The organism is Geomonas oryzae, assembly GCF_004117875.1.
Lineage (GTDB): Bacteria > Desulfobacterota > Desulfuromonadia > Geobacterales > Geobacteraceae > Geomonas > Geomonas oryzae.
Map to the genome: position 1 here is coordinate 513,814 of NZ_RAHW01000001.1, position 55,042 is coordinate 568,855.

At 60.8% G+C, this 55,042-nt stretch carries 56 protein-coding genes (2 of these 56 running past the window's edge); 20 read left to right on the forward strand and 36 right to left on the reverse strand.

Annotated features, from left to right (window positions below; all coding sequences use genetic code 11):
• The 3 genes from D6Z24_RS02340 to D6Z24_RS02350 all read right to left on the reverse strand — a co-directional run.
• On the reverse strand, nucleotides 1-56 hold the 5' portion of the coding sequence (locus D6Z24_RS02340) for a hypothetical protein (RefSeq protein ID WP_129124928.1). It extends 367 nt beyond the left edge of the window; the window shows 56 of its 423 coding nt (coding positions 1-56); it begins with the start codon at nucleotides 54-56; its stop codon lies beyond the left edge, outside the window.
• Nucleotides 57-657: 601 nt separating this feature from the next.
• Nucleotides 658-1,695 (reverse strand): restriction endonuclease, encoded by a 1,038-nt coding sequence (locus D6Z24_RS02345; protein ID WP_129124929.1) that lies wholly within the window; start codon nucleotides 1,693-1,695, stop codon nucleotides 658-660.
• Between the two features lie 676 nt (nucleotides 1,696-2,371).
• Entirely contained in the window at nucleotides 2,372-3,025 is a 654-nt protein-coding gene (locus D6Z24_RS02350; protein ID WP_129124930.1) for a fibronectin type III domain-containing protein, read from the reverse strand.
• A 325-nt stretch (nucleotides 3,026-3,350) separates the two neighbouring features.
• On the opposite strand from D6Z24_RS02350, the gene D6Z24_RS02355 reads away from it, so the two are divergent.
• The 3 genes from D6Z24_RS02355 (at nucleotide 3,351) to D6Z24_RS02365 (ending at nucleotide 7,145) form a co-directional block, all read left to right on the forward strand.
• Nucleotides 3,351-6,479: a hypothetical protein gene (locus tag D6Z24_RS02355; RefSeq protein ID WP_129124931.1), complete on the forward strand. Its 3,129-nt coding sequence runs from the start codon at nucleotides 3,351-3,353 to the stop codon at nucleotides 6,477-6,479.
• Between the two features lie 147 nt (nucleotides 6,480-6,626).
• On the forward strand, nucleotides 6,627-6,896 hold the full coding sequence (dhiT, locus tag D6Z24_RS02360) for a type II toxin-antitoxin system toxin DhiT (protein ID WP_129124932.1): 270 nt from the start codon (nucleotides 6,627-6,629) through the stop codon (nucleotides 6,894-6,896).
• Between the two features lie 3 nt (nucleotides 6,897-6,899).
• On the forward strand, nucleotides 6,900-7,145 hold the full coding sequence (locus tag D6Z24_RS02365) for a DUF2442 domain-containing protein (protein WP_129124933.1): 246 nt from the start codon (nucleotides 6,900-6,902) through the stop codon (nucleotides 7,143-7,145).
• Nucleotides 7,146-7,243: 98 nt separating this feature from the next.
• On the opposite strand, the gene D6Z24_RS02370 is transcribed toward D6Z24_RS02365, so the two are convergent.
• The 17 genes from D6Z24_RS02370 to D6Z24_RS02450 form a co-directional block, all read right to left on the reverse strand.
• Nucleotides 7,244-7,498, reverse strand: coding sequence for a DUF2442 domain-containing protein (locus tag D6Z24_RS02370; RefSeq protein WP_129124934.1), 255 nt, complete (start codon nucleotides 7,496-7,498; stop codon nucleotides 7,244-7,246).
• Between the two features lie 7 nt (nucleotides 7,499-7,505).
• Entirely contained in the window at nucleotides 7,506-7,772 is a 267-nt protein-coding gene (locus D6Z24_RS02375) for a DUF4160 domain-containing protein (protein ID WP_129124935.1), read from the reverse strand.
• A gap of 36 nt (nucleotides 7,773-7,808) precedes the next feature.
• Entirely contained in the window at nucleotides 7,809-8,432 is a 624-nt protein-coding gene (locus D6Z24_RS02380) for a hypothetical protein (protein WP_129124936.1), read from the reverse strand.
• A 1,012-nt stretch (nucleotides 8,433-9,444) separates the two neighbouring features.
• Nucleotides 9,445-10,899, reverse strand: coding sequence for an NADH-quinone oxidoreductase subunit N (locus D6Z24_RS02385; protein WP_129124937.1), 1,455 nt, complete (start codon nucleotides 10,897-10,899; stop codon nucleotides 9,445-9,447).
• 31 nt (nucleotides 10,900-10,930) lie between these two features.
• A complete protein-coding gene (locus D6Z24_RS02390; protein ID WP_129124938.1) occupies nucleotides 10,931-12,625 on the reverse strand; it encodes an NADH-quinone oxidoreductase subunit M in 1,695 nt (564 codons plus the stop codon).
• 51 nt (nucleotides 12,626-12,676) lie between these two features.
• The gene (gene nuoL / locus D6Z24_RS02395; RefSeq protein WP_129124939.1) at nucleotides 12,677-14,680 is read right to left on the reverse strand and encodes an NADH-quinone oxidoreductase subunit L; all 2,004 of its coding nucleotides are present in this window, start codon (nucleotides 14,678-14,680) and stop codon (nucleotides 12,677-12,679) included.
• Between the two features lie 141 nt (nucleotides 14,681-14,821).
• On the reverse strand, nucleotides 14,822-15,124 hold the full coding sequence (gene nuoK / locus D6Z24_RS02400; protein WP_129124940.1) for an NADH-quinone oxidoreductase subunit NuoK: 303 nt from the start codon (nucleotides 15,122-15,124) through the stop codon (nucleotides 14,822-14,824).
• Nucleotides 15,125-15,143: 19 nt separating this feature from the next.
• Nucleotides 15,144-15,647 carry an NADH-quinone oxidoreductase subunit J family protein gene (locus tag D6Z24_RS02405; RefSeq protein WP_129124941.1) on the reverse strand — a complete coding sequence of 168 codons (504 nt, stop codon included), beginning with the start codon at nucleotides 15,645-15,647 and terminating at the stop codon, nucleotides 15,144-15,146.
• A 10-nt stretch (nucleotides 15,648-15,657) separates the two neighbouring features.
• Nucleotides 15,658-16,056, reverse strand: coding sequence for an NADH-quinone oxidoreductase subunit NuoI (gene nuoI, locus D6Z24_RS02410; RefSeq protein WP_129124942.1), 399 nt, complete (start codon nucleotides 16,054-16,056; stop codon nucleotides 15,658-15,660).
• Between the two features lie 41 nt (nucleotides 16,057-16,097).
• On the reverse strand, nucleotides 16,098-17,147 hold the full coding sequence (gene nuoH / locus D6Z24_RS02415) for an NADH-quinone oxidoreductase subunit NuoH (RefSeq protein WP_129124943.1): 1,050 nt from the start codon (nucleotides 17,145-17,147) through the stop codon (nucleotides 16,098-16,100).
• A gap of 41 nt (nucleotides 17,148-17,188) precedes the next feature.
• Nucleotides 17,189-19,654, reverse strand: coding sequence for a molybdopterin-dependent oxidoreductase (locus tag D6Z24_RS02420; protein WP_129124944.1), 2,466 nt, complete (start codon nucleotides 19,652-19,654; stop codon nucleotides 17,189-17,191).
• Nucleotides 19,655-19,772: 118 nt separating this feature from the next.
• The gene (nuoF, locus tag D6Z24_RS02425; protein WP_129124945.1) at nucleotides 19,773-21,554 is read right to left on the reverse strand and encodes an NADH-quinone oxidoreductase subunit NuoF; all 1,782 of its coding nucleotides are present in this window, start codon (nucleotides 21,552-21,554) and stop codon (nucleotides 19,773-19,775) included.
• Between the two features lie 37 nt (nucleotides 21,555-21,591).
• Nucleotides 21,592-22,098 (reverse strand): NADH-quinone oxidoreductase subunit NuoE, encoded by a 507-nt coding sequence (nuoE, locus tag D6Z24_RS02430; protein WP_129124946.1) that lies wholly within the window; start codon nucleotides 22,096-22,098, stop codon nucleotides 21,592-21,594.
• 32 nt (nucleotides 22,099-22,130) lie between these two features.
• Nucleotides 22,131-23,300 carry an NADH dehydrogenase (quinone) subunit D gene (gene nuoD, locus D6Z24_RS02435; protein ID WP_129124947.1) on the reverse strand — a complete coding sequence of 390 codons (1,170 nt, stop codon included), beginning with the start codon at nucleotides 23,298-23,300 and terminating at the stop codon, nucleotides 22,131-22,133.
• A gap of 54 nt (nucleotides 23,301-23,354) precedes the next feature.
• Complete coding sequence (locus tag D6Z24_RS02440) at nucleotides 23,355-23,840, reverse strand: NADH-quinone oxidoreductase subunit C (protein WP_129124948.1); 486 nt, start codon at nucleotides 23,838-23,840, stop codon at nucleotides 23,355-23,357.
• Between the two features lie 33 nt (nucleotides 23,841-23,873).
• Nucleotides 23,874-24,386: an NADH-quinone oxidoreductase subunit B gene (locus D6Z24_RS02445; protein ID WP_129124949.1), complete on the reverse strand. Its 513-nt coding sequence runs from the start codon at nucleotides 24,384-24,386 to the stop codon at nucleotides 23,874-23,876.
• Entirely contained in the window at nucleotides 24,377-24,733 is a 357-nt protein-coding gene (locus D6Z24_RS02450) for an NADH-quinone oxidoreductase subunit A (protein ID WP_129124950.1), read from the reverse strand. Before D6Z24_RS02450 ends, D6Z24_RS02445 begins: the two co-directional genes overlap by 10 nt.
• A 403-nt stretch (nucleotides 24,734-25,136) precedes the next feature.
• On the opposite strand from D6Z24_RS02450, the gene hemL reads away from it, so the two are divergent.
• Nucleotides 25,137-26,420 carry a glutamate-1-semialdehyde 2,1-aminomutase gene (gene hemL / locus D6Z24_RS02455; RefSeq protein ID WP_129124951.1) on the forward strand — a complete coding sequence of 428 codons (1,284 nt, stop codon included), beginning with the start codon at nucleotides 25,137-25,139 and terminating at the stop codon, nucleotides 26,418-26,420.
• 91 nt (nucleotides 26,421-26,511) lie between these two features.
• Here hemL and D6Z24_RS02460 read toward each other — a convergent pair whose 3' ends face one another.
• Nucleotides 26,512-27,564 carry a GspE/PulE/PilB domain-containing protein gene (locus tag D6Z24_RS02460; RefSeq protein ID WP_129124952.1) on the reverse strand — a complete coding sequence of 351 codons (1,053 nt, stop codon included), beginning with the start codon at nucleotides 27,562-27,564 and terminating at the stop codon, nucleotides 26,512-26,514.
• Nucleotides 27,565-27,929: 365 nt separating this feature from the next.
• On the opposite strand from D6Z24_RS02460, the gene D6Z24_RS02465 reads away from it, so the two are divergent.
• Genes D6Z24_RS02465 through D6Z24_RS02490 form a run of 6 tightly spaced genes read left to right on the forward strand, consistent with a single transcriptional unit; the run spans nucleotide 27,930 to nucleotide 32,732 of the window.
• Nucleotides 27,930-28,193, forward strand: a complete 264-nt coding sequence (locus D6Z24_RS02465; RefSeq protein ID WP_129124953.1) for a chaperone NapD — start codon at nucleotides 27,930-27,932, stop codon at nucleotides 28,191-28,193.
• A gap of 31 nt (nucleotides 28,194-28,224) precedes the next feature.
• Nucleotides 28,225-30,543: a molybdopterin-dependent oxidoreductase gene (locus D6Z24_RS02470; protein ID WP_129124954.1), complete on the forward strand. Its 2,319-nt coding sequence runs from the start codon at nucleotides 28,225-28,227 to the stop codon at nucleotides 30,541-30,543.
• Between the two features lie 4 nt (nucleotides 30,544-30,547).
• Nucleotides 30,548-31,204: a 4Fe-4S dicluster domain-containing protein gene (locus D6Z24_RS02475; RefSeq protein ID WP_129124955.1), complete on the forward strand. Its 657-nt coding sequence runs from the start codon at nucleotides 30,548-30,550 to the stop codon at nucleotides 31,202-31,204.
• Nucleotides 31,194-32,021, forward strand: a complete 828-nt coding sequence (locus D6Z24_RS02480) for a NapH/MauN family ferredoxin-type protein (protein WP_129124956.1) — start codon at nucleotides 31,194-31,196, stop codon at nucleotides 32,019-32,021. The genes D6Z24_RS02475 and D6Z24_RS02480 overlap by 11 nt, the downstream gene beginning before the upstream one ends.
• Nucleotides 32,022-32,031: 10 nt before the next feature.
• Nucleotides 32,032-32,343 carry a hypothetical protein gene (locus tag D6Z24_RS02485; RefSeq protein ID WP_129124957.1) on the forward strand — a complete coding sequence of 104 codons (312 nt, stop codon included), beginning with the start codon at nucleotides 32,032-32,034 and terminating at the stop codon, nucleotides 32,341-32,343.
• A 2-nt stretch (nucleotides 32,344-32,345) separates the two neighbouring features.
• Complete coding sequence (locus D6Z24_RS02490; RefSeq protein ID WP_162605061.1) at nucleotides 32,346-32,732, forward strand: ATP-binding protein; 387 nt, start codon at nucleotides 32,346-32,348, stop codon at nucleotides 32,730-32,732.
• Here D6Z24_RS02490 and D6Z24_RS02495 read toward each other — a convergent pair.
• Both D6Z24_RS02495 and D6Z24_RS02500 read right to left on the reverse strand, forming a co-directional pair.
• On the reverse strand, nucleotides 32,695-33,432 hold the full coding sequence (locus tag D6Z24_RS02495; RefSeq protein WP_129124959.1) for a sulfite exporter TauE/SafE family protein: 738 nt from the start codon (nucleotides 33,430-33,432) through the stop codon (nucleotides 32,695-32,697). The two genes, D6Z24_RS02490 and D6Z24_RS02495, sit on opposite strands and share 38 nt — an antisense overlap.
• On the reverse strand, nucleotides 33,429-33,842 hold the full coding sequence (locus tag D6Z24_RS02500; RefSeq protein ID WP_129124960.1) for a winged helix-turn-helix domain-containing protein: 414 nt from the start codon (nucleotides 33,840-33,842) through the stop codon (nucleotides 33,429-33,431). Before D6Z24_RS02500 ends, D6Z24_RS02495 begins: the two co-directional genes overlap by 4 nt.
• A 259-nt stretch (nucleotides 33,843-34,101) precedes the next feature.
• Here D6Z24_RS02500 and D6Z24_RS02505 point away from each other — a divergent pair, with 259 nt between their 5' ends.
• The 5 genes from D6Z24_RS02505 (at nucleotide 34,102) to D6Z24_RS02525 (ending at nucleotide 36,660) form a co-directional block, all read left to right on the forward strand.
• On the forward strand, nucleotides 34,102-34,347 hold the full coding sequence (locus D6Z24_RS02505) for an AtpZ/AtpI family protein (protein WP_129124961.1): 246 nt from the start codon (nucleotides 34,102-34,104) through the stop codon (nucleotides 34,345-34,347).
• Complete coding sequence (locus tag D6Z24_RS02510; protein WP_129124962.1) at nucleotides 34,316-34,705, forward strand: ATP synthase subunit I; 390 nt, start codon at nucleotides 34,316-34,318, stop codon at nucleotides 34,703-34,705. Before D6Z24_RS02505 ends, D6Z24_RS02510 begins: the two co-directional genes overlap by 32 nt.
• A 4-nt stretch (nucleotides 34,706-34,709) precedes the next feature.
• Nucleotides 34,710-35,399, forward strand: a complete 690-nt coding sequence (gene atpB, locus D6Z24_RS02515; RefSeq protein WP_129124963.1) for a F0F1 ATP synthase subunit A — start codon at nucleotides 34,710-34,712, stop codon at nucleotides 35,397-35,399.
• Between the two features lie 140 nt (nucleotides 35,400-35,539).
• A complete protein-coding gene (gene atpE / locus D6Z24_RS02520) occupies nucleotides 35,540-35,815 on the forward strand; it encodes an ATP synthase F0 subunit C (protein ID WP_015722622.1) in 276 nt (91 codons plus the stop codon).
• Between the two features lie 128 nt (nucleotides 35,816-35,943).
• Nucleotides 35,944-36,660: a phosphatase gene (locus D6Z24_RS02525; RefSeq protein ID WP_129124964.1), complete on the forward strand. Its 717-nt coding sequence runs from the start codon at nucleotides 35,944-35,946 to the stop codon at nucleotides 36,658-36,660.
• Between the two features lie 201 nt (nucleotides 36,661-36,861).
• Here the strand turns inward: D6Z24_RS02525 and purT are convergent, their stop codons facing one another.
• The 3 genes from purT to D6Z24_RS02540 form a co-directional block, all read right to left on the reverse strand.
• Nucleotides 36,862-38,040 (reverse strand): formate-dependent phosphoribosylglycinamide formyltransferase, encoded by a 1,179-nt coding sequence (gene purT, locus D6Z24_RS02530; protein WP_129124965.1) that lies wholly within the window; start codon nucleotides 38,038-38,040, stop codon nucleotides 36,862-36,864.
• A gap of 19 nt (nucleotides 38,041-38,059) precedes the next feature.
• Nucleotides 38,060-39,550, reverse strand: coding sequence for an Rne/Rng family ribonuclease (locus D6Z24_RS02535; RefSeq protein WP_129124966.1), 1,491 nt, complete (start codon nucleotides 39,548-39,550; stop codon nucleotides 38,060-38,062).
• A 234-nt stretch (nucleotides 39,551-39,784) separates the two neighbouring features.
• Nucleotides 39,785-42,271: a TIGR03960 family B12-binding radical SAM protein gene (locus D6Z24_RS02540; protein ID WP_129124967.1), complete on the reverse strand. Its 2,487-nt coding sequence runs from the start codon at nucleotides 42,269-42,271 to the stop codon at nucleotides 39,785-39,787.
• A 278-nt stretch (nucleotides 42,272-42,549) separates the two neighbouring features.
• On the opposite strand from D6Z24_RS02540, the gene D6Z24_RS02545 reads away from it, so the two are divergent.
• The gene (locus D6Z24_RS02545; protein WP_129124968.1) at nucleotides 42,550-42,792 is read left to right on the forward strand and encodes a hypothetical protein; all 243 of its coding nucleotides are present in this window, start codon (nucleotides 42,550-42,552) and stop codon (nucleotides 42,790-42,792) included.
• A 129-nt stretch (nucleotides 42,793-42,921) separates the two neighbouring features.
• On the opposite strand, the gene D6Z24_RS02550 is transcribed toward D6Z24_RS02545, so the two are convergent.
• The 5 genes from D6Z24_RS02550 to D6Z24_RS02570 all read right to left on the reverse strand — a co-directional run bounded on the left by D6Z24_RS02550 (nucleotide 42,922) and on the right by D6Z24_RS02570 (nucleotide 45,820).
• Nucleotides 42,922-43,293 carry an exosortase system-associated protein, TIGR04073 family gene (locus tag D6Z24_RS02550; RefSeq protein ID WP_129124969.1) on the reverse strand — a complete coding sequence of 124 codons (372 nt, stop codon included), beginning with the start codon at nucleotides 43,291-43,293 and terminating at the stop codon, nucleotides 42,922-42,924.
• Nucleotides 43,294-43,296: 3 nt separating this feature from the next.
• A complete protein-coding gene (locus D6Z24_RS02555) occupies nucleotides 43,297-43,707 on the reverse strand; it encodes an exosortase system-associated protein, TIGR04073 family (RefSeq protein ID WP_129124970.1) in 411 nt (136 codons plus the stop codon).
• A gap of 163 nt (nucleotides 43,708-43,870) precedes the next feature.
• Entirely contained in the window at nucleotides 43,871-44,476 is a 606-nt protein-coding gene (locus D6Z24_RS02560; protein WP_129124971.1) for a peroxiredoxin, read from the reverse strand.
• Between the two features lie 148 nt (nucleotides 44,477-44,624).
• Nucleotides 44,625-45,377 carry an ATP-binding protein gene (locus D6Z24_RS02565; protein ID WP_129124972.1) on the reverse strand — a complete coding sequence of 251 codons (753 nt, stop codon included), beginning with the start codon at nucleotides 45,375-45,377 and terminating at the stop codon, nucleotides 44,625-44,627.
• Between the two features lie 140 nt (nucleotides 45,378-45,517).
• Entirely contained in the window at nucleotides 45,518-45,820 is a 303-nt protein-coding gene (locus D6Z24_RS02570) for a nitrous oxide-stimulated promoter family protein (RefSeq protein ID WP_246014538.1), read from the reverse strand.
• 105 nt (nucleotides 45,821-45,925) lie between these two features.
• On the opposite strand from D6Z24_RS02570, the gene pcnB reads away from it, so the two are divergent.
• The gene (gene pcnB / locus D6Z24_RS02575; RefSeq protein ID WP_129124974.1) at nucleotides 45,926-47,359 is read left to right on the forward strand and encodes a polynucleotide adenylyltransferase PcnB; all 1,434 of its coding nucleotides are present in this window, start codon (nucleotides 45,926-45,928) and stop codon (nucleotides 47,357-47,359) included.
• 144 nt (nucleotides 47,360-47,503) lie between these two features.
• On the opposite strand, the gene uvrB is transcribed toward pcnB, so the two are convergent.
• Nucleotides 47,504-49,483, reverse strand: coding sequence for an excinuclease ABC subunit UvrB (gene uvrB / locus D6Z24_RS02580; protein WP_129124975.1), 1,980 nt, complete (start codon nucleotides 49,481-49,483; stop codon nucleotides 47,504-47,506).
• 44 nt (nucleotides 49,484-49,527) lie between these two features.
• A complete protein-coding gene (locus D6Z24_RS02585; RefSeq protein WP_129124976.1) occupies nucleotides 49,528-49,977 on the reverse strand; it encodes a response regulator in 450 nt (149 codons plus the stop codon).
• A 173-nt stretch (nucleotides 49,978-50,150) separates the two neighbouring features.
• Between D6Z24_RS02585 and D6Z24_RS02590 the strand changes: the two genes are divergently transcribed.
• The 3 genes from D6Z24_RS02590 to D6Z24_RS02600 all read left to right on the forward strand — a co-directional run bounded on the left by D6Z24_RS02590 (nucleotide 50,151) and on the right by D6Z24_RS02600 (nucleotide 53,295).
• A complete protein-coding gene (locus D6Z24_RS02590; protein ID WP_129124977.1) occupies nucleotides 50,151-50,342 on the forward strand; it encodes a twin-arginine translocase TatA/TatE family subunit in 192 nt (63 codons plus the stop codon).
• 114 nt (nucleotides 50,343-50,456) lie between these two features.
• The gene (locus D6Z24_RS02595) at nucleotides 50,457-52,346 is read left to right on the forward strand and encodes a GspE/PulE family protein (protein ID WP_129124978.1); all 1,890 of its coding nucleotides are present in this window, start codon (nucleotides 50,457-50,459) and stop codon (nucleotides 52,344-52,346) included.
• A gap of 97 nt (nucleotides 52,347-52,443) precedes the next feature.
• The gene (locus D6Z24_RS02600) at nucleotides 52,444-53,295 is read left to right on the forward strand and encodes an HDOD domain-containing protein (RefSeq protein WP_129124979.1); all 852 of its coding nucleotides are present in this window, start codon (nucleotides 52,444-52,446) and stop codon (nucleotides 53,293-53,295) included.
• Between the two features lie 15 nt (nucleotides 53,296-53,310).
• Here D6Z24_RS02600 and D6Z24_RS02605 read toward each other — a convergent pair whose 3' ends face one another.
• From D6Z24_RS02605 to D6Z24_RS02615, 3 genes are all read right to left on the reverse strand, one after another.
• Nucleotides 53,311-53,688 (reverse strand): response regulator, encoded by a 378-nt coding sequence (locus D6Z24_RS02605; RefSeq protein WP_129124980.1) that lies wholly within the window; start codon nucleotides 53,686-53,688, stop codon nucleotides 53,311-53,313.
• A 404-nt stretch (nucleotides 53,689-54,092) separates the two neighbouring features.
• Entirely contained in the window at nucleotides 54,093-54,605 is a 513-nt protein-coding gene (locus tag D6Z24_RS02610) for a hemerythrin domain-containing protein (RefSeq protein ID WP_129124981.1), read from the reverse strand.
• Nucleotides 54,606-54,674: 69 nt separating this feature from the next.
• Nucleotides 54,675-55,042 carry the 3' portion of a quinol:electron acceptor oxidoreductase subunit ActD gene (locus tag D6Z24_RS02615; RefSeq protein WP_129124982.1) on the reverse strand. Its footprint extends 196 nt past the window's final position, so only the last 368 of its 564 coding nucleotides appear in the window; its start codon lies off the right edge, out of view; the stop codon is at nucleotides 54,675-54,677.

Below are 55,042 nucleotides of genomic sequence, written 5' to 3' on the forward strand. Positions count from 1 at the left end.
GACCGTTTATGCATCCTAAAGGCGTTAATCATTTCTCTATCCGTAAAGTCGATCATTTAGGCTACGCCACCTCTTTGGACCACGCGTAAATGGCGGTGGTCCTGGGTACTGTGGAACTGTCTGCATAGAATGCCCCGGTGACATTTCAACAGACTGCAGAGTTTGTGGCAGCAAGTGCTACAGGGATTTAGTGCTCTGGGTGTGGCCCCCAAACACTAGAGTGGTAGGTTGCGGCACGCTTCAGGTCTCGCTTGAAGCCTGAAATCAGCGCATATGGGAGTCATTGATGAACCGACCCGACGACAAGACTCCCCGTCGCCATGCATATAGAACGACACCCCCCTCAGCTGCCCAGAAGAAGAATATAAAAACCAAATGCAACTCTCACACTTAAGGCTGGAAGATTATGCAATATTGTTTTCTAAATAACAAGCCTCAGGACTAATTGCACTCTCGTAAGAAAGTGTAATCCGAAAGAGGAAGGGACGTAGGTAGCTCATGCATCTGTCACCTTACTCCATTGACTCTACCAGTGTGGAACTACTGCGTCAGCCTCGTCAAGCGTTTGCTTTTTCTTCGACTTTGGCAACTGGCCATGCTTTCTTACAAGGAAGGCACCCGTAAAAGCTCTGGCCCTCTATCGGCCCGCTCTGGAACTTACTTCTTCAGGACGAGTTCGCTGCCACAATCGGGGCGACTCTTTTCCGGTTCTTCTTTCGGCTGTACTGGCCATGCTTTCTTGCACGGAAGGCACGCGTAAAAACTCTGCCCCTCTTTCGGTCCACTCTGGAAAGTCCTCAGGACGAGTTCGCTGCCGCAGTCCGGGCAACTCCGCTTTTCTTTCTCTTTCGGCTGCAACGCCTCCGAATTCTGTGATACTGGTGCCGGGTCTGCGACTTCGATGATCTGAGTGCCATTACATTTCGGATAGGTGCTGCAGCCCCAGAACTTCTGCCCTGCGTTAGCACCTTTTCGAGCTAGCCGTACTTGCATCGCCGCTCCACATTTCGGGCATCGCGGCGTAACTGGCGGTGCAACCTGCGCGGTGGAGGGCGCTGGTGCTACGTTGGCAACTGTACCGATCATGGACTTCAGCTTCTGGCCGTCGATGAGTTCGAGATTGAGCCCACGCACGAAGGCCTTCGCGTCTTCGGTGAAGGTGCCGGAGGTTACGAAGTACCCGCCAGCTGCTCCAGCGGCGGCCATTACTCCGTAAAATTCTCGCACCGGCTGAACGCTGACCTTGTATGCCTTCCATTGTTTGCACTGCACCAGGTGCTTCTCTCTTCCCTTGCGCAGGACCAGATCGATGCCGCCATCCGGGCAGCTACCTCCCTCTCGCGCGACCTCAAATCCCTTGCGCTTGAAATGCTCGGCGACCAGGGTTTCGAACTCGCCCCAGCTCATCTCGTTCAGGGACGCGACGTCCGCACGGGACTTGACGGTCTCGTAGAGCTTGCGCTGCTTCATGGAGTTGAAAGCGGAGATGCCTGCTCCGATAAGGAAGGCGGGTGCTACAAAGAACTGACCTAACATCGCAAACATCGGCGACACGAGGTTCCCGGGATTTCGGGCGGGCAATGCACGAAAAGTGAAGAAGATTACGCCAGCAAGAACGACGGAGATCCACCAGGGGAACTTGCTGGCGATGATGACGATGTCTTCCAAGGGACTGGTGCGTTTTTTGCGGGCCATGGGACTTTGCGTAACTCCTGGGGAGGGATAGCTTAAACATCATTAACACATACACGGGCATTATTAAAGGAAATTCAACACGACAAACCCATTTGCTCACGCAAAGACGCTAAGGCGCAAAAAAAGGCGATTAACAGGGGTGGAGGGGATGAACGGGGTACCGAATTTCACTATTCGAAACTAGATTGCACTATTCTGCATCAATCAAGACAATACTGAGTCTGGTTTGCACTATCCACCACGAATTAAGACAAGACCGGTTCGGATTTGCACTATTTGAAACCAATTTGCGTTATTCAAAATGATTTTGCACTATTCCAGGCGGAATCATGCAAATCCAATTTGAAATCTCACTATTTCCGATCGAATAGCACTATTCGGTTCCAACTTTCACTATTCGCGGAAGAACAGCGCAATCTCCATTAGAGTTCTCACTATTCGCATCGGAATAAGAAAGTCCTTGTTGAAATAGCGCTATCTTCAACGAAATTGCATTAGCGACTCGCGGACGCAGACTATGGCAGTTGGGATCGTCAAATTCTTCCGTACGGTCTTACTGGCGATCTTCCGGCTGGTACTGTAGTCTCGAGGTTTGCTTAGGGTGTGGAGTGGGGTGGGGTAATGCTGGGGAAAACCGACAAGGGCGGGTGCATGTTGTGCACCCGCCCTTATTGGTTCAGAGGATGATGAGTTCGACAACGTCACTCCAAGGACCGATTCCCGCATCGTTTTCAAGCCTGGCCCTGAAGTACGCTCTACGTGCCGGTTCCAGCCCTTCCTGGGTGAAATGGCAGTAATGAGATAGTTTCAGGTGTTGCCACGAATCCTCTTGCGTTGGGTCACCGTAGCAGATCTGCACCACGACACTCCCCTTGCCTTCCCAACTGTTAACGTAAATTTTGATGGTTCCCGATTTCTTCCCATGCGTGACCTTGAACCGGTCGAACTTCTTGTTGGGAACCTTCACGCCTGTGGCCCGGGGGGTCTTGTGGACCCTGTCAACACCGATAGTGTCGAGCAAGCTCGGTTTGTTGACGTGCACGGAATACATAACGGCGTACTGGGACGAGAACCTGATCGACTGTATCAGTTTGTCCCGCGCCGCCTGACACTCCGGTTCCTTGGTCGGGTCCTGCTTCGCCGCGTACGAGGTGCGCTTGACCTCCTGCGCCTCCCCCCTGACTTGGTCCCCGCCTGGAACACACCCGGGCTTGACGTCCTCCTGGAAGGCTTCGTGCTCATCCAGGTGATCGGCCACGTTCTCCCCCTGAACCGCCAACTCCCCATCGCTCAGGCTCTTGAGGCCAGGAATATTGAAAATCTCTGACATCGTCTCCTCCCTTGGTGGCGTTGAAGTTACCGGAGTAATTATTGGCCTACGTTAACCATTGTCAAGAACCCGGTCATCTTTTTTACAGCGGAAGCCCTAAGGCCTTAACTACAGGGGATGCGAGTTAATCGTAAAGTCCGTCTCCACCGATCACCTAGGGAGAATGGCGCTACTAACCCCCTCCCTGACCCTCCCCCTCGAGCCTTCGCCACCGCAGGGCTTCGGCCCGCAGGCCGGGGGTGGGAACTGGGCTTGCAATATTATCATTCTCTAATATACTTTTTTCACCCGGCCCACAATCCACCGCCACGGAAGCCTCCCACCCATGACCGAACCTACTGCCGTGCCGCCCGAGTGGCTCACAGGACTTTCCACCAGGGCTCGTAACGCACTGATCAATTTGAAGGTCGAATCGCGCCAGGACCTTATCGCATTGAGCAAGCTCAAGCTCCCACGGGTCCGGGGATGCGGCGCCACAACGAAGAAAGAACTGAAACTGCTGCTGGAACGGGTACGACTTGAACCGGCTGAGCCCCCTTCCCCTTCTGACTCCTGCTCCCCTTCCGGATGTGACGAGGGTGCAGTTGCCGTAGGCAACCGGCCCGAAACTTCCTCCGGCATCCCTATTGCGGGACCTGCGCGATGGAGCATCTTGAATAAGACCGCCGCGGAGCTCTTCGCCGTTAACGCTTCGCCTTCTTTCCAGGAAAGTGCGGGAACGCTTCGTCTCCCACCTGCCGACCTGATGCGGCTTCGCGCCAGGGGCATATTCCCCGAGGACGCGGCGCATCTTCTTTGCTCGTTCACCGTAGGCTACCTGCTCGAGACGGGATTGAGCGATCAGGCCATGTCCGCCTTGTTGCATGTCGTGGCCCGGCTTTCCGGGCTCCCGGGGGATGCCCTCCCAACGCCTGCCGTAACCCCCGCTGACTATTCTTTATATGCCGGGTTCCCCGAAGGGATGCTCGATCCGTTGATCGTTCCGGACTTCGCCTTCCCCGCCCTCCTCGACCCTGCGGACGGCCCCGCCGAGGCGGTTTCCTGGAACGCCGTGGCGAAGATCACGGAACGCTCGGTCCTGCAAACTCTCGGGTTCTCGGTTACCGCGCTGGGCGCCATCAGGTACCTTTGGCTTCTCCAGGGGCATGCCTTTTCCGTCGCGGAGTCCGTTGCCGCCGGGATATCGACTGATTCGTATCTCGACTTCAACCAATTGATCGACCGGTACTTGCACGTTACCAGGAGTGGTCGGGACCAGAGCCCGTCCGACAAGAAGACCTTGGCTCTTGAATACCGCCTGTCCATGGACCGCTTGGCACCGACCGACAAAAAGATTTCTTTGCGCAAGTTGGCGGATAACTTCGGAATTACCGGGGAGAGCGTGCGGCAGGTTGAAACGAAGTTGCTGCGAAGGCTCAACGACGAGACGAACCTCGGGCACCTGGATTACCTCTGGCGTTTGCTCGACCGCCTCATGGCTTCGGGAGGCGGGGGGCGCTACATAAGCGAACTTTGCCTCTCTTTGCAGTCGATGCACGGCTGGTCTTCTCCCCCGTCAGAAGAGACTCTTGCCTTCATCATGGGGTTATCGCCAAGATATCGGGTAGCGACGGAATCTTCTCCCCTGCGTGTCGCGCTTTCCGTCCCGTGCTGCGTCGGCTGCGAGACGGCCGTCTTTGCCGTCGCCGGGGCTCTCGCCGCCTCCGAACACGGCGCTCTTCCCGTCCATCAGGCACTCGACGTTATGATCGGCGAATGCCAGAGTTTGCAGTGCCCTGAGTTGCGCAAGATCGCCTCGTTCTCGTTGAGCCTCGTGGAATTCGTCACGGACCAATCGCCGATGCTCAAGGTTCACGACCAAGCGCTGCACCTTGAACTGCCGCAACAAAAATCCCCCCTTCAGGATGTACTGGAGGGGATACTGCTCTCCGCCCCGGACGGGGTGCATTTCACCGAGGTACAACGGCGGTTGAAGCAGATTCTCCCGGGAAATTCCTCCTCAGCTCACTCGATACACAGTCGGTTAACGAGTTTTAGGTGGGCGGTGCTATGGGGGCTCGGAATCTTCAAGCACCGTGAACAGCTCAGCATACCCGTTTCGCTCATCAGTGGAATTCTTGAAGATTTCGCCTCTGCATTGGAGCGGTACGATATCCCCTACTTATGCGCCAACGGTGGTCATTATGAGGGATACGCCGACCGGCTCCGAGCGGAGGGGATCCCCACGTCGCGCGCCTTCTACTCCTGCCTGAAAATCGTCGGCAACCCCAAACTGAGCCTGGAGGAATTTCCCTACGTACAGAGGAAGGACCATGCCGGCCCGAGGCCTTCGATTTCCCAGCTACTCGAGCAGTACATCGCCAAGGCGCACCGTGCCGTAACCTGCTGGGAACTGAAAGATTTCGAGGTCGACAGACTTGGTGTCCCCATGCCGCAAGCAGCCTATCATAGAAGCCGGGCGCGCAACATCCTGAAGATCGGCGACCTCCTGCTTCATATCCACAACGTGCAGATCGTGACGGATCAGTTGCACCGCATCGTCGACGAGCCTCCGTCGCCGAAAGAAGGAACCGGCCCTCTCAAGGCCCGGCTGTTCCGAAAGCACAAGAAGGCATGCGAATCACTCGGCATCATCGGGGCTAACGATCTGGTTCGCTTCGTGGAGCATTTTCTACCCGGCACGGTAGACTGGCCGCACAAACACGAGCGCCGGAAAGTCGTGAGCCGCAAGCCCCAAAACCAGACGGTTGAGATATCTGCAACTGCCGCTTTGCCCCGACGCCGGACCGCGCCGCCAGCCGACTGGGTCCTGTCATACCTCGAAGATCTCGCAAAGCCTTGCCTGCCCATGGACATCTTCTCGGCCTTCCGCGCTCACCCGCAACAGTCAGATCTCTACAAGCGGTGGCTTGGCAACAGGGAAACGGTCTTGTGGTACACGCATGATACCGTCATCGCACGCAAAGTCCTTGAGTGGAATGATGAAAAGCAGTACGCGATCGAGGCGATGGCGCTCATGCACCTCGAACAACGTGATGCCGGGGGCCGGCCCTATGGTTCATGCCGCGAGCTTCTACTCGACGGGCCTGGAGAATTGCCCGAACTGTCGCAGGGGCTCACCTGGACTCCGGTTCTTCTCCACTCCCTGCTCGTGTCCGGTGCCAACTTCCTCAAAATCGGCAGGCAGAAGGATTTCTTCGTGGCGAAGGACAACACCTGCGGCATCGCCACGCTCGATGATCTTCTCCATCACGCCCTGCTCAAGGATTACGGCGGAGTCGCTTCGAAGCAAGCTCTTGTCGCCGCGTACGCCAAACTGGGGATCAAGCTCTCGCCTACGATGCCGTTTCTCACTGGAAAGGATGGACGGGTGGTCGTGGACGGGGACGTGATAAGAGCTGCGGGGAGTGAACCGGCAAAAAGCATGACCACAGAGGACACTGAGGAGCACTGAGGGACACAGAGGAATAGCAAAGGAAAGGCGGGGGGGGAAAGGGCGGAGCAAGCTTAGTTGAGCTGTTTTGGTGTTTGCTGTATATTGGCGCTTGCAGATCATTAGTCGATGACCCACCCCGTAGAATGCTGAAGTTGGAGGCCCATCATGCCCACCATCTCCATGTTTTACGGTATCGTCATTTACATGTTCTTTTACGATAACAAGAAGCATTTCCTGCCGCACCTGCACGCCACCGCTGGTGAATACGACGCCGTATTTTCCATTGAGGATGGCGAACAGCTAGAGGGCGAGTTCCCAAGAAACAAACGAAAGCTCGTTCAGGCGTGGATAGAGATACACAGAGAGGACCTGCTCACGGACTGGCGTCTAGCTGTAAACGGGCAGAACCCGTTGCCGATCAAGCCATTGGAGTAAGAAATGAATAGAGTTGTTTCCGTAAAACCTTTGGATGGGAAAAAGGTGGCCGTGGTGCTTTCTGATGGTCGGTCCGGCATATTCGACGTTGCGCCTTACATAAAAAGTGAGTTTTTCCAGCACTTGAATGAGGAATCTTACTTCAGACAAGTGTCACTCTTCTTCACCGGCATCGGCTGGCCGGAAGGGCAGGATCTGGGTCCGGATACCGTAGCTGCCGACTTGCAGCCAATGCCCGGGCAAAAGTAATCAGAGCAGATGAAGGCTTGACTACAGTGGACGCTGACGTCGACGGAGAAGCACAGAGGAAAGGCAACGCAACCACTGCCACGGGTGGCTGCCGGGAGCTATTTTGAGATAGGGGGTGTCGCGGGGCGCATTTCGGCGAGAAGGGTTTCGGGTGCTATGTCCTGTTCATTGGGCCATGTAACCGCTCCTAACACGATTCCCACTCGATTGAAGTATGCGGGGTTCCTCAGCTCGCGAAAGACGCCGTGGTCGAGGTACGGCTTCAGGTCGAAGATCCCTTGGCGTCCGTCTTCGATTTCTACGTATATGCAGTAGTCCGGTAGCGGTTTTACGACTTTTACATCCCAGTACATCATTTCCTCACAGTGGATCGATCTTGTACGGGTTCTCACCCTCAACTGAGAGATCCCAGTCCGCTTGTAGTTCGTCACGATGCAGCTCCAACCAAGCAAGAACCAGCCTAAATTGTTTTCTAGGCAGTTGTCCAGCTAAAACTTCACCGTCTTCGATGCTTATGGAGGCTTCGTATTCCGCGTATTTTGCGTGAAAGTGCGGGCAGCGATGGTGATGGTTGTCCAGCAGATACATGCGGATGATGATTCCGTAGAACATCGAGATCACCGGCATAGTGCCTCCTATGGGTGCTCGCGGCATTTCCAATCCTCACTTGGCTTTGGCGCCTGATTGGTTGCCAGTTGCTGCAGCTCTCTTCCGCAGGGCCTGAAGCTTTTCGCGTAGCAGGGGATCAAGGGTCGATTCGGCGAGGCCGGTCGCCTTTACCTTCCCTAAAAACTGTTCCACACCTCCGAATGCCTTAACTTCCCGTTGGATCAAATCCGTCAAAAGGGCTGACAATACGTCGTCTGTTATACCGATATCTCTCGCCTCTTTGCGGGCTTCAGGATTCGAACTCATCGCGTAGCCCGCTCCTATCTCCTTGCATCCTTCTGGGGAAACGACAACTATGATGCCGTCGTCATTTTCAGCCTCGAATTCTCCTGTCGGACCGGCACCGAAATCGACCTCAATCCATCCGTACACATAATAGAAAGTCACCTTGCCTTTATTGTGCTTACCGAAGACCCACAATTTTCTACGCGGCTCAAGTAGAGAAGTACAACGAAAGATCTCGGGAGGAGCGGGTTCGAATCTAACCTTTGAAGGCAAATAACCAATTCCGAAAACAGGGTCACAGGATAAGAGTTCCTTGCTACTTTTCGCTGCTGATGGAACGGCTATGAGGGCTATTGCCAGCACTAACATGACTTTGGTAACGAAGAAGTTCATGTCGCCTCCTTCCTTCTGAAGATACAGAATGGTTTGGACGTCCAGATACGGTGCGCAAAAAATCCTTGCCCATACTTTCCATCTCTATCGCTTCCTTCCTGCACGAAATCAGACTGCCACTTTTCTCCCGTGAACATCTCAATGTGCCCATGCTCGTGACCTGTTGGGACATCGGTGGGGAATACTGCAATGTCTCCTATACTAGGCACATAACCTTCTATATTCACAGCTTCAAACCCTAGCCTCCGCAAGTAGTCTTTGTAATCCGCCGCGGAGACAGGATTATTAGGGGTGGGCTGATGGCCAGCGTTGATAGCTAGTCGGACGGCTCTAGCACACCTTCCTTGTGAGTGTTTCCCAGCCCACCCGTTGCACGGATTCCTCAGGTATGCTGCCGCAGCGGATGGATCCCAACCTTTGCGGACAGGAGCTTGGGGTGCCCTGCTCCCGTTTGTATGAGTGTTGGGGGCTCCATGATCGTTGATCCCTAGAGGCCCTGGGGTGTCTCCCCTCGCGTGTTTTAATCCGTTATGCGGGGCGGCTGCATCATTGTGTCCCAGTGGTCCTGGGGTACGAGGCGCTAGTAGTCCCCCTACGTCGTCTAGGATGATTCTGGGTACTCGGGAGTTCGCCATCCGAAAAGCTCCTGTAGGTGAGGGGCGTGAAGATGAAAATGTACCAAGGGAGGAAGGGGTGTCAAAGGGAGACTGACGAGGCACCTCTGGGGGCAGATAAGAAAAAGCAAATCCCCCCTGTCCCCCCTTCGCAAAGGGGGGAACGTGCCGCCTACTGCTATGCTGAATGGAAACATTCGCTCTTCCGCGGAATTCCCGGATGAACCGTTGCAAGGGGGGGCGCGGGAGCACGTGAGGCGCTTTATGGACTCAGGTAGGGGAATAGGGGGACTGGCACCTGCGGAGCCAGTCCCCTTTGAGACGCTGCGGTAATATACGCAAAGAGGGCACCCGGTGACGGGTGCCCTCTTTGTTTTACTTCGCTTATCCGGCTTGTCTTAGAACTGCACGGCCTTCTGCGCAAGCTCGAGGACGGTGCCCGGTACCATGCCGAGGGCCAGGGTGGCACCGACGGCTACCAGCAGGCAGACGGCGACGGCCGGGGTGGCTCCTGCCCACTCGAAGTCTTCGCTCGGGTCTTTCATGTACATGAAGACCATGACGCGCAGGTAGTAGTACAGGGAGGCTGCGGAGTTCAGCACGCCGATGACGGCAAGCCAAACGTAACCTGCCTTGATGGCGGCGCTGAAGAGGTAGAACTTCCCGATGAAGCCCGCGGTCGGCGGCATGCCGGCCAGGGAGAAGAGGAAGATGCTGAGCACCATCGCCAGAAGCGGCTTCTTGTGGCCGAAACCTGCGAGGTCCTGCACGTTGCCGTTGCTCTCGCCTTTCTTGGTGATGAGCACGAGGACGGCGAAGGCGCCGATGTTCATGAACGCGTAGGAGAGCATGTAGAACAGGATGCCTGCCGCACCTTCTGCGTTGACGGCTGCGAAACCTACCAGGGCGTAACCTGCATGCGCGATGGAGGAGTAAGCAAGCATCCTCTTCACGTTGTCCTGGGAAAGGGCGATGATGTTACCGGCGGTCATGGTGAGGACGGCCAGGATCCACAGGAGGTTCCCCCACTCTACCCTCAGCATCGGGAAGGCGAAGATCATCACGCGGATGAAGGCGGCGAAGCCGGCTGCCTTAGGACCTGCGGACATGAAGGCGGTGATCGGGGTCGGCGCACCTTCGTAGACGTCCGGGGTCCACATGTGGAACGGTGCCGCGGCGATCTTGAAGGCGAAGCCGGTGGCCATGAGCAGCATGCCGACCACGAAGAGGGTGTTGCTCGCTACACCGGGGTTACCCATGACGTAAGCGGAGATGGCGTGGATCTTGGTGCTGCCGGTGGCGCCGTAGGTGAGCGCCATGCCGTAGAGCAGGAAGCCGGTGGAGAAGGAGCCAAGCAGGAAGTACTTGAGCCCGGCCTCGTTGGACTTCAGGCTGTTGCGGTTGAAGCCGGCCAGCACGTACAGGCAGATGGAGAGAAGCTCGAGACCTAAGAAGATGACCATCAGGTCGGTCCCGGCCGCCATCAGCATCATGCCGACGGTGGAGAAGAGAATCAGGGGGTAGAGCTCACCCTGGTTGCACTCTTCCTGGGCCATGTAGCGGTCGGCGATCAGGATCGCGAGCCCCGCTGATACCAGGAAGATCACCTTGAAGAAGGTGGCGAAGTTGTCCTGCACTACCGAACCGTTGAACGCCGATACTGACGGCCCCCAGCCGCCCACCACGCTCGCCGCGGTCACTGCAAGGCCGATGATGCTCAGGTAACCGAGGTAGGCCTTGTTATTGCCCGGCACGAAGACGTTGACGAGCAGCAGCACCATGGCGATGCATGAGAGTAGTATCTCAGGCATGATCACTGCCAGGTTTATGGCCGGCATAGCAATTGTTTCCATCTATAATCCTCCGTCAGTAGTTCTAAGCGGTCTATTTTGCTTCGTTGTTTGCGGGGATGGCCGGGTGTCCTTCGGGCAGACCGGCGGGCGCTGCTGCGGGCGCCGCTTCTGCACCGACTGCAGGGTGACCTTCGGGCAGACCGGCGGGTGCCGCACCTGCCTCGGGCATGCCGGGAACGGCCATGTGACCCGGGGGAAGCGCCGGTACTGCGCCGGGAAGCTGGGCTACCTGCTGCTGGACCTTGGTCTGCGCGATCATCTTGTCGATGGACGGTGCCATGGTGTCGATGACCGGACGCGGGTAGATGCCAAGGAAGAAGATGAGGAAGATGAGCGGCAGCATGATGGCGACTTCGCGTGCGTTCAGGTCCTTCAGGTTCTGGTTCTTCGGATTCTTCAGCTCGCCGAACATGACCCTCTGGAACATCCAGAGCATGTAGACGGCGGAGAGGATGACGCCGGAGGTGGCGATGATCGCGTACCAGCGCAGGCTGCTCTCGAAGGAGCCCAAAAGCACCAGGAACTCACCGACGAAGCCGTTGGTGCCCGGCAGGCCGATGGAGGAGAAGGTGACGATCATGAACATGGTGGCGAAGACCGGCATCTGCTTGGCCAGACCGCCGAAGTCGGAGATGAGACGGGTGTGACGACGCTCGTAGATGAAGCCGACGATAAGGAACAGCGCGCCGGTGGAAACGCCGTGGTTCAGCATCTGCAGCATGCCGCCGGTGACGCCCTGCTGGTTGAGGGCGTAGACGCCCAGCATTACGAAGCCCAGGTGGGCTACCGAGGAGTAAGCGACCAGTTTCTTCACGTCCTGCTGCATCATAGCGACGAGCGATGCGTAGATGATGCCGATCACGGAGAGGGTCGCGATGAGCGGGGTGAACTGTGCGTTGGCGTCCGGGAAGAGCGGCATCGCGAAGCGGACGTAACCGTAGGTACCGCACTTCAGCATGACGGCGGCCAGGATTACGGAGCCTGCGGTCGGTGCTTCGGTATGCGCATCGGGCAACCAGGTGTGCAGCGGGAACATCGGGACCTTGATGGCGAAGGCCAGGGCGAAGGCCAGGAACATCCACATTTGGGTGGCCGGGTCAAGGTGCAGTTCGTAGAAGCGCAGGATGCTGAAGTCGCCGCCGCCTGCCTTGAAGTAAAGGGCGATCAAAGCGACCAGCATGAGGAGCGAGCCGACCGCGGTGTAGATGAAGAACTTGACTGCCGCGTAGATCCTGTTCTTGCCGCCCCAGATACCGATCATGAAGTACATCGGGATCAGCATGATCTCCCAGAAGATGTAGAAGAGGAAGAGATCGAGCGAGATAAAGGTTCCGATCATGCCGACTTCGAGGAGCAGGAGGCAGATCATGTATTCCTTCACCTTCTCCTCAACCGCCGTGTAGGTGGAGAGGATGGCGATCGGCATGATGAAGGTGGTCAGGATGACGAGCCAGAGGCTGATACCGTCGATGCCCAGGTGGTAGCTCATCTGGAAGGGGCCGGCCGCGATCCAGGGGATGTTCTCGAGGAACTGGAACCCGCCGATGTCGGTGCCCGGCGCGTTGTACCCGGTGATCAGGGGCAGCGAGAGGATAAACGTCACCACCGTCACCGCCATGGCGATGCTACGGAGCACGCCGTGGCTGTTCTTGTTCACAAAGAGGAGCAGTATCGCCCCGATCAGCGGTGTGAAGGTTAATATGCTCAGTAACGGTAGCTGGCTCATTTACTCTGCTCCTTTTACTTCAGGTCAAAATTATCTGAAAGTCTTCAAGTCTTAACGGAAGAGGTATACCGCGACGATCAGCACCACGCCCAGAACCATGGAGAAGGCGTAGTTGTGAACGTAGCCGGTCTGCACGTAGCGCAGGATGCCGGAGAAACCGCGGACCACGGCGGCGACGCCGTTCACGATGCCGTCGACCACCACCACGTCGAACCCTTTCCAGAGGAAGTTGCCGAGAGCCTTGCAGGGGTTGACGAACACGAAGTCGTAGATCTCGTCGATGTACCACTTGTTGTAGACCGCGCGGTGCAGCGCCGGGAAGGTCGAGGTGAACTTCTCGGGGATGCTCGGGGCGATGACGTAGAGCGCGAAAGCGAGGCCGATGCCGGCGAAGGCGATCACGACGGAGGTCCCCATGAGGCCCCACTCGAGGGCTACGGAGTGGACGCCGTGCGCGCCGTGGGCGATCATGTACTGGGTCGAGTAGGCGAAGACCGGCTCCAGCCAGTGCTCGAAGTAGTTCGGCATGTCGCCGAACACCTCGCCCAGGAGCTTAGGCACGCCGACCCAGCCGCCCACGAGGGAGAGGAAGGCGAGGCAGACGAGCGGCACGGTGATGACCCACGGGGACTCGTGCAGGTGGTGCCATGCCTTCTCGGAAAGACGGGTCTTGCCGAAGAAGGTCATGCAGACCAGGCGGAACATGTAGAAGGCGGTGAGGCCGGCCGCGATTGCGCCGGCGGCCCAGAGGGCGTAGTTCACGTCATGGTGATGCGGGTTGGCGAACGCCTGCCAGAGGATCTCGTCCTTGGAGAAGAAGCCGGCAAGGCCCGGAACGCCGGCGATGGCGAGGGTGGCGATGAAGAAGGTACCGAAGGTGACCGGCATCTTCTTGTACAGACCGCCCATGTTCCTCATGTCCTGCGGGTCGGCTTCGGAATGCTCGTGGTGCAGCGCGTGGTGCATGGCGTGGATGACGGAGCCGGAACCGAGGAACAGGCAGGCCTTGAAGAAGGCGTGGGTCATCAGGTGGAACACGCCGGCGGTGAAGGCGCCGACGCCCATGGCCAGGAACATGTAGCCGAGCTGGGAAACGGTGGAGTATGCGAGGACGCGCTTGATGTCGTTCTGTGCGGTGCCGATGGTCGCCGCGAAGAGGGCGGTGGCGGCGCCGACGCAGGCGACGACTAAGAGCGCGGTCGGGCTCTTGATGTAGATGAAGTTCATGCGGGCGATCATGTAGACGCCGGCGGTGACCATGGTGGCCGCGTGGATGAGGGCGGAGACCGGAGTCGGGCCTTCCATCGCGTCCGGGAGCCAAGTGTACAGCGGGATCTGGGCGGACTTACCGGTAGCGCCCAGGAAGAAGCAGAGACAGATGGTGGTCACCACGGCGCCCGGGACGAGGAGGTCGGCGTTTTTCGCGAGCTCGACGAAGTTGATGGTCCAGACGTTGTGGTTGTGACCCAGGTACCAGAAGAGGGTGAAGAGACCGAGGAGGAAACCGAAGTCGCCGACCCTGTTCATCACGAATGCCTTCTTGCCTGCGTCGCCCGCGCTCTTCTTGTGGAAGTAGTAGCCGATCAGGAGGTAGGAGCAAAGGCCCACGCCCTCCCAGCCGATGAACATGAGGAGCAGGTTGTTGCCCGACACGAGGCAGAGCATGGAGAAGGTGAAGAGGTTCAGGTAGCAGAAGTAGCGGTAGAACCCTTCCTCGCCGTGCATGTAACCGATGGAGTAGAGGTGGATCAGGAAGCCGATCCCCGTTACGATCATCAGCATGGTCGCCGAGAGCGGATCGATCAGGAAGCCGATGTCGGCCTTGAAGTTACCCGACTGGATCCAGGTGAAGATCGTCTTCTGGAACACCCGCTCCTCGCCCGGCAGGCTCAGGAGCTGGAACAGGATTCCGCAGGCGACCATGAAGGAGGCGAACACGCTACCGGCCGCGATACCGCCGATGACGGTCTCGTTTTTGATCTTCTTGCCGAGTAGGCCGTTGATGACCGAGCCGATGAGAGGGCACAGTGGGATCAACCATACTAAATCAAACATCCCTGACTCCTTTTATTACTAAAAGTTCTAAGTTCTATGTTCTAAGTTCTAAGTTTCGACCAACCCTGACTCCACCCCTTGCCGTCCGCGCCGGTTCCGGCTTTCAACCCGGAACGTTGAACGCTGAACGTTGAACGGGTTTTAGAGTTTAAGCAGGTTGACGTCCTCGACGTCGATGGACTCGCGGTTCTTGAAGAAGGCGATCATGAGCGCAAGGCCTACTGCGGCCTCGGCCGCGGCGACGGTCATGACGAAGAACACGAAGACCTGCCCGTCGATGTTGCCCAGGTGCCTCGAGAAGGCGATGAAGGTAAGGTTCACCGCGTTGAGCATCATCTCGACGCACATGAAGATGATGATGGCGTTTCTCTTGGTCAGGACGCCGATGGTCCCGATGGAGAAGAGGATGGCCGAAACTATCAGGTAATTTTCGATCGCTAGCATGTCAGTTCCCCTCGTAGCGTTAAATTTTCTTTTTGGCCAGGATGACTGCGCCAACGATCGCCGCCAGCAGAAGCACCGAGGTGACCTCGAACGGCAGCAGGAAATCGGTGAAGAGCGCCTTGCCGATCAGTTCGACGTGACCGACGCTGACGATCTGCTCCTTGGTCATGGTCCCGACCTGGCCGGTCATGGAACCTTTCATCAGGAACCATACGGTCTGGAAGAGAACGAAGAGCCCGATGGCGCTCCCGGCGATCACCGCATGGGAGCCGCGCTTCACGGTCTCGACCCTCACGTTCAGGAGCATGATCACGAAGATGATCAGGACCATGATGGCGCCCGCGTAGACGATCACCTGGGTGGCCGCCATGAAGGGGGCGTCCAGCATGACGTAGAAGGTCGCCAGGCAGAAGAAGGTCATCACCAGCGACAGGGCGCTGTTGATCGGGTTTTTGCAGGTGATCACGAGGATGCTGGAAATGACGGCCACCGCAGCCACGACGAGAAAGAATAACGATTCCATTGCTGCTCCTTTATTTCTTTTCTAAGAGTCTGTCTTTGGTGTAGGTGAAGTCAGCGCGCGAGTAGTTGGCGAGTTCGAACTGTTCCGTCATCCGAATCGCGTCAACCGGGCACGCTTCCACACAGTAGCCGCAGAAGATGCAGCGCAGCATGTCGATTTCGTATTTCGCAGCGTACTTGTCGTGGTTTGCGTCCTCGCCCGCCTCGACCGTGATGCACTTGGCCGGGCAGACGGTGGGGCAGAGGTAGCAGGCTACACACTTCGCCTTGTCGTGGGAGACGTTCAGCGCGTGCAGTCCGCGGAAGCCGGGCTTGACGTCAGGACGCTCGGTCGGGTACTGCAGGGTGACCGGCTTCTTGAACATATGTGAAATGGTGATCTGAAGACCTTTTATGAGCGGCATTATCATTTGCGGCACCTCGCCTAGAAGTTGTGTAGCTTAAAGTCTGACTACTTGCTGATGAACATGACCCACAGGCCGGTCGCCATTACGTTGACCAGGGTGAGCGGCAGGAACACCTTCCAGCCAAGACGCATCAGCTGGTCGTAACGGTAACGCGGGTAGGTGGCCCTGACCCACATGCAGACGAAGATCAGGAAGTACACCTTGGCGATGAACCAGAACCAGCCGGGGAGGAAGGCCGGACCGTGCCAGCCGCCCAGGAACAGGGTGGTGGTGACGGCGCAGACGGTGATCATGTTGGCATACTCAGCCATGAAGAACATCGCGTACTTCATGGAGGAGTACTCGGTGCAGAAGCCGGATACCAGCTCCGTCTCGGCCTCGGGAAGGTCGAACGGGGTCCTGTTGATCTCGGCCAGCGAGCAGATGAAGAAGATGATGAAGGCGAAGGGCTGCTTGAAGGCGTACCATGCGCCGCCCGCCTGATCGGCTACGATCTTGTGCAGGCTGAGGCTCTCGGAGAGCATGAAGACCGAGATGATGGCGAGGCCGGCGGCCAGCTCGTAGGAGATCATCTGCGCCGCGGAGCGAAGCCCGCCGAGCAGGGAGTACTTGGAGTTGGAGGCCCAACCCGCGAGCACGATGCCGTAGACGCCCAGGGAAGCCATGGCCAGGATGTAGAGTACGCCGACGTTGATGTCGAAGACCTGCCTACCGGCCTCATCGTAGTATGCGGCGATCTGCAGCGGCACGGTGTACCCGCCGATGGTCACGCTGTCGCCGAAGGGGATGACGGCGAAGGAGATGAACGCCGGAATCAGTGCGACGAGGGGAGCTATCAGGAAAGCGAACTTGCTCGCCTGGGACGGGACGATCTCCTCTTTGAAGAACAGCTTGACGCCGTCCGCGATCGGCTGGAGCAGGCCGTGCCAGCCGGTCCTCATGGGACCCAGACGCACCTGCATGTGCCCGATGATCTTGCGCTCTGCGTAGGTGGCGTAAGCCACGGTAAGCAGTACGAAGACAAAGGCTACGAGCACTTTGGCAACCATGGCTATGTAGTACGCGACCGGCAGTCCTAAGATTAGCGTATCCATCTGATAGTCTTCCCCTCTTGTATAGATTTTCTAGCTGTCAGCTATTTCTTGGCGACGGTGACGTAGGTGACCTCGGCGCCGTCAGTGATGGTGTTGACGCTCCCCTCACCGAAGTGGTAGGGGGAGAAGACGACGCCCTGGGGCACCCTCTTGCCGACCTTGGCGGCAACCTGCACCGCGCCGGTGGCGCTCGTAACGGTGACCTGGTCACCCTCGGCGATCTTCAAGGCCGCAGCGTCGGCGGTGTTCAGTTCCGCGTAGGCGTCCGGGCAGACGTACATCGGGCCTTCGCCGAAGCGGCTCATGGTGCCGCAGTGGTAAAGGGCGCTGCCGGTGACCATGGCGAGCTTGCCTGCCGCGGGTGCGGCCGCTTTCGCCTGAACCGGGACCAGCTTCGCGGCGACGGCGACCGGGTAAACGGCGCCTTCGTCCTTGAGCCCCGCCTGGGTGAGACCCTTGTAGGCCGGGACGGTTGCCGCGATCTCGGTGAAGACCTCGCCCTGGTTGTTGTAGCGGGCGCCGCCCAGAGCCTGGGAGAGCGCGTTCAGGATCTCGAAGTCGCTCTTCGCGAGGCCCACGGCGGGAATCGCCTTCCTCACGTTCTGGACGCGACGCCCGAGCGAGGTGTAGGTACCGTTCTTCTCCGCGAAGGAGCAGGCCGGGAGCACCACGTCGGCAAGTGCCGCCGTCTCGGTGAGGAAGAGGTCGGCGACGACCATGAACTCGACGTTCTCGAGCGCCTTCTCCACCTTCTTGCGGTTCGGGTAGGAAACCACCGGGTTCTCGCCCGCTACGAACAGGGTCTTCACGTTCCCGTTCGCGCAGCCGTCGATGATGGCGGAGGCGGCAAGCCCGGTCCCTTTCGGGTAGATGCCCATGTCGACAGCACCCTGGCTGTTGTTCTTCTCGCCCATGATGAGAAGACCCGAGCCTTCCTTGCCGATCTTGCCGGTGAGGACGGCGAGGTTCGCGGCGGCGTTTGCGAGGGCCGCGTTGTGGCCGGGGTAGCCGAGACCGATCGGCAGGATGATGAGCGCCTTCTCGGCGGCGGCGTAGTCTTTCGCCAGTGCCGCGATCTCTTCGGCGGTGACGCCTGCCTTCTCGGCGGTGGCATCGGCTACGGCCGCCTTCAGTGCGTCCAGACCGGCAACGCTTTCGGCTGCGAGCCCCTGGTCGATGATCGACTTGCAGAGCGCGTTGAAGAGGGCGACTTCGCTCCCCGGGGTGTGGACCGTGGTCTTAGCGCCCGGCAGACGGGTGAGTTTGCCTTTCTTGTCGGAGACGATCCTGAGGGCGACCCCTTTCCTCTTGACGCCGAGGTTGATCTCGAAGCCGATGACCGGGTGGGTCTCGTAGGCGTCGGACTTCACGACGAGGAGCAGGTTCGACTTCTGGATGTCGGCGATCTCGGAGGGGGAAGCGGCCACGCCGAAGGAAGCAGCGGCCCCCTTGGTGAGCGCCTCGTGGGCGAAGCCCGCCGAGTGGTCGATGTTGTCGGTGCCGATGGTGCCGCGGAAGAGCTTCTCAAGGAGGAAGAGTTCTTCGTTGGTCAGGCGCGCGGTGGCAAGCGCCGCCACGGAAGCGGGATCGCTCTTGCCGGCGGAAAGCCTGGAGGTCACCTCGGCGAGGGCCTCTTCCCAGGTCGCTTCCTGGAGCTTGCCGTTCTTCCTCACGAGCGGGGTGGTGAGACGCTTCTCGGAGTTGACGAACTGGTAGCCGAAGCGGCCGCGGGTGCAGAGCTGGCCGTTATGGAAGCCCTGGTTCTCGTCGTAGATGGTGGTGAGAACCTTGCCGTCCTTGCTCCCCAGGGTGAGCTGGCAGCCGGTGCCGCAGTAGGAGCATACGCTCTTGGTCTTCTGCAGCGCCCACCAGCGGGCCTTGAACTTGAAGGGGCGGGAGTTCAGCGCGCCGACCGGACAGACCGAGACGCAGGAGCCGCAGAACTCGCAGTTCAGGGGGCCGTCGAACTCGGTGCCCATCTTCGCCTCGATGCCGCGGTTGATGAAGGTGTAGGCGCCGTAGGAAACGATCTCGTCGCAGATCCTCGCGCACTTGCCGCAGTGGATGCAGCGGTTCATGTCGCGCTCGATGAGCGGGTTCTCGTAGTCGATCTCGTGGTTGAACTTCTCGTCCACGAACCGGTTCATGTTCACCTTGTACTCGTAGGTGAGGTTCTGCAGGTCGCAGTCGCCCGCGGCGTCACAGACCGGGCAGTCGATCGGGTGCTTGAGGAGCAAAAGCTCAAGGACCAGCTTCCTCGCCTTCACGATCTCGTCGGTGGTGGTCTGCACGATCATCCCCTCGGTGACCGGGGTGGTGCAGGCGGGGATGAGACGCCCCTTCATCTGCTCCACCTCGACGAGGCACATGCGGCAGCCGCCGAACGGGTGCAGCTTTTTGTCATGGCAAAGGATGGGTATCTTGATACCACACGCCTTGGCGGCGTCGTAAATGGTGGCGTCCTTTTCTACCGCAACCTGTTTTCCGTTTATCGTAAGATTTACCATCTCGACCTCTGTCTCCCCGGAGTCATAAATCTGGTTCTACGTTCTATGTTCTGCGTTCTACGTTCACGGCTAAGGCTTCAACTTAGAACGTAGAACGTAGAACTTAGAACGGTCGTTATTACTCAATGGCCATGAAGCGGCAAGCGTCGTAGCAGGACTTGCACTTGGTGCAGTTTTCCTTGATCAGCTCGGCGACCTCGCCCTTTTCCCACTTGATGGCGTTGGACGGGCAGGCCCTGAGACAAGCGCCGCACTTGACGCACTTCTCGGGAACCACCTGCCACAGGAGGAGCTCCTTGCAGGAGTTGGAGGGGCAACGCTTGTCCTTGATGTGCGCCTCGTACTCGTGCCTGAAATACTTCACGGTGGAGAGAATCGGGTTCGGAGCCGTCTGCCCCAGACCGCAAAGGGATGCCTTTTTGATGGTGGCGCCCATCTCCAGGAGGGTGTCGATGTCTTCCATCTCGCCGCGACCTTCGGTGATCCTCTCCAGGATGTCGAGCATGGCCTTCAGGCCGATACGGCAGGGAACGCACTTGCCGCAGGACTCCATCTTGGTGAAGGTCAGGAAGAAGCGGGCCACGTCGACCATGCAGGTGGTCTCGTCCATGACGACCAGACCGCCGGAACCCATCATGGCGCCCGCCTTGATGAGCGAGTCGTAGTCGACCGGGGTGTCGAGCACCTCGGCCGGGATGCAGCCGCCGGAAGGACCGCCTGCCTGAACCGCCTTGAACTTGCGGTTGTTGGCGATGCCGCCGCAGACCGAGTAGATGACGTCCCTGACCGACATACCGGCCGGAACCTCGACGAGACCGGTGTGCTTCACCTTGCCGGTGACCGCGAAGATCTTGGTCCCCTTGGTGGTGTCGGTACCAAGCGATGCGTACCAGTCGGAGCCCTTGTTGATGATGTGACGGACGTTCGCGAAGGTCTCGACGTTGTTGATGTTGGTCGGGAAGCCCCAGAGGCCCTTGACCGCCGGGAACGGCGGACGGGGACGCGGCATGCCGCGCTCGCCTTCGATGGAGGCCATGAGGGCGGTTTCCTCGCCGCAGACGAACGCGCCGGCGCCCTTCTTGATCCTCATGTCGAAGTCGAAGCCCCAACCCTGGATATTCTTGCCCAGGTAACCCTTCTCGTAGCAGGTGTCGAGCGCCTTCTGGAGACGGTCGATGGCGAGCGGGTACTCGGCGCGGACGTAGACGTAGCCTGCGTCGCAGCCTATCGCGTAGGCCGCGATCATCATGCCCTCGATGACGCAGTACGGGTCACCTTCGAGGATGGAGCGGTCCATGAACGCGCCCGGGTCACCCTCGTCGGCGTTGCAGATGAGGTACTTGTGGTTGCCCGGGGAAGCGGCGCAGAAGCTCCACTTCATGCCGGTCGGGAAGCCACCCCCCCCACGGCCACGAAGTCCGGATTTCTTCACCTCGTCGATGACCTCGGAGGGCTTCATCTCTTTCACGCACTTCTCGATCGCCTTGAAGCCGTCCTCTTCGAGGAAGGCGTCGATGCGCTCCGGGTCGATCTGGCCGCAGCCGGTCATGACCACGCGCATCTGCTGATCTACGAAGGTGTTGTAGTAGGCCTTGGCCTTTTTCTTCTCGATGACTTCGTTGTTGACGATGTGCTGGTCGAGGATCGCCGCGACGTCCTCGGGCACGACGAAGTCGTAGGTGACCCTGCCCAGTTCGGGGGTGATGACGTCAACGAGAACGTCGTTGGCGCACAGGCCGCGGCAGCCGGTCTTGACCACGTCGCAACGCTTGCCGACCTGGGCCACGATCCCCTTCTCCGCTATCAGCCTGGTGAACTCGGCCTCGACCTGCTTGGCGCCGGCCGAGATGCCGCCGGTACCCTGACAGATAAGTATTTTGATTCCTGCGTTATCGCTCATGACAAAAGGTCCCCTGCTGAGAAATTGACGTCTTGGCTTACTTCATCGGCCGTGCGTTGTAGGTTTCAATGATCTCGTCCACTTTCTGGACCGTCATCTTGCCGAAGGTGTCGTCGTTCACCATGGCCAGAGGCGCCATGCCGCAGGCGCCCAGGCAGGCCACCTTCTCGAAGGTGTAGCGCAGGTCGGGCGTGGTTTCCGCGTGCCCGATCCCCAGGCGCCCGAAGAAGGTCTCGGTGATGCGCTCCGCCCCCTGTACGTGGCAGGCGGTGCCGACGCAGACCCTGATGATGAATCTGCCGCGCGGCTTCAGGTGGAACTGGGCGTAGAAGGTGAGCACGCCGTAGATCTGGCTCGGGTAGACGTTCAGCCGCTCGGCGACCAGGTCTATGGTCGGCTTCGGGACGTACCCGTAAGCGTCCTGGATCCCCTGCAGGACCGGCATGAGGTTGCCCGGCAGTGTCAGGTACTTGTCGATGACTTCGTTGGCCTCGGTCAGATCGATTTCTTCGGCCGGAATTTCTTCGGCTGGAGCGTTAGACATTTACCCCATCTCCTTTACTTGTTGATTAAAATCTAACGGTCAATTTCGCCAAGTACGATGTCTAGCGTTCCGATGATGGCAACCAGGTCGGCCAGCATGGAACCCTTGGCCATCTTCTCGATGGCGGAGAGGTTCACGAATGACGGCGGGCGGACCCTCATGCGGTACGGCATGTTGCCGCCGTCCGACACGATGTAGTAGCCGAGCTCCCCTTTCGGGTTCTCGACGGCCATGTATACCTCGCCCTCGGGGACGGGGAAGCCCTCGGAAGCGATCTTGAAGTGGTGGATGAGACCCTCGATGGAGTTGTACACGCTCTCCTTCGGCGGGTAGCAGACCTGCGGCGCGTCGGCCAGGATCGGTCCGGGCTTCAACCGCTTCAGGGCCTGGTCGATGATCTTCACGGATTCGCGCATCTCCACGAGACGCACCTTGTAGCGGTCGAAGGTGTCGCAGTTCTCGCCGACCGGAACCTTGAAGTCGAAGTCCTCGTAACCGGAGTACGGGAGGTCGCGGCGGAGGTCGAAGTCGACGCCGGAGCCCCTCAAGGCCGGGCCGGAGATGCCGTAGTCGATGGCGTCCTCAGCGGAGATGACGCCGTTGCCGATGGTCCTCTGCAGCCAGATGGTGTTCTTGGTGAGAAGCCCCTCGTAGGTGTCGAAGTGACCCGGGAAGGTGTCGACGATCTCCTGGACCTTCTGCTCGAAGCCGGCCGGGAGTTCGCGGGACAGGCCGCCCACGCGGAAGTAGTTGGAGGTCATCCTCGCGCCGGAGACCATCTCGTAGAGGTCCATCACCATCTCGCGCTCGCGGAAGGCGTAGAGGAACACGGTCATCGCGCCGATGTCGAGTGCGTGGCAGGCGATCCAGACCAGGTGGCTCTTAAGACGGGTGAGCTCCGCCATGATGACGCGCACGAGCTTCGCGCGCTCCGGGACGTCGAGGCCCAGAAGCTTCTCGACGGCCAGCACGTAGCCCAGGTTGTTGTGCATCGGGGCCAGGTAGTCCATGCGGTCCGTGAGGGGCAGGGTCTGGTGGTAGGTACGGTGCTCGGAGAGCTTCTCGATACCCCGGTGCAGGTAGCCGATGTGAGGGGTGATCTTCTGTATCACCTCGCCGTCCAGCTCCACTACGAGCCTCAGAACGCCGTGGGTACTGGGGTGCTGGGGCCCCATGTTCAAAGTCATTATTTCACTAGCCATTGATCGCCTCTATTTTTTGGAAATGGAAATCGTTCCCTGGTTTCGAACTATCGCCTAAGACAGGCGCCCCTTGTACGGCTCGCGGTCGGGTCCCTGGAGGGGGTAGTCCTTCCTGAGCGGGTGCCCAACCCAGTCATCGGTCATCAGGATGCGCACCAGGTTCGGGTGGTTCTTGAACTCGATGCCGAAAAGGTCGAACGCCTCACGCTCAAGCCAGTTGGCGGAGTTCCAGAGGGCGGTGGCGGATTCGATGGAGCAGTCCGCCTCGGTCACCGGCGCCTTAACCCTGATCCGGTCCTTGTTGGGGATGGAGAGGAGGTTGTAGACCACCATGAAACGCGGGTCCTGGCCCAGGTAGTCGACCGCGGTGAGGTCGGAGAGGAAGTTGTAACGCAGGTCGTCCCTGAGGAACTTCAGCACCTCTAGAACGCTCTCCTTCTTGACGATCACCGTCACCTCGCCGCGATGCTCCTTGTACTCGAGAAGGGCATCCGCGTAACGCTCCTTCAGCTTCACTACAGCGCGATTATTTTCTGCCATGTCAGCCTTACCTTTCCCTTTGGTCGTTTTGGATTATGCGGCGGGTTCGAGTCTGTCGCCCAAGCCGATGGAAGAGCCGAAGGAGTTCTTCTCGTTGGCGATCTTGTCCTGAAGCTTCATCAGGCCGTAGAGAAGGGCCTCCGGACGCGGCGGGCACCCCGGGATGTAAACGTCGACCGGAAGCGCCTCGTCGATGCCCTGCACGACGGAGTAGGTGTCGAAGATCCCGCCCGAGCAGGCGCAGGCGCCCATGGCGACCACCCACTTCGGTTCCGGCATCTGCTCGTACACGGTCTGAATTACCGGGAGCATCTTCTTGGTGACCGTGCCGGCGATGATGATGCAGTCCGCCTGGCGGGGGGAGGCGCGGAAGATGATACCGAAACGGTCCAGGTCGTGCTTGGCCGCACCGGTCGCCATCATCTCGATCGCGCAGCAGGCAAGACCAAAGGTCATCGGCCAGATGGAGGACTTCCTGGCCCAGTTAACGAGGCTGTCCAGGGAAGTCGTGATGATGTTGTCGCCCAGCGGCTGATTTACTCCCATTCCAGTGCTCCTTTTTTCCAAACGTAGATGTAGCCTACGAAGAGTATGACGATGAAGAGACCCATCTCGGCCAGGCCGAACATGCCCAGGCGCTTGAAGAGGACCGCCCAGGGGTACATGAAGACGGCCTCGATGTCGAACAGGATGAAGAGCATCGCGATCAGGTAGAACTTGACCGAGAAGCGCTCGCGTGCGCTGCCCACCGGTTCGCAACCGCACTCGTAAGGTGCGAGCTTCACCTGAGACGGCTTTTTCTGGCCTATGAGCGATGAGAAGATCACCGACCCGAGACCGAACAAGCAGGCTATGACGACCAGCACCAAGATTGGCAGATATGCACCAAGCATCCCTTATCCTCCCGTACTACCAGGTTGTTGTTGATTTTCTTTTCAAGCGCGCGGAAATGCCGTATACTGCACGCTTCTCGACCAACAAGCCCCGCCGCTTCCGATACTTAGCAAGCGCTGCGCCTTCGAAAAGGTATACTGTATACAACATTGCGACCGAAAATTATTTCATTTCACCATCTTTGTCAAGCAGAAATTATGCAGTTATCCCCGAACCGTTTACAGAACGGCGTATACTTTTCTCAAATTGTATTACACCCTTAGCGCTCCCCCCCCTCCTGCGCCTCTTCCGCCCCTCCGGCCGTATACGAGAAAAGTTTTTAATTCTTGACAGAATATCGGCGGCTATGCTACCAGAGAGCCCGATAGTTAATAATTTCCAGCCATTTAGGAGAACCCCGTCATGCAAAACAGCCGTTCCTCGCAACTCTTTCAGCAGGCGCTCAAATCCATCCCCGGCGGGGTCAACTCCCCCGTGCGTGCCTTCCGCTCGGTGGGCTCCGATCCGCTGTTCATAAAGAGCGCTGCCGGCCCCATGATTTTCGACGAAGACGGCAACGGCTACATCGACTACGTGGGCTCCTGGGGTCCGATGATCGTGGGACACTGCCACCCGAAAGTCGTCGAGGCGATCAAGAAGGCCGCCGAGAGCGGCGCTTCCTTCGGCGCGCCGACCGAACTCGAGATCACCCTGGCCGAGATGGTGATCGCGGCGGTCCCCTCCATCGAGATGGTGCGCATGGTGAGCTCCGGGACCGAGGCGACCATGAGCGCCATCAGGCTCTCCCGCGGCTACACCGGGCGCGACAACATCCTGAAGTTCTCCGGCTGCTATCACGGCCACTCCGATTCGCTCCTGGTGAAAGCGGGCTCCGGCCTCGCCACCTTCGGCGTGCCCGACTCCCCGGGCGTTCCGGCCGACCTCGCCAAGCACACCCTGACCGCGACCTACAACGACCTCGACTCGGTGCGTGCGCTGGTCGCAGCCAACAAGGGGACCATCGCCTGCGTCATCGTCGAGCCGGTGGCGGGGAACATGGGTACCGTTCCGCCGCAGGAAGGGTTCCTCGAGGGGCTCCGCGAGATCTGCACCGAGGAAGGGATCGTGCTCATCTTCGACGAGGTCATGTCCGGCTTCAGGGTCGCCTACGGCGGGGCCCAGGAGCGCTTCGGCATCACCCCGGACCTCACCACCCTCGGCAAGATCATCGGCGGCGGTCTGCCGGTAGGCGCCTTCGGCGGCAAGAAAGAGATCATGTCCCAGCTCTCGCCGGCAGGCGGGGTCTACCAGGCGGGCACCCTTTCCGGGAACCCGCTCGCCATGACCGCCGGGATCGAGACGCTGAAGCTTTTGCAGGAGCCCGGCTTCTACGAGAAGCTCGAGGAGAAGAGCAAGTTCGTCGCCGAAGGGATCGCCAAGGCGGCCAAGGATGCCGGCTTCCCGCTCTACTCCACCCGCGTCGGCTCCATGTTCTGCGGCTTCTTCTCCAAAGAGCCGGTCTACAACTGGGACAGCGCGGCGAAGTGCGACACCAAGGCGTTCGCCACCTACTTCCGCGGCATGCTCGAAGAAGGCGTCTACCTCGCCTGCTCCCAGTTCGAGACCGCCTTCGTGGGCGCGTCCCACTCGGAGAAGGACCTCGAGAAGACCATCGCCGCAGCCGCCAAGTGCTTCAAGGCGCTCTAGGCCCGGCCTTCCCCTTGCGCAAAAAAGAGGCGCCCGCGTTTGCGGGCGCCTCTTTTTCTTTGGTGCCGTTACCGGTGGCCGAAAAGGCCGCCTAGGACGATTTTATCTTCCTGCGCAGGGAGAGCATCTCGAGACTCAGCTCGGCCATGACGCCCACGCGCTGCAGCTCGAAGGCGCCCCCGCCTAACCGCCCCTTGCCGTCGCTCGCACAGATCGCCGCCACCACGTGCCCTCCCATGGAAACGGGGAGCAGCAGGGCGGAAGCGGGCAGCGTCCCCCCCAGTGAGCGCACCAACAGGCCGTCGGCGTCTCCCTTGGCAAGCTCGCACATGACGAGCCCCTTTTCCTCCACCATGCGCGCCATCTGCGGCAGCTGCTCCAGGTCCGCCTCGAACCGGACGAACCCTTCCACGGCCTCCCCGTCGGCTACGGCCTGCACGCCGGAGACCTTGCCCGATTTCAGGCGTAAAAACCCGCCGCGATCGAACTCGCCTCCCAGGTAGGCGACCAATGCCTGCACCACCTCCATTTCGGTCGCCGCAGCCGCCAACATCTCGGCGACGTCTTTCACGGTGAACTGCTCCGCCGGCGCCTTCTCCCCCGGCATGCTCACCCAGCGCGTTCCCGCGGTGAGCGGTGCCGAAGCGGCGCTTGCCGCACCGGCCTCGAAGGAGGTTCTCATACCCCCTTCGACCTTTATGAAGCGGGTGGGACGGGCGATGCGGTAGTACCTCTCGAGTGCCGCGTTCAGCCTGAGCTCGGTGCAGATCCTCGGTTTCACCACGTACCCGGTGACGAACCCGATCTCCTCCACGGCGTCGAAGTCATGGGGATCGGCCATGGCGAGGGAGAGCCGCTTGCCGTCGAGCGCCAGGGGCATCACGCGATACTTGCGCACCAGTTCCGGCGGGACGAGCTTGAGCACCTCTTGCGGGAGCTCGCCGAGCTCGAAAGGCTCGACGCAGGGCGCCCCGGACTGTTCGCTCAGGACATGTGCGAGTTCCTCTTCGGACACGAGCCCCATCTCCACGAGGTTGGTCCCTATCCTCCCCCCGTAGATCACCTGCGCCTTCAGCACCTGTTCCAGCTGGCCTTTCGTCAGGGCCCCGACCTTGAGCAGCATCTCGCCAAGCTTCGCCGACATCCGTTACCTCCTGGTTTCCTTGCACCGATTTCTACACACGGTACAGCCGCAACAACAAAGTTGGCACATTCTACTTAATACTGTCTTATGACGCAATAGAGTTCTGCTATCCGCATGTCACATAACCGATCTGCCGACGGGATTGTCTTAGCCTTCCCGACAGCGAAAGCACGCCAACCCATCCTGAGGCTTCCCGGAGATCCGGCACTCTAGCCGTGACAGCTCGGCCGCAACACCTGTGACTTGTTGAGTCTACCCTAATGTAATGTTTTTTCCGCATCGACCTGCGAAATTCAGCACGCATGGTAGTATGTCTTCGTTTTGCATCCCGCTATGCCAGTAATCGTATTCAACCCGGAGGGGATATGCCCATTTCAGGAATCGTTGTGTCATGCAGACCCGAAGAGGCCGGCGGCATCGCCGAAAAAATCGCCGGCAACCGGGGGGTGGAGGTGCACGGCGTGCTTGCCGACGGCAAGATCGTGGCCGTCGTCGAGGCCGACAGCATCGACGCCGAGGTCGCCCTGGTGAACGGGCTGCAGCAGATGGAGGGGGTGATCTCGGTGCAGCTCGCCTACCACAACTTCGAAGATGCGGCTCCCGAGGGGGCCCACCCGGCCGGTCTTTAACCTTTTCAATATCAACCTCAAGGAGGACGCGATGGGACTTTCCAGACGAGACTTCATCAAGGCCTGTGCCGCTGCGGCCGCATTTGCCGCGGCAGGCGTTACGACGGCACGACCCGAGTGGGCGGAAGCGGCGGAGGACGGCATCACCTGGGGCAAGGCTCCCTGCCGGTACTGCGGCGTCGGCTGCTCGGTGCTCGTCGGGGTGAAGGGGGGGCGCATCGTGAGCACCAAGGGGGACCCGGCCGGGCCGGTGAACAAGGGGCTCAACTGCATCAAGGGGTACTTCCTCTCGAAGGCGCTCTACGGCAAGGACCGTCTCACGACGCCGCTGATCCGCAAGGGTAACCGGATGGTGGAGGCGAGCTGGGACGAGGCGCTCGACCTGATCGCCGCGCAGTACAAGAAGGCGATCGCCGAGCACGGGCCCGACTCGGTCGCCCTCTACGGCTCGGGGCAGTGGACCATCCAGGAGGGGTACGTCGCCTCGAAACTGATGAAGGGGGGGATCGGCACCAACAACCTCGAGCCGAACGCGAGGCTCTGCATGGCGAGCGCCGTGGTCGCCTTCATGAACACCTTCGGCTCGGACGAGCCGATGGGGTGCTACGACGATCTCGACCTGGGCGACACCTACGTCCTTTGGGGTGCCAACATGGCGGAGGCGCACCCGGTCCTCTTCTCGCGCCTCATCGACAACAAGCTGAAGCACCCGAAGGTGAAGCTGATCGACATCGCCACGAGGCGCACGCGCACCACGAAGATGGCGGACGAGTTCATCGCCATCAAGCCGCACGGCGACCTGGCCGCCCTGAACGCCATCATCCACGTGATCCTGCGCGACAAGCTCTACGACGAGGCGTTCGTCGCCAAGCACGTCTCCTTCAAGAGGGGGAAGGAGAACGCCCCGTACGGCCTGAAGGACAAGGAGGCGTTCAACGAGACTCCGGCCGACGTGAAGAACCTCACCTTCGAGGAGTACAAGGCGCTCATGAAACCTTACACCCCGCAGTGGGCGCAGAAGGTCTCCGGCATCCCCGCCGCGAAGATCGAGGAGCTCGCCAGGGTCTACGGGGACAAGTCCCGGAAGGTGAACTCGCTCTGGACCATGGGGGTGAACCAGCACTCCCGCGGGGTCTGGGTGAACAACCTGATCTACAACCTGCACCTTTTGACCGGGAAGATCTGCAAGCCGGGCGAGAACCCGCTCTCGCTCACCGGCCAGCCTTCGGCCTGCGGCACCGCCCGCGAGGTCGGCACCTTCGCGCATAGGCTCCCGGCCGACATGGTGGTGATGAACGAGGCGCACCGGAAGAAGGCGGCGGGGATCTGGGGGATCCCGGCGGAGAAGATACCGGCCAAGGTCGGGCTGCACACCGTCGAGATGTTCCGCGCCATCGACCGCGGCGAGCTTAAGTGCGTCTGGATCCAGTGCACGAACCCGTTCCAGTCGCTCCCGAACCTGAACCGGGTGCGCAAGGCGGCCCAATCGAGAAAGGCCTTCATCGTGGTCTCGGACATCTACCCGACCCGCAGCACCGAGCTCGCCGACGTGGTGCTCCCCTCGGCTTCCTGGGTGGAGAAGGAGGGGGTCTTCGGCAACACGGAAAGGCGCACCCAGCAGTGGTTCAAGATGGTGAACGCCCCGGGCAAGGCGAGAGAGGACGTCTGGCAGCTGATCGAGTTCGCGAAAAGGATGGGGCACGGCGCGCTCTTCCCCTACCCCGAGAAGGGGATGCACCGGGCGATCTTCGAGGAGTACCGCAAGTTCACTTTGGGGACCGGCAAGGATCTGGCCCCCTACGGCGTCTACGCCAAGGTGCGCGGGCTGCGCTGGCCGGTTAAGGCAAACGGCACGGAGACCCGCTGGCGCTACACCGAGGCGGACGACGAGCACGTCGCCAAAGGCGAGGGGATCAAGTTCTACAAGGCACCCAACAACAAGGTCTCGGTCTGGTTCCGCCCCTACGAGCCCCCCGCCGAGGTCCCGGACCGCAACTACCCGTTCTGGTTCTGCACCGGCAGGCTCCTCGAGCACTGGCACACCGGCACCATGACCGGGCGCGTCCCCGAGCTCAGAAGGGCGGTCTCCCAGGCGACGGTGGAGCTGCACCCGGAGGACGCGAAGCGGCTCGGCATCAGAAACCGGGACCAAGTCCGCATCACCTCGCGGCGCGGCTCGATCGTGCTAACCGCGGAGATCGGCGGCAGGGGGACCCCGGAGCGCGGCTCGGTTTTCACCACCTTCTTCGACGAGAAGAAGCTGGTCAACGAGATCTGCATCGACGCCTTCGACCCGCTCTCCAAGGAACCTGACTTCAAGAAGTGCGCGGTGAAGGTGCAAAAGGCGTAGCAAGGTGACGAAAGAGCGGGACGATAGCGGCATCTCGCGACGCCGGTTCCTGAAGGAAGGAGCGCTGGCACCTTTCGCGCTGGCACTCGCGGCCGCGGGGGGGGGCACGGTCTACCTGCGGCCGGGGGAGGCGCACGGCTTCGTGCTCAGGCCCCCCGGCGCCATCGTGGCGCGCCGCTTCCTTGCCGCCTGCGTGCGCTGCGGCAAGTGCGCCCAGGCCTGCCCTTACCACTCGATCAGGCTCCAGGACCGGGGCGTCGGGATCGGGACGCCGTACATAGCGGCGCGACATACCCCCTGCTACCTCTGCCCCGATCTTCCCTGCGTCAAGGCCTGCCCGTCCGGCGCGCTCGACCAAAAGACCACCGAGGTGGAAAAGGTGCGCATGGGGACCGCGCAGATCGTGGACCGGGAGGGGTGCCTCTCGATACGCGGGCTGCGCTGCGAGGTCTGTTACCGCCAGTGCCCGCTCATCGACCAGGCCATCACCCTGGAGCCGCGGCACAACCCGCGGACCGGCGAGCACACCATCATGGAGCCGGTGGTGCACCGGGAGAAGTGCGTCGGCTGCGGGGTCTGCGAGAACGCCTGCGTGCTCCCCAAACCGGTGATCGTGGTGCGGGAGACGGTGGAGGTCCAGAGGGACAGCTATGACTTCTAGGTGGTGGCTGCCGCGCCGGGCGGTGCAGACCGGCACCATTTTGCTGCTCGCCTCTCCGGCGGCGGGGTTCACCTTTTTCAGCGGCAACCTGGCCTCCGCCGAACTTGCCGGGGTGCGCCTTTCGGACCCGCTCGCCTGCCTGCAGGCGGTGATCGGCTCCGGCGTCCTTGTCCCCTCTTTCCTCTTCGGGGCGCTCCTGGTCACTGCCTTTTACTTCGTGCTCGGGGGGCGCAGCTTCTGCGCCTGGGTCTGTCCGGTCGGCTTTCTCACCGAGCTTGCGGAAAAGTTCTCGCGCAGGACGAGGCGGGGGGGGCGGCGGCTGCCGCTTGCCACCGGCCGCTACGTCCTTTTCGTCGTGCTCGCGACCGTGGCGGCGACCGGGGTCCCGCTTTTCGAGGTGCTGTCGCCCATCGGCATCATGGGGCGCGCCGTCGCCTTCGCCTCCCTCGTCCCGCTTTTGGTCCCGGCGGCGATCCTTTTGGTGGAAATCTTTGCCGCGCCCCGGGTATGGTGCCGCTCGCTCTGCCCGCTGGGCGCCTTCTACGCGCTCATCGCCCGCTTCAGTCCGCTGAAGGTCGGCTTCCACAGGGAGCGCTGCACCGGGTGCGGCGACTGCGTCGCCGCCTGCCCGGTCCCGGAAGTGCTGGATCCGCTCTGGCAAAGTGACGCGTGCCGGGTGCGCGCCGGGGCGTGCACCCGCTGCCTCGCCTGCCTCGACAGCTGCCCCGAGCGCGCCCTGAGCGTCGGGTTTCGTTTCAAGAAAGAGCCCCTCTCTTTAACGGACGAGGGGAGACCTATCGAGAAGTCCGCCCCATAGGAGGTCTTACATGAAGAAAAACCTGCTCCCCCTCATCCTTTGCGCCTTCCTGGCGCTGGCGCTGCAGGCCCCGGCATGGGGCGACGAGGCGGAAGAGACGGCGCCCGACCTGGCCGCGGATGCGCTGCAGTCTCCCGGCGATCCCCCGGTGATTCCGCACGCCGTGAAGGCGAACCAGGACGGCGAGGAGTGCAACGCCTGCCATCGCGACGGAGTGAAGGGGGCGCCCGCCACGAGCCACCCGGAGCGGCTCAACTGTACCCAGTGCCATGTGCAGGGTGCTAAGGAGAGCGTGAAGAAAGGAAAGCGCGGCAAGAAATGACCTTGAGCCGGAAGGATTTTTTTCGCGGCAGCTTCTACGCGGTGGGGGAGTTCCTGCTGAATTCCGGCCGGGTCCCGGCGGATGCGGGTGGGCTGCGCGAGCAGGAGCCGGGCCTGTCGGCGCATCCGGCCGGAGAGGAGGAGGCCGGGGGGGCGCGGGTGGCGCGGGTCGACCCCGCATACTGCCCGGCTCGAAGCTGCGGCTGCTTTACCTGCCTCGACAGGTGCGAGGCGGGGGCGCTCTCCTTGGGCGCGGGAATCGGCATCGTCATCGACGAGGGGCTCTGCACCGGGTGCGGCGAGTGCATCTCCGTCTGCCCGCTCGCCGGACTGGCGCTCAGCCTGGTGCCCGCTAGGTCAGGATCAGCTTCAGAGCCGCCGAAAAGGTGACCAGGGAAAGGGTCTTCAGTATGGCCGGCACCGGGAGCAGCCGGCTGCCGAGCGCCGAGCCCAAGAGGCCGCCCAGAACCGCCGCCGCGGCAAGCCAGGCGGAACCGGGCATGACGTTACCCAGCGAACTGACGTGACCGAGCAGCCCGGCGACGGAATTCACCAGGATGAACAGCGCGGAGATGCCGGCGGTCTGACGGGGCGTGGCCCAGCCGAACAGAAGCAGCAGCGGGCTCAGGAAGATCCCTCCCCCGACGCCGATGAGCCCGGAGACGAACCCCAGCACCATGCCGATCGCCGCCGCGACCGCCTGCGGGGGAGACGAGGGGGGAAGCGGATTTTCGACCTGGCGGTAGACCAGCCGGAAGGCGGCGAAGAGAAGCACCGCCCCGAGCAGGGGCTTGAAGTAGATCGCGGGGAGCTGCAGGGCGCCGCCCACGAAGCTCATCGGGATGGAGGTGACCGCGAAGGGCCAGAAGACGGACCAGCGGAACTGCCCGGCGCGACGATAGGTGCAGGTGGCGATACCGGCGACGAGGATGTTGAGGACGAGCGCGGTCGGTTTTATCGACGCGGTCGGGAGGGCGAAAAGGGCCATGAGGGCGATGTAGCCCGAGGCGCCGCCGTGCCCGACGCTGGAATAGAGGACGGCGACCACCAGGATGCAGAGAAAGAGCGCGAGAAGGATGGTAAGCGTCATAGGGCGAACCCCAGGTCGGCGAACTTGCTGTTCACGAGCTCATCGAACCCCTTTTGCAGCGCCTCGAACTTTTGGAGCAGGTTTTCCGCCTCGGCGGTGAGCGTCGACTCTCCGCCGCCGCTTCCCCCCTTGGAGCGGAGCACGAGCGGAAACCCGAGCCGCTTCTCCATCGAGTCGATGTAGGTCCACGCCTTGCGGTAAGGGATCCCCATCTGTTTCGCGGCGGCGTTTATGGAACCGCTCTTCCCCACCAGTCGCAGCAGCTCGAGGCGCCCCTGTCCCAAGACCGGTTCCCCATCCAGTTCGATCCAGATCTTCGAGCGGACGCAGAGTCCCGAACGAGCGGCGCCGGTCCGGGCTTCACTCGCTTCATCCTGTCTGCAGCTGTCATCGCGGCCATGGTCCGTCATGCGGCTCCTTCCCCCGAAACGCAATCGCGTTATACCAAAAGTGCACAACGCAAAAGATGGTACCATCTTTCCCGCGACGGGCAACCTTTTCCCGCCGCGTCGTACCATCCGCACGTGGCGTCGACGGCGAGATGCCGCGATAAATCGCTATTTTTGTTGAGGCGTGTCTTGGAAATTAATTGACATTAGCACCGTCTACGTGCTATTTAGCCTTGGTTTTCTACCCGTGAATTGTATACGGGACAGGGGACATCCGGTTATGGATCAAGAAAAGAAGAACCTGCTGAGGACGCTGGGCATGATCTCCACCATGGGGATCGCGTTCGCGGTGGCCATCGCCATCGGCGTCTACGTGGGGTTGAAACTGGATCACTGGTTCGGTACCGACCCGTGGTTTTTCTTCATCTTCCTGTTCTTCGGCATTGCGGCAGGCTTCCGCAACATTTTCATATTAGCGGGAAAAGAGCTGCGCGATGACGGGTCCGACAAGGATAAACGAGAGTAACATCTTTTCCTGGCTGGTGCGGGGAAGCCTCCTTCTGAGCGGGGTTTTCGGCGCGGCAGGTGCCTTGCTGGTCTCACCGAGGTTCGGAGTTTCGCTCTTCGCGGGCGGCATGCTCGCCATCGCGAACTTCTTCTGGATCCGCAACGGTCTGGAAGCGGCGCTTCGCCTGCATCCCCGCAGCGCCTCGCGCTTCGCCGTACTGCGCTACATCCTGCGGCTGGCCATCATGGCGGCGCTTTTGTACCTGGCGATCGTGGTCCTCAAGGCTGACATCTTCGGCCTTTTGATCGGACTCTCGGTTCTCGTGATCAACATAATCGCTTTTTCGATATATTTGTCGACCCGTAAAGGAGGCTAGCTTCATGGTTCATCCGTTTTTATTCCTTCAGTTCTTCCGCGAGTTGCTCCACCCCCTCGGTTTCTCCGAGGCAGGTGCGGACGCCGTAGTCTACACCTGGCTGATCATGCTCGGCCTTGTGCTTCTGTCCATCGCGGCAACCAAAAGGCTGCAGGCGGTTCCCTCCGGCCTCCAGAACTTCATGGAAGTGATCGTGGGCGGCATCGAGAACATGCTGGTGGAAACCATGGGCGAGCACGGCCGTCCGTTCTTCCCGCTGGTGGCCACCCTGGCCCTGTTCATCCTGGTGTCCAACCTGATCGGTCTCATCCCGGGCTTCTTCCCGCCGACCGCGAACATCAACACCACCGCGGCCTGCGCTGTCGTCGTGTTCGTCACCACCCACATCGTGGGCGTGAAGCATCACGGTGCCGCTTACATCAAGCACTTCCTGGGCCCCATCGCCTGGCTTGCTCCGATGATGTTCTTCATCGAGGTGATCGGTCACCTGAGCCGCGTGATCTCGCTCACCCTGCGTCTCTTCGGTAACATGAACGGCCACGAGCTCGTCCTGATCATCTTCTTCGGTCTGGCTCCGTTCCTGGTACCGCTGCCGATGATGCTGATGGGCGTGCTGGTCTCCTTCATCCAGGCCTTCGTCTTCATGCTCCTCGCGATGATCTACATCCAGGGCTCGCTGGAGCACGCGCACTAGACAAACAGGTTCTACGTTCCGGGTTCTACGTTCTACGTGGGAACCCATACACAAAGCTTCTCAACATAGAACATAGAACTTAGAACTCGACTTTTAATTCCTATACTATTTAGGAAAAATACGCAGCAAAGGAGAAACAAATGGAATTCTTTACTATGTGTGTACTCGCAGCAGGCATCGGCATGGCTCTCGGCACCCTCGGCACCGGCATCGGCCAGGGTCTCGCAGTTAAGAGCGCTGTTGAAGGCGTTTCCCGTAACCCGGGCGCTTCCGGCAAAATCCTCACCACCATGATGATCGGTCTGGCGATGATCGAGTCCCTGGCGATCTACGCCCTGGTCGTCTGCCTCATCATCCTCTTCGCCAACCCGTACAAAGAAGTTGCTCTCGAGCTGGCTAAAGCTGTCGCGAAGTAATTCGTTACCGACACGAAGCTTGAAAAAGGGCACGCCGCAAGGTGTGCCCTTTTTTCATTCCGGCTTCCACTCTTCCGCTAGCGCCCCCCTCCCTTGACATTTCACACCCGCTATGAAATAGTCCGGCCATGAAAATCATAGCCGACATGCACACCCACACGCTCGCTTCAGGGCACGCCTACTCCACCATCAACGAACTGGCTAATGCCGCCGCCCAGGCCGGGCTGCGCGGACTCGCGGTGACCGACCACGGCCCGGGGCTTCCCGGCGGGCCGCACCGCTTCCACTTTTGCGCCATGCGCTTCGTCCCTGCCACCATATCCGGCGTCAGGATCTTCCGCGGCATCGAGGCGAACATCCTCGACCACTCGGGAAGACTCGACCTCGAGCCGGACGTACTGGAGACGCTCGACTACGTCATGGCGGGCTTCCACGAGGACTGCGGCATTTGCGGCCAGGACCGGGCGCGCAACACGAAGACCCTTCTCGCCGTGATGGAAAACCCGCTGGTGAAATGCATCTCGCACCCGGGTAACCCCATTTTCCCGCTCGATTACGAGGAGATCGTGATGGGTGCGCTCGCCACCGACACGGCGCTCGAGCTGAACAACTCGTCGCTCTCGGCGGTGAGCCGCAAGGGGAGCGAAGGGAACTGCACCGAGATCGCCCGCCTCTGCGCGCGGATCGGGGCGCGGGTGATGATAGGAAGCGACGCGCACATCTGCCAGGGGGTCGGGGCGTTCGACCTGGCTCTCAAGCTCGCGGCCGAGGCGGGGATCGCCGAGGGGCAGGTGGTGAACGCTTCGTGGGAGCGGCTGCTTGATTTCCTGGGGATCAGCGAGTAGGCATCGGAGCGTCCCAGGAAGCAATGGGTATGTTGCCACGACGTAATGCAAATCCCCCCCGTCCCCCCTTCGCAAAGGGGGGAGCGTGAAGCCACGTGCAGCACTTTGTGGCAGCCATCCTCAACATCTCCGAAAAAACCTAAAAAAAGGGGGGCGAACTTTGGTAGTTCGCCCCCCGGTTGCAACAGGCTGACCTTCGGCCTAGCGCTTCACGATTCTCACGCAGTGCGCCGCCTGCTCCGCCTTCGCCCTGGCATCGTCGCAATCCTTGCCGAGAACCAGGGCCACTCCCATGCGACGCCCCTTCCTCGTGTCCGGCTTGCCGAAGAGACGCAGCTTGCTCGCCGGCATGGCGAGCGCCTCGGCTACCCCTTCGAAAGCAACCTCTCCGGCGACATCCTCAGCCAGTATGACGTGCGACGCGGCGCAGCCAAGGCTTTCCACCTCGGGGACCGGAAGCCCGAGGATCGCGCGCACGTGCAGCTCGAACTCGGAGAGGTTCTGGGAAACCATGGTGACCATCCCGGTGTCGTGCGGCCGGGGCGATACTTCGGAGAACCAGACCTTCTCGCCGGTGACGAAGAACTCGACGCCGAAGATGCCGCGTCCACCTAGGGCCGCGGTAACGGCCTCGGCCTGGCGCTGCGCCTCGGCGAGCACGGCGGGAACCATCGTGGTCGGCTGCCACGACTCGTGGTAATCGCCGTCGATCTGACGGTGACCGATCGGCGGACAGAAGCTGGTGCCGGCGACGTGACGCACGGTGAGGAGGGTGATCTCGTAATCGAACGGGATGAACTCCTCGACGATCACCTTGTTGGAGGCGCCACGCGCCCCCTCGATGGCGTAGCGGAAGGAGCGCTCCATGTCGGCCGCGTCGCGCAGGACGCTCTGCCCCTTGCCGGACGAACTCATGATCGGCTTGACGACACAGGGAAGGCCGATGGCGGCGACGGCCTCGGCGAACTCTTCCATGCTGGTGGCGAAACGGTACGCCGCGGTGGGAAGGCCGAGTTCCTCGGCAGCGAGCCTGCGGATCCCCTCGCGGTTCATGGTGAGGTTCGCGGCGCGCGCGGTCGGGATGACGTTGAACCCTTCCTTCTCGAGTTCCAAGAGGTACTCGGTGTTGATCGCCTCGATCTCCGGGACGATATAGGCGGGGTTTTCCAGGCGCACCACCCGATCCAGCTCCTCGCGGTTCAGCATGTCGATCACGTGGCTTCTATGCGCGATCTGCATCGCCGGAGCGTTCGCGTAGCGGTCCACCGCCACCACCTCGATCCCGAACCTCTGGGCCTCGATGGCCACTTCCTTGCCGAGCTCCCCCGAGCCCAAAAGCATCATCCTCGTCGCACCTGTCTTCAGCGGCGTACCGATCATCTTCTCTCCTGACTATTTTTTAGGTTACGGCTACTTCGAACTGTTCCTGGTGGAAGCCGGGCTTCGCGCGGACCGTGATCCGCTTCTTGAAGTTCTTCTCCAGCTCCTCGAGGCCGCGGCGCTCCTCGTCGTAGAGGAGGTCGGCCACCTGCGGGTGCACGGTGAGCATCACCTTGGTGCCCCGGATGTCGAGCATCTCGCGGCGCAGTTCGCGGAAGATCTCGTGGCAGACGGTGATCTTGGACTTCACGTAGCCGCGCCCCTCGCAATAAGGGCAGGGCTCGCACATCATGCGCCCGAGGCTTTCGCGCACGCGCTTCCGGGTCATCTCCACGAGGCCCAGCTCTGAGATCTTCAGGATGTTGGTCTTCGACTTGTCGCTCTTCAACGCCTCCTCGAGCGCCCCGTAGACCTTCTCCCGGTTCACCTCCTTCTCCATGTCGATGAAGTCGATGATGATGATCCCGCCCAGGTTTCTCAGGCGGAGCTGGTAGGCGATCTCCTTGACCGCCTCGAGGTTGGTCTTCAGGATGGTGTCTTCGAGGTTGTGCTTGCCGACGTAGCGCCCGGTGTTCACGTCGATGGCGGTGAGCGCCTCGGTCTGCTCGATGATGATGTAGCCGCCCGACTTGAGCCAGACCTTGCGGCCGAGGGCGCGACTGATCTCCACCTCGAGACCGAAGTGGTCGAAGATCGGCTCCTCCTCGTCGTAGAGCTCGATGGAGTACTTCATCTTCGGCATGAAGGTGCTGATGAACTGGACGATCTTGTCGTGCTCGGGCTTGGAGTCGACGACGATGCGCTCGACCGATTCGGTCAGGATGTCGCGCACCACCTTCTGGGTGACGTCGAGATCCGAGTGGATCAGGCTCGGCGCACCGGCCTTGTCCTTCTTCTTGACGATCTCGTCCCAGAGCTTGGTGAGGTAGTGCAGGTCGGCGACCAGGTCCTCCTCGCTCTTTCCCTCCGAGACGGTGCGGACGATGAAGCCGCCGCCGACCGGCTTGATGCGGTCGACGATCTCTTTCAGGCGCTCGCGCTCGACCTCGTCCTCGATGCGACGGGAGATGCCGACGTGGTCCACGGTCGGCATGTAGACCAGGTGACGCCCGGGGAGCGAGATGTGCGCCGTGATGCGCGCCCCTTTGGTGCCGATCGGTTCCTTGGAGATCTGCACCAGGAGTTCCTGCCCTTCCTGGAGGAGATCCTCGATCGGGTGCAGCGGATGCGGCACCGGCTCCTCACCCTGCTCCGGCTCGATGTAACTGTCGTACTCGTCCATGGCGTCGAAGACGTCCGCCACGTAGAGAAAGGCCGCCTTTTCCAGCCCGATGTCCACGAACGCCGCCTGCATGCCCGGCAGCACCCGGACCACCCTACCCTTGTAGATGTTGCCGATGATCCCCTTCACCCTGCTCCTTTCGACGTACAGCTCCGCGATGGTGCCGTTTTCGATGAGCGCGATGCGGGTCTCGTGGGAGGTGGTGTTGATAACCAGCTCGTTTCCCATGTGAACCCCTTCCTGTATATAAAATTCAAAACACGTTCAACGTTCAGCGTTCAACGTTCGACTTCTTCCACCTCGTGCCACCATGGTCCCGGCGGCAACGGCGATCACGTCCAAACGTGCTACAGGCGAATGCGGCGCAGCATCTTGTGCGCCGGAGCCGGTGCACGAGCCGCCACCGCTGCCTCCCGACAAGCACGCCGGTTGCGAACGTGGAACGTCGAACGTTGAACGTCTTTAGCTAAATAAGACTTCCACCTTCTCCAGCCGCGCCTCCTTGAGGGCCTCGGCGGGGACATCCAGGATGGCGCAGGCGAACTCGACGGGCTTGCCGCGCCCGACCACCATCTCCAGGACGTTTCCTTCCGCCTTCAGCTCGGCCAGCTCATGACGCAGGTCGAACTCGATCGCCTTCCCCTTCTTCTCGCGCCTGAGCGGTACGGACTCAAGGGCAAGAAACGCTGCCGCCTTCTCCGGGAGCGAAACGGCCAGCTCGTCTGGGAGGGTAACGCGGTAGCGCACCTTGTCCATGATGACGGAGAGCGCGGGAGCCCGCAGCGGTATCTCGCTCGACTCCAGCACCCGGACCCCTTCGGGAAGGGTCGCGTTCAGCGCTTCCTTCAGCTCATCCGCCGTGTAGCCTGCGTTCACCTCGAAATCCATGTATTCCGCGTAGGACTCGATGCCGACGGAAAGCGCGGTGGCGAAGGAGAACTTCGGGTGCGGATGGAATCCCTGGGAGTAGCGGATCGGGATGCCGGAGCGGCCGACCGCCCTGGTGAAGAGGGTCAGCATCTCGAGGTGGCTCAGGAAACGCATGCGCCCCACCTTCTCGAAGCGAATGCGGATCCTGGTCCCATCCTCGGTCTGCTCCTGCTGCGCGGTCTCGCAGGCGAAGGTGCCGAAGGGGACGGGATCGTTCAGTCTCAGCTTCACTTCCTTGAAGTCGCAGACGCCGCACCCGGTGCAGCGGTCGAAACGGCAGTCGGGCGTCGCCGCCCCGACAAGGGCCGCTTCGCGCTCCTTCAGGAGGAATTCCTTGGTCACGCCGCAGTCGATGTGGTCCCAGGGAAGCACCTCGTCGGCTTCGCGCCTTCTCAGATAAAAGGAGGCGTCGATCCCGGAATTCTCGAAGGCCTGCGCCCACTTGCTGCGATCGAAGTGCTCCCACCAGCCGTCGAAACGGCACCCGAGCCGGTGCGCCTCGACGAGAAGGCGCGACAGGCGCCGGTCCCCGCGGGCGAAGACACCTTCCATGCCGGAGAGGGAGGCATCCTGCCACTTCATGATCAGCTTCTTTTTCTTGAGGGCGTCGCGCAGGTGGCGCTGCTTCTCGACGATCTCGGCCTCGGTGATCTGCGGCTCCCACTGGAACGGCGTGTGCGGCTTGGGTACGAAGCTCGACACCGACACGTTCACGTCGCCGCCGTTGCCGGCGAGTTTCCCCTGCCGCTTCACCTCGCGGGAAAGTTCCACGATGCCGTCCACGTCCTCCATGGTCTCGGTCGGAAGGCCGATCATGAAGTAGAGCTTGATCAGGCGCCAGCCGTTGCCGTACACCGAGCGCGCGTTATCGAGCAGCGCCTCTTCGGTGATCCCCTTGTTGATGACACTGCGCAGACGCTCGCTCCCTGCCTCGGGGGCGAGGGTGAAGCCGGTCTTGCGCACGCGGCGGATCTCTTCGGCCATCTCGTCGCTCAGGCTCCCGACGCGCATCGACGGCAGGGAAACCGCCTTCTTGCGAGCGGAATAGCGGTCCATGAGCCCTTTCAAAAGCGGCGTGAGGCAGCCGTAGTCTCCGGTTGAGAGGGAGAGGAGGGAGATTTCGTCGTACCCCGTGTTCTCCAGCGCCTCCTCCATGATCTCGAAGACGCGCTCGGGGCTGCGCTCGCGCACGGGGCGGTAGATGTAGCCTGCCTGGCAGAAGCGGCACCCCCTGGTGCAGCCGCGGGATATCTCGACGCTCACCCGGTCGTGCACCGTTTTAAGGAACGGAACGATGGGAGAGGTCGGGTAGTAGGCGGTTTCCAGGTCGGCGACGAAACGACGCCGCACGCTGCGGTAGTTCTCATGCACGGGGGTGATGCGCTCCACCCGGCCGTCCGGGAAGTAGCTCACCTCGAAGAAGGATGGGACGTACACACCTTCTATCCGCGCCAGCCGCTCGAGGAGCTCGCCTTTCGAGAGCCCTGCTTCCTTGGCGGCCCTGACGCACGCGGCCAGCTCGATCACGGCCTCCTCGCCGTCACCGATCAGGAAGGCGTCGAAGAAGTCGGCCAGAGGCTCGGGGTTATAGGCGCATGGACCGCCCCCGATGACAAGCGGATATCCTTCCGGTCGCTCGGCGGCCAAAAGCGGGATCCCGGAGAGGTCCATCATGTTCAGAATGTTGGTGTAGGAAAGCTCGTACTGCAGGGTGAAGCCGAGGATGTCGGCCATTGCCAGCGGGGTGCCGGCTTCCAGGGTAGCCAGAGGTTTTCCCCCGGCGCGCAGCGACGTTTCCAGGTCGGGCCACGGGGCATAGGCCCGCTCGGGCATGATCCAGGCCTGCTCTTTCAGCACGCCGTAGAGCACCTGCAACCCGAGATGGCTCATCCCTATTTCATATACGTCCGGAAAGGCAAGGACGAAGCCGAGCGCCCCTTCCCGGTCGGCAACGGTTCCCATCTCGCCGCCCATGTAACGGGCCGGCTTTTCGACTGACAAAAGTATGTTATTGCTCAAAAATCCCCCAGATAGCTCGGTCAAGCCATGACCGGCCATAATAACAAACTATCCTGATACCTGGCAAGGCAAATACCCGCCGCGGGACGGTCTGCAGGGGAAGTGTATACCTCATTTGAGGTATCGATTGGAGCATATGGGGCGAGGTTTTCATGAAACGGCACCCCTTCCATGACCGCCCCACCAGGTTTATTAAGTGTTTACGGTTATAATGAGACGCTGGCACGCTACCTGCTAATATCCGCAATACCAACCCATTTCAGTAAAGGAGATTTACCATGAAAAAGATCGTTTCTTCCGTAGTTGCTGCTCTCGTTGCTGTTGCTTTCGCTGGTGTTGTTTTCGCTGCTGACGCTGCTCCGGCAGCTGCTCCGGCTGCTCCGGAAGCAAAAAAAGAAGAAAAAGCTCCGGCTAAGAAAGCTGCTCCGAAGAAGAAGAAAGCTGCTAAGAAAGCTGCTAAGAAAGCCGAGAAGAAAGACGAGAAAGCTCCGGCTGCTGAAGCTGCTCCGGCTGCAAAGTAATTTCCCCTTAACGGGTAATTGCGAAAGGCCGCATCTCACGATGCGGCCTTTTTTTATTCCAGAAAACAGACACAAAAAAAGATCCAGGGCAACTGCCTTGGATCTTTTTTACCTTTATGTCTTTGCAGCCTACTCTTTCTGCCAGGCGTAGCCGGGGTCCAGGTAGGGATCGTAGAAGCCCGGGTAGGCAAGGAAGAAGGTGGCAGCCTCCCCTACCCCCGCCACGGTGCGCACCAGCGTCATGCCGACCCCCTTCAAGGGCCCCACGGTCACGCACTTGGCGGCTCCGTCGTCCCGGCAGGTCAGATAGATCTGCTTGGGAAACTCGAACCAACCGGTCGCGACGTTGGCGACACCGCGCACCAGCTTGTTGGCCATGCCGTCCACGACCTCCTGCGGTGAAGCGGACTCGAGGTCACGCCCTTCAGCATGCGCCTTCCCTCCCGTTGCCAAGGCAAAGGCAAGCGCCAGCATGGCGACAAAGACAAACCGCTTGGACATCATCTATTCTCCCTTGGCCTCGACCGGCTGGGCCTCGCTCTGCCCCCTCGGTTCAACCCGTTTTTCCTCCCACCCCTCCCAGACGAACTCCGGGTTGATCATGGGATCGTAATAACCCGGCTGAGGCACCGCAAAGAAGACGGTTTCCGTCAGACCGGTCAGCAGTCGGTAGAATGCCATCCCCACGCCCTTAAGAGGCCCCACCGCGTATCCGATGGCCCCGCGGTCGCGCACCGTCAGGTAGGACTGCTTGGGAATTTCCACGATGGAGGTGGCGGTGTTCGTCACGCCGCGCACCAACTTGAAAGCCATCTTCTCGGCGATCGCCTCCGGCTGCTGTCCCTCCAGGGCGAAAGACGAGGTGGCAAAAACCATGAGCAGCAACATGGAAAACAAAGTCGCCTTAGTGCGCATTTTGACTCCTTTTGAGCTACATGTCGGTAAATGCTCTGTTCTTTTAGCATAGATGTCTTTCATTGGCAAGACGACACTGTTTGTGCCTTTCTTTCAGGGCCAAAAGAAAAGGGCGCGGTCCTCTCGAACCGCGCCCTCGTCAGTTTGTTACTTGTTATCCGAGTTACTTGTTACCGTGCTTTTTGGCGAGATACTCGGCAACGCCGGCGGTGGAAGCCTTCATAGAGTCCTCGCCTTCCTGCCAGTTGGCCGGGCAGACTTCGCCGCCGTGGGTCTCGACGAACTGGAGCGCATCCAGCATCCTGAGGGCCTCGCCGACGCTGCGGCCAAGCGGCAGGTCGTTGATGACGGTGTGGCGAACAACACCCTTGGTGTCGATCAGGAAGAGCCCGCGCAGTGCCACCGACTCGTTGAGCAGGATCCCGTAGGCCTTGGCGATGGACTTGTCGAGGTCCTCGACCAGCGGGTACTGGACGTTGCCTATACCGCCGTTCTCGACCGAGGTGTTCTTCCAGGCCAGGTGCGTGAACCTTGAGTCGACGGAAACACCGATCACCTCGCAGTTCTTCTCCTTGAACTCTGCAACCCTCTTGTTGAACGCGAGGATCTCGGAAGGGCAGACGAAGGTGAAGTCGAGCGGGTAGAAAAAGAGCACGACGTATTTGCCGCGGTATTTGGACAGAGTGAGCTCTGCGAAGGAGTTGTCTGGCATTACCGCCTGCGCCGTGAAATCGGGTGCTTCCTTAGTAACCAAGGTAGTAAGACTCATAAGTGCTGTTCTCCTTTCAGCTGATTGGGATTTCTAATGGAGGCAACTGTACCAGCCCCCTAATCCTCTGTCAATCAAAAAAGATAAAAAGCGTCCTATTTGTCCCTTTACCCTGTCGCGCCGTCCGAGTCCCTCCTACCCTGCACGCCTACCGCTCGATGATTTCGCCGCGAATGCTGATGGTTACCTCACGGAAGGGGATCTCCATCCCGGAGGCGGCCAGGGCCTGACGCGCCGCCATCACGATGCCGCCGCAGCAGGGGACCTCCATCCTGAGCACCGTGATACCCGTGATGCCGGAGACCCGGAACAGCTCGGTGAGCTTTTGCAGGTAGGCGTTGTTGTCGTCTAGCTTCGGGCAGCCGACCACCACCGCCTTTCCGGCGAGGAAGTCCTGGTGGTAGTTCGCGTAGGCGAAGGGGACGCAGTCAGCCGTGATGAGGAGTTCCGCACCCTTGAAGTACGGCGCCGTCACCGGCACCAGGTGCAACTGCACCGGCCACTGTGCCAGCTGGCTCTGCACCGCGCCCGCGGGCTGAGCCGGCGCTGCCGGGGCCGGGGCGAAGCTCTGAACGCGCGAACCGGGGCAACCGCCGCCGTGACCGTGACCGTGACCGTGACCGTGACCGTGGGCATGGGCGTGACCGTGGGCGGGTGCCCCCTGGGCCTGCAGGTGTTTCTCGACGGCAACCTCGTCGAATTCGTCCGCGTCACGCTCGATGATGGTGATGGCATCCTGCGGGCATTCACCCAGGCACGCGCCCAGTCCGTCGCACAGGTTGTCCGCGGCGATCTGTGCTTTGCCGTTGACTATTTTGATCGCCCCCTCGGCACAGGACGGAACACAGAGCCCGCAGCCGTCACATTTTTCCTGGTCGATATTTACGATTTTCCTGATCATCCCTACCCCCTTAAAACCGGTTCTATGTTCTACGTTCTATGTTCTAAGTTAAAAAACTGAAAACTCACAACGCCTCTGTTACCTGCCGCCACTTTCTTACCTTCCGGTTCTCACGTAGAACGTAGAACCCAGAACGTCCGTTAAAAAAAGTAGTGCCAGAGAAGGTCAAGCCTGCCGCGCAGCAGGAGGTGCTTGCCGGAATAGGCCATCACCTCGCGGATCTTCGCACGCTGGAGCTTGCCGTAGCAGTGGACGTGGCAATGTTTGCAGGTCGGCTTCGGATCGAGCGGGCACTTCTCCCGCTTCATCTTCGCGTAATCAAGAAGCCCCCTGCATTCCTCACAGAGCACGCCCTTCGCGCTTTTGTGCTTGCTGCGGCAGTAGAAGCCGATGAAGGTCTCCAGGACCCTGATGTCCTTTTCCTGTTTTTCTTTCTTTTCCATGCTGGCAACCATAGCAGAAGAAATCCCACATCTTCATGACTTAAGTCAATAAAATCAAGTACGCATCCTTTGCCTTTGCACGTAAACTGTGCTATTTTCCCGCGAATGAACACTAACATGGAAAAAGTCATCATCCCGAGGGCGGAGCACTCTATCTCGCGCTCGCTGCTTAGCCCGAACGGCGTGAAGGTACTGTACAAACTCAGGGAACACGGTTTCATCGCCTACCTTGTGGGAGGCGGAGTGCGCGACCTGCTCCTTGGGCGCGAACCCAAAGACTTCGACGTCGTCACCGATGCCACTCCCAACCAGCTCAAGAAGCTGTTCCGCAACTGCCGCCTGATCGGCCGCCGCTTCCGCCTGGCCCACATCCATTTCCACGACGAAATCATAGAGGTCGCCACCTTCCGCTCCACGGTCGATGCGGCTGAGGCCGCCCTCGAGGAGGCCGCCGAGACACCGCCGGAAGAGGCCGAGGCCGTTTCCGAGGCGGAACAGCTCGAAAACGAGCGCGACCGCAGAAAGCGCCGGCACCACCACGGGCCTCCCATCCTGAAGAGCGAGGACGGCATGGTCCTCAGGGACAACGTCTTCGGCACGCCCGAGGAGGACGCCATACGGCGCGACTTCACGGTGAACGCGCTTTTCTACAACATCTCCGACTTCTCCATCATCGATCACGTGGGCGGCATGGAGGACCTGAAAAACGGCCTCATCCGCACCATCGGCGATCCGATGGTCCGCTTCACCGAGGACCCGGTGCGCATGATCCGCGCCATCCGTTTCGCCTCCATGCTCGGCTTCAACATCGAGCCCCGCACCGAGGCCGCCATCGAGGCGCTCTGCGGCACCATCAACAAGGCGACGCCGCCACGCCTCTACGAGGAGGTGCTGAAGTTGCTCCTCATGGGAGCCGGGGAGCGCACCTACCAGATGATGCGCCACAACGGCCTGTTCGAGCCGCTCTTCCCGCACTTCGACGCCTGGCTCTCCCGCGAATCGGACGGGTACCCGCACGTGCGCGTGAGCAAGGCGCTGGAATGGGTCGATGACCAGTTGGGCCAGGGGATGCCGGTCTCCGCACCGCTGCTCATCGCGCTCATGTTCGGCGAGTACCTCGAAGAGAAGGTCGCCGCCTTCCGCGAGGCCGGGCTGCCGCCCCAGCAGGCGACCGACGCTGCTGTGGCAGCCTTTGCCGGAGAGCTTTCCCCGACCGTGGCGGTTCCGAACCGGGTGCTCGTCACGGTGCGGGACATCCTCAACCTGCAGCACCGCTTTCACAAGACACCGGGGAGAAACGGCCGCGGCGTGATCGCGCGTCCCTCGTTCGGCGACGCGCTGCAGTACCTGCGCTTCATGGAGCGACTCACCCCTCCCAAGCGCTCGCTCGCGGACTGGTGGGAGCGCTACGTCGTACAGCAGCTCGAGGCGCAGGGCGCGCCCATCGAGGCCGCCGGAAGCGAAGCGGCCGTCGAGGCCCCGAAGAAGAAGCGCAGGCGGAGAAGGCGGCGCAAGAAGCCGGGGCCGGCGCCGGAATAAAGCCCTTTTTACCCGCTTCCCCCTCCCCTACCCTCCCCCTCCGGGGGAGGGAGTAGGCGCAGATGAAGAAAGCCCCTCTACCGCACCGGGTGCGAGGGGCTTTTCGTTGTCAATTGTCAATTGTCAATTGTCCATCGTCAATCGTTAGGTGATTTCCGCCACTTCCAGTCGCTTGATCTTGTCCCTCAGCTCGGCCGCCCGCTCGAACTCCTGCGCCTTCGCCGCCGCGAGCATCTCTTTTCTCAGCCGCTTCAGCGTCTTCTCCAGCTCTTTGGGACTCAGGAATTCCTCCGCCTTGACCGGCACGGTGACCCAGTCCTTCTCTTCGGGCGCCTGCAGCACGTTGGCAATCACACGCCTCACGCTCTCCGGCGTGATGCCGTGCTCGGCGTTGTAGGCCTGCTGCAGCTCGCGGCGCCTCTGCGTCTCGTCGATCGCCTCGCGCATGGATCCGGTCACCTTGTCGGCGTACATGAGCACCCGGCCGGACACGTTGCGCGCCGCGCGGCCGCAAGTCTGGATCAGTGAGCGCGTCGAGCGGAGGAAGCCCTCCTTGTCGGCGTCAAGGATCGCGACCAGCGAGACCTCGGGAAGGTCGAGCCCCTCGCGGAGCAGGTTGATGCCGACCAACACGTCGAACTCGCCCAGACGCAGGTCGCGCAGGATCTCCATGCGCTGGAAGGTGTCGATGTCCGAGTGCAGGTAGCGCACACGGATGCCGAGCTCGCGGTAGTAGTCGGTGAGTTCCTCGGCCATCCGCTTGGTGAGCGTCGTGACGAGGATGCGCTCGCCCCGCTCGGTGGTGGCGCGCACCTCGTGCAGCAGGTCGTCCACCTGCCCCGCCGCCGGACGCACCTCGATCACCGGGTCGATGAGTCCGGTGGGACGGATGAGCTGCTCGACCACCACCCCCTCGGACATCTTCAGCTCGTATTCCGCCGGTGTCGCCGAGACGTAGATCACCTGGTTCAGCTTCCTGGTGAATTCCTGGAAGGTAAGCGGCCGGTTGTCCAGCGCCGAGGGGAGCCGGAAACCGAAGTTCACCAGGGTCTCCTTCCGGCTGCGGTCGCCGCGGTACATCCCTCCCACCTGCGAGACCGTGATGTGGGACTCGTCGACCACCAGCAGGAAGTCGTCCGGGAAGTAGTCGATCAGGGTGTACGGCGGGTCGCCCGCATTTCTGCCGTCGAAGTGGCGCGAGTAGTTCTCGATCCCCTGGCAAAAGCCCATCTGCTCCATCATCTCGATGTCGAAGAAGGTGCGCTGCTCGATGCGCTGCGCCTCCAGGAGCATGTTCTGCTCCTTGAAGTGACGGATGCGCTCCTCCACCTCCAATCTTATCTGCTCGACGGCCCGCTCCAGGGTCTGGCGCGTCGCCACGTAGTGCGAGGCGGGGTAGATGGCGAAGCGGGCGAGCTTTTGCAGCTGCACGCCGCGCAAGGGGTCGATCTCGGAGATGGCGTCGATGGTGTCGCCCCAGAACTCGACGCGGATGGCTCGCTCGTCGTCGTGCGCCGGGAAGACCTCGACGGTGTCGCCGCGCACCCGGAAGCTGCCGCGGTGGAAGTCGACGTCGTTTCTCTCGTACTGGATTTCGACCAGGCGCTTTAAAAGTTCGTCGCGCCCGAGTTCGTCACCCTCGCGCAGGCGGATCTGCATCTGCTGGTACGACTCGGGGGAGCCGATGCCGTAGATGCAGGAGACCGAGGCGACTATGATGGTGTCGCGCCGGGTCAGAAGGCTCCTGGTGGCGGCGTGGCGGAACTTGTCGATCTCGTCGTTGATCGAGGAGTCCTTCTCGATGAAGGTGTCGGAGGCGGGGATGTAGGCTTCCGGCTGGTAGTAGTCGTAGTAGGAGACGAAGTACTCGACCGCGTTGTTGGGGAAAAGCTCCTTGAACTCGCCGTAGAGCTGGGCGGCCAGGGTCTTGTTGGGGGCGAGCACGAGGGCGGGTCGGTTGCACCGGGCGATCACCTGCGCCATGGTGAAGGTCTTGCCGGAGCCGGTCACCCCGAGCAGGACCTGGTGCCGGTCGCCGCGCAGCACCCCTTCCGAGAGCTCGTCGATGGCGCGCGGCTGGTCGCCCCGCGCCTGGAATTCCGTTACCAGTTCGAATTTTTCCATGCCGACGATACTAACAGGAGGGGGTGCGCCTTGGCAACAGGGGATCAGGCTGCGGCGCAGCCTCGGGAGGGGGGGAGCTGGTTCACGCTGAGCCAGTAGTTCATCACCTGCTTCATGTTGTCGCAGAACTGGCCGTAATCCACCGGCTTCCGGATATAGCTGTTGGCGCCCAGGCGGTAGCTGTCGAGAATGTCCTGCTCCTCGGTGGAGGAGGTGAACACGATGACGGGGATGGAGCGGGTGCGGGACTCCTCCCGCATGCGCCGGAGCACCTCCAGGCCGTTCACCTTGGGAAGCTTCAGGTCGAGCAACACGAGAATGGGGACGGGGACCTCGCGCCGCCCCGCACCCTGCCCCCCGCCGAACAGGTGCTCCAGGGCCTCGGCGCCGTCGCGCGCCACCACGATGCCGTAAGGCATGTGCTTTCTGATCGCCCTCAGGGTCAGGGCCTCATCATCCGGGTTGTCTTCGACCAGCAGGATGGTCTTGTTCACCGTAGTTCTCCTCGTGATAGAGATGGCGACTGCAGCTGTATAGCAATTCCTTCGGCTGGATGCAATATTTTTAATAATTTTCCTTTAAAGCGCCCCTTAATCCAAATGTTGCTTTTTCCGACGGCCATGTGCCATACTGCACGCGTTTAGGGAACTCACCAAGGGAGGGTCACATGTTCGGATTCGGAATGCCGGAGCTCATCATAATTCTGGTTATCGTACTCGTGGTGTTCGGCGCAGGCCGGCTTCCCGAGATCGGCGGCGCGCTCGGCAAAAGCATCAGGAACTTCAAGAAGGCCGCCAACGGCAAGGAAGAAATCGAGATTAAAGCAACCCGCCCGGATGACGATAAGAAAGGGAGCTAGCTCCAGCTCATTAGTTTCCGCCCCGTCGAAACAGAGGTCCCCGCTGCAGCTTGTGGGGACCTCTTTGTTTTTTGGGCCGTCGATAAAGACGCCGCACGGGACACCGAGGGGATCATGAAAAAGAAGGATTCGCACGCGTCCCAGGGCGCCGGCCAGATCGTCGAGCTTCTCGTCAGCACCGGCGTGATAACCCGGGACCAGCTCCTCTACGCCCAGCGCGTGCACGGCAAGTTGCAGTCAACTAAAACGCTCATCGACGTGCTCCAGGAACTAGAGTTTCTGAAACGCGAGGACGTGGCGCGCATCCTGCGCGAGAACAGCCTCTCGGTAAGGATCGGCGACCTCCTGGTGGAACTCGGCTACCTCAAACAGAGCGAGCTCCTCACCGCCCTGAACCTGCAGAAGCAGGAAGGGGCACCGCGCAAGATGCTGGGCGACATCATCATCGAGAAGGGGTTCATCGAGGAGCGCAGGCTGGTCGAGGTGCTCTCGTTCCAGCTCGGCTTTCCGGTCGCAGAACTCGAGTTCCGCAAGCTGGACCGCAAGCTCTTCGCGAAGGCACCCTTCGAGGTGTTCCGTGACGAGCTGTTCGTGCCGTACGCGATGGACGACGAGGGTGCCGTCCTGGTCGCCTTCGCCAATCCGCTCGAAACCTACTCGCGGCTGAGCGCCGAACGCATCTTCGGCAGGACGGTGAGACCCGCGATAGCCACTCGGAGCGCCATACTCGCCGCGGTCGCCTCCGCGCAGAAATCGGCGGGGAGCGAAAGCGCCGCCCCCGACGAGAACACCGTCGTCGGCATGATCAACAAGCTCTTCGACGACGCCATGACGCTCGGCGCCAGCGACATCCACATAGAGCCGCTCCGGGACCGGCTCCGTATCCGGATGCGCCACGACGGCGTCATGATGCCGCACCTGGAGCTCCCCCTCGAGATCGCGCCGCAGATCTCCTCCAGGATCAAGGTCATGTCACAGGCGGACATCGCCGAGAAAAGGCGTCACCAGGACGGCCGCATCCTCTACGAAAGTAGGCAGCACGGTTTCAACCTCGACATGAGGGTCTCCTTCTACATCACCCTCTTCGGGGAAAAGATCGTCCTGCGACTGCTCAACAAGAAGGAGGCCATCCTCGCCATCTCCGACATCGGGATGGCCCCGCGCATGCTCAAACAGTTCGTGGAGGACGCCCTGGAGACCCCTTCCGGGGTCATGATCATCACCGGCCCCACCGGCAGCGGCAAGACCTCCACCCTCTACGGGTGCGTGAGCCATCTGAACAACATCAACACCAGCATCATCACCGCCGAGGACCCGGTCGAGTTCGTCATCGAGGGGGTGTCGCAGTGCTCGATCAACCAGAAGATCGGCGTCACCTTCGAGGAAACCCTGCGACACATGGTGCGCCAGGACCCGGACGTCATCGTGCTCGGGGAGATTCGCGACACCTTCTCCGCCGAGACCGCGATCCAGGCCGCGCTCACCGGGCACAAGGTGCTCACCACTTTCCACACCGAGGACAGCATCGGCGGGCTTTTGCGGCTGATGAACATGCAGATCGAGTCCTTTTTGATATCGTCCACCGTGGTCTGCGTGGTGGCACAGCGCCTCCTCCGCCTGGTTTGCAACGACTGCGCTGAGACCTACGTCCCCACACCGGCCGAATACGGCAGGATGGGGTACTCCGCCAAGGACCTGGCCGGCGCCACCTTCCGCACCGGGCGCGGCTGCCCCCAGTGCCGCTTTACCGGGTTCCGGGGCAGGACCGCCGTCTTCGAGCTTTTGATCATGAACGAGCCGGTAAAGGAGGCCATCCTGCAGAGCAAGTCTTCTGCGGAGATCCGGCGGCTCAGCATCGAGACGTCCGGTATGGTTACCCTTTTTGAAGACGGGTTGGTGAAGGCGGCCGACGGGAAGATCTCGATCCAGGAAGTGCTGCGCGACCTGCCGCGCATTGGGACGCCCCGCCCGCTGCGTGAATTGAAGCGCATCCTCGGCAGCTGACGGGGAGGAGGGAGCGCGAGGGTACTGGCTCCGCAAGGTGCCTGTCCCCTTATGTGCATCCCGGATGAACCGACGGGAAGCAGCAAGGAGATACTGAATGAACGAACAGGCCTCTATCGTAGAGGTGATCAGGGAACGGCTCGCCGCCGGCACGCTCAGCGTCCCGGTCTTTCATGCCGTGGCGGTGAAGCTGCAGCAGGCGCTTGCCCGCCCCGACTACGACATAAAGGAGGTGCATCAGCTCCTAAATGCCGACCCGGGGGTCGCCACCCGCGTGCTCAGGGCCGCCAACTCCTCCTTCTATGCCGGGCTCAGCAAGGTGAGCACCATCCGGGAGGCGATCATACGCCTGGGCTCGAAGGAGGTCGCGAACCTTGCCATGGTCACTACGCAGCGCGACCTGTACAAGTCCGACGACATCAGGTTCAACGCCATCATGCAGACGCTTTGGAAGCACGCCTTCTGCTGCGCCGTGGGAAGCCGCTGGCTGGCCCAGAAGGTCGGCTTCGGCGCGCAGGCGCAGGAGGCTTTTCTCGGCGGACTCCTGCACGACCTGGGCAAGCTGTTCCTTTTGAAGTGTCTGGAGGAGGTGTCGCGCGAGGAGCGCTTCAAGGGAGGGGTGATTCAGCCGGTGCTCAGGGAGGTCCTGGCGACCCTGCACGTGGAGCAGGGGCACCAGTTGATGGTGCAGTGGCAGCTGCCGCAGATCTACTGCGACATCGTCGCCGGGCATGAGCAGGAGCGCTGGGACCAGGCGAACGTGCTGCTCGCCATGGTGCGTCTGTCCAATCTCACCTGCAGGAAAATCGGCGTGGGCCTCAACCGCGACCCGTCCGTGCTCCTGTTCGCCTCGACTGAGGCCCAGGTGCTGGGGCTTAAGGAAACCGCCCTCGCCGAGTTGGAAATCATCATCGAAGATAACGCCAAGACGCCGGTGCTATCCCACTGACGGCAGCCGCCGCGGTCAGTGCAGCCAGCGCTTGAGCTGTTCCGCGTCGAGCGGCTTGGGCAGGACCGCCACCACGCCGAGGTTGCGGCATTGCTCCAGGTCCTCCGGGTCCTCTGACGAGGAGAGGGCGAAGACCTTCAGCTTCCTGGTGCGCTCGTTGCTGCGCAGCCTCTGCAGCACCCCAACGCCGTCTATCTTTGGCAGTTTCATGTCCAGGAGCACGAAATTGGGGTGGTGCTCCCCGCCGACCTCCCCGCCCAAAAGCATCCCCAAAGCTTCCGCACCGTCGCGCGCGACCGCAACATTGCTGTAGCCCGCCTTTCTTAAGGCCCGCAAGGCGAGTTCTTCGCAATTGCTGTTATCTTCGACCAGCAAAATCTCAGCGTCTTGCATAGCGCCTCCACAAACTGCGTTCCGGGGGCCGGTCAGACCGGCATACTGGGGTTCTCGCTTGAAAACTTGGCAGTAATTATTAAGCACGTTCAAACCTTGCCTCGAGTCGATATCCACCTGAGCGGAGCCTGTCGTGGTCCTCATAGCGATGGCACAGGCAATGCCGCCGCCTCGCAATTTCACTCATACCGCTGAAATATCAACATTATTTTCTGAGATGCAAACGGTAGCGGTGCTTGTGAGCATTGCTATGACATTGTACCGCAGTCCCTGTGAGCTTGAAATTATTTTATAACATACATTAAGCTACACACAAGCACTCTTTTACAACTGTAAGACAAAAAAATACGCCGCCCGGCCAAACTACCCGGTGCGGCGCCTTTTTCCCGCGTGCCGTCGTACTGCTAACCTTCCACGGGTGCCCCCCGCGAAGGCCGATGCCCTTCCCGCTTGCTCTTCTGGAACGACAGCGCGATCTCGTGCTGCTGTTCCTTACCCAGAGCCTTTCGCGCCATCTTGAATATTTCGCGCTCTTCCTCCTGCATGTGGTGCTCGACGATCTCACTCAGCACTTTGAGCTTCGCCACCCAGCGCTCGTCATCGACCGCCAGCGACTTGAAGGTGCCGAGCATTATCTTGGCAACCTGGTGCTCCTCGTAGGACTGCAGGACGTGGTCGCGCATCTCTTCGTCCTGCTCGAGGGCACTGTAGAAGAAGCGCTCTTCCCCCTCCATGTGCAGCTCCAGCTCTTCCTCGATCTGGGCGAAGAGCTTCTGCAACGAGGCGATTTCCTTTTTCCCCGCCTTCTGTGCCCTATCGAAAAGATAACGCGCCTTTTCATGGTCCTGTTTCAGCACGTCGAAGATGGTCATCTCTGCCTTGCCGTGCGACTCGCTCGTCTTCCGGTCCGTTGGCATCTCGTCTCCTCCTGCGCCGTTATCCCGGCAGATGGAGGCGGCTTGCGCCGCCCCCACGGTTCAGCCGGCTTACGCCATTCCTCTCGGTTTCGGTTTGTCCGAGGCCGCGAAATCCGCCTTCGCCTCACCTTCGGACCCGATGTCCTGCGCGCCCGTATCCTTCAGAATCTCCAAGGCCCGCTTTTTCCAGTCCGCGTTGTCGCAGTGTACCGAGAGGAGGATGCCCCCTTCCTTCACCCTTCCTTCATAACGCTTCGCCTCGTACTCGGGAATCCCCATGCCGATAAGGGCGCCGGCGATCCCGCCGATTACCCCGCCCGCACCGACACCCGCCAGTGCCGCCACGATCGGACCTGCCGCGATGAACGGGCCGACGCCGGGGATGGCCAGGGCACCGATGCCGGAGAGCCAGCCGAGGGCGCCGCCGATCACCGCAC

Bases quoted from the DNA above. Each gene is read 5' to 3' on its own strand.
- D6Z24_RS02440 (WP_129124948.1), bottom strand. From the start codon at position 23,840: ATGGCAGAAAATAATCGCGCTGTAGTGAAGCTGAAGGAGCGTTACGCG.
- D6Z24_RS02485 (WP_129124957.1), top strand. From the start codon at position 32,032: ATGAAGAAAAACCTGCTCCCCCTCATCCTTTGCGCCTTCCTGGCGCTG.
- D6Z24_RS02480 (WP_129124956.1), top strand. From the start codon at position 31,194: ATGACTTCTAGGTGGTGGCTGCCGCGCCGGGCGGTGCAGACCGGCACC.
- D6Z24_RS02605 (WP_129124980.1), bottom strand. From the start codon at position 53,688: ATGCAAGACGCTGAGATTTTGCTGGTCGAAGATAACAGCAATTGCGAA.
- D6Z24_RS02500 (WP_129124960.1), bottom strand. From the start codon at position 33,842: ATGACGGACCATGGCCGCGATGACAGCTGCAGACAGGATGAAGCGAGT.
- nuoL (WP_129124939.1), bottom strand. From the start codon at position 14,680: ATGTTTGATTTAGTATGGTTGATCCCACTGTGCCCTCTCATCGGCTCG.
- D6Z24_RS02350 (WP_129124930.1), bottom strand. From the start codon at position 3,025: ATGTCAGAGATTTTCAATATTCCTGGCCTCAAGAGCCTGAGCGATGGG.
- D6Z24_RS02610 (WP_129124981.1), bottom strand. From the start codon at position 54,605: ATGCCAACGGACCGGAAGACGAGCGAGTCGCACGGCAAGGCAGAGATG.
- pcnB (WP_129124974.1), top strand. From the start codon at position 45,926: ATGAACACTAACATGGAAAAAGTCATCATCCCGAGGGCGGAGCACTCT.
- purT (WP_129124965.1), bottom strand. From the start codon at position 38,040: ATGATCGGTACGCCGCTGAAGACAGGTGCGACGAGGATGATGCTTTTG.
- D6Z24_RS02365 (WP_129124933.1), top strand. From the start codon at position 6,900: ATGAATAGAGTTGTTTCCGTAAAACCTTTGGATGGGAAAAAGGTGGCC.
- nuoF (WP_129124945.1), bottom strand. From the start codon at position 21,554: ATGAGCGATAACGCAGGAATCAAAATACTTATCTGTCAGGGTACCGGC.
- nuoK (WP_129124940.1), bottom strand. From the start codon at position 15,124: ATGCTAGCGATCGAAAATTACCTGATAGTTTCGGCCATCCTCTTCTCC.
- D6Z24_RS02345 (WP_129124929.1), bottom strand. From the start codon at position 1,695: ATGGCCCGCAAAAAACGCACCAGTCCCTTGGAAGACATCGTCATCATC.
- D6Z24_RS02370 (WP_129124934.1), bottom strand. From the start codon at position 7,498: ATGTACTGGGATGTAAAAGTCGTAAAACCGCTACCGGACTACTGCATA.
- dhiT (WP_129124932.1), top strand. From the start codon at position 6,627: ATGCCCACCATCTCCATGTTTTACGGTATCGTCATTTACATGTTCTTT.
- D6Z24_RS02555 (WP_129124970.1), bottom strand. From the start codon at position 43,707: ATGCGCACTAAGGCGACTTTGTTTTCCATGTTGCTGCTCATGGTTTTT.
- D6Z24_RS02380 (WP_129124936.1), bottom strand. From the start codon at position 8,432: ATGAACTTCTTCGTTACCAAAGTCATGTTAGTGCTGGCAATAGCCCTC.
- D6Z24_RS02590 (WP_129124977.1), top strand. From the start codon at position 50,151: ATGTTCGGATTCGGAATGCCGGAGCTCATCATAATTCTGGTTATCGTA.
- atpB (WP_129124963.1), top strand. From the start codon at position 34,710: ATGGTTCATCCGTTTTTATTCCTTCAGTTCTTCCGCGAGTTGCTCCAC.
- nuoE (WP_129124946.1), bottom strand. From the start codon at position 22,098: ATGTCTAACGCTCCAGCCGAAGAAATTCCGGCCGAAGAAATCGATCTG.
- D6Z24_RS02570 (WP_246014538.1), bottom strand. From the start codon at position 45,820: ATGGAAAAGAAAGAAAAACAGGAAAAGGACATCAGGGTCCTGGAGACC.
- D6Z24_RS02565 (WP_129124972.1), bottom strand. From the start codon at position 45,377: ATGATCAGGAAAATCGTAAATATCGACCAGGAAAAATGTGACGGCTGC.
- D6Z24_RS02535 (WP_129124966.1), bottom strand. From the start codon at position 39,550: ATGGGAAACGAGCTGGTTATCAACACCACCTCCCACGAGACCCGCATC.
- nuoH (WP_129124943.1), bottom strand. From the start codon at position 17,147: ATGGATACGCTAATCTTAGGACTGCCGGTCGCGTACTACATAGCCATG.
- D6Z24_RS02355 (WP_129124931.1), top strand. From the start codon at position 3,351: ATGACCGAACCTACTGCCGTGCCGCCCGAGTGGCTCACAGGACTTTCC.
- D6Z24_RS02385 (WP_129124937.1), bottom strand. From the start codon at position 10,899: ATGGAAACAATTGCTATGCCGGCCATAAACCTGGCAGTGATCATGCCT.
- D6Z24_RS02545 (WP_129124968.1), top strand. From the start codon at position 42,550: ATGAAAAAGATCGTTTCTTCCGTAGTTGCTGCTCTCGTTGCTGTTGCT.
- D6Z24_RS02560 (WP_129124971.1), bottom strand. From the start codon at position 44,476: ATGAGTCTTACTACCTTGGTTACTAAGGAAGCACCCGATTTCACGGCG.
- D6Z24_RS02550 (WP_129124969.1), bottom strand. From the start codon at position 43,293: ATGTCCAAGCGGTTTGTCTTTGTCGCCATGCTGGCGCTTGCCTTTGCC.
- D6Z24_RS02600 (WP_129124979.1), top strand. From the start codon at position 52,444: ATGAACGAACAGGCCTCTATCGTAGAGGTGATCAGGGAACGGCTCGCC.
- D6Z24_RS02505 (WP_129124961.1), top strand. From the start codon at position 34,102: ATGGATCAAGAAAAGAAGAACCTGCTGAGGACGCTGGGCATGATCTCC.
- atpE (WP_015722622.1), top strand. From the start codon at position 35,540: ATGGAATTCTTTACTATGTGTGTACTCGCAGCAGGCATCGGCATGGCT.
- D6Z24_RS02525 (WP_129124964.1), top strand. From the start codon at position 35,944: ATGAAAATCATAGCCGACATGCACACCCACACGCTCGCTTCAGGGCAC.
- D6Z24_RS02595 (WP_129124978.1), top strand. From the start codon at position 50,457: ATGAAAAAGAAGGATTCGCACGCGTCCCAGGGCGCCGGCCAGATCGTC.
- D6Z24_RS02445 (WP_129124949.1), bottom strand. From the start codon at position 24,386: ATGGGAGTAAATCAGCCGCTGGGCGACAACATCATCACGACTTCCCTG.
- D6Z24_RS02495 (WP_129124959.1), bottom strand. From the start codon at position 33,432: ATGACGCTTACCATCCTTCTCGCGCTCTTTCTCTGCATCCTGGTGGTC.
- D6Z24_RS02405 (WP_129124941.1), bottom strand. From the start codon at position 15,647: ATGGAATCGTTATTCTTTCTCGTCGTGGCTGCGGTGGCCGTCATTTCC.
- D6Z24_RS02390 (WP_129124938.1), bottom strand. From the start codon at position 12,625: ATGAGCCAGCTACCGTTACTGAGCATATTAACCTTCACACCGCTGATC.
- nuoI (WP_129124942.1), bottom strand. From the start codon at position 16,056: ATGATAATGCCGCTCATAAAAGGTCTTCAGATCACCATTTCACATATG.
- D6Z24_RS02420 (WP_129124944.1), bottom strand. From the start codon at position 19,654: ATGGTAAATCTTACGATAAACGGAAAACAGGTTGCGGTAGAAAAGGAC.
- D6Z24_RS02465 (WP_129124953.1), top strand. From the start codon at position 27,930: ATGCCCATTTCAGGAATCGTTGTGTCATGCAGACCCGAAGAGGCCGGC.
- D6Z24_RS02470 (WP_129124954.1), top strand. From the start codon at position 28,225: ATGGGACTTTCCAGACGAGACTTCATCAAGGCCTGTGCCGCTGCGGCC.
- uvrB (WP_129124975.1), bottom strand. From the start codon at position 49,483: ATGGAAAAATTCGAACTGGTAACGGAATTCCAGGCGCGGGGCGACCAG.
- D6Z24_RS02510 (WP_129124962.1), top strand. From the start codon at position 34,316: ATGACGGGTCCGACAAGGATAAACGAGAGTAACATCTTTTCCTGGCTG.
- D6Z24_RS02450 (WP_129124950.1), bottom strand. From the start codon at position 24,733: ATGCTTGGTGCATATCTGCCAATCTTGGTGCTGGTCGTCATAGCCTGC.
- hemL (WP_129124951.1), top strand. From the start codon at position 25,137: ATGCAAAACAGCCGTTCCTCGCAACTCTTTCAGCAGGCGCTCAAATCC.
- D6Z24_RS02375 (WP_129124935.1), bottom strand. From the start codon at position 7,772: ATGCCGGTGATCTCGATGTTCTACGGAATCATCATCCGCATGTATCTG.
- nuoD (WP_129124947.1), bottom strand. From the start codon at position 23,300: ATGGCTAGTGAAATAATGACTTTGAACATGGGGCCCCAGCACCCCAGT.
- D6Z24_RS02460 (WP_129124952.1), bottom strand. From the start codon at position 27,564: ATGTCGGCGAAGCTTGGCGAGATGCTGCTCAAGGTCGGGGCCCTGACG.